Source organism: Salibaculum halophilum (genome assembly GCF_002094885.1).
Lineage (GTDB): Bacteria > Pseudomonadota > Alphaproteobacteria > Rhodobacterales > Rhodobacteraceae > Salibaculum > Salibaculum halophilum.
Window position 1 is genome coordinate 1 of record NZ_MSIT01000011.1, and the last position, 54,641, is coordinate 54,641.

58 protein-coding genes, 1 tRNA gene and 1 other RNA gene (1 of these 60 running past the window's edge) are annotated in these 54,641 nt (G+C 67.0%); 36 read left to right on the forward strand and 24 right to left on the reverse strand.

Features of this window, described 5'->3' with window-relative positions:
- Positions 1–414 (forward strand): hypothetical protein (locus BU124_RS08930; protein WP_218775101.1); only part of this gene is annotated, 414 nt, incomplete at its 5' end.
- Between the two features lie 15 nt (positions 415–429).
- Here the strand turns inward: BU124_RS08930 and BU124_RS08935 are convergent.
- Positions 430–1,233 carry a glycosyl transferase gene (locus BU124_RS08935; RefSeq protein WP_084862858.1) on the reverse strand — a complete coding sequence of 268 codons (804 nt, stop codon included), beginning with the start codon at positions 1,231–1,233 and terminating at the stop codon, positions 430–432.
- 119 nt (positions 1,234–1,352) lie between these two features.
- On the opposite strand from BU124_RS08935, the gene BU124_RS14570 reads away from it, so the two are divergent.
- Complete coding sequence (locus BU124_RS14570) at positions 1,353–2,255, forward strand: hypothetical protein (protein WP_143529935.1); 903 nt, start codon at positions 1,353–1,355, stop codon at positions 2,253–2,255.
- On the opposite strand, the gene BU124_RS14575 is transcribed toward BU124_RS14570, so the two are convergent.
- The 4 genes from BU124_RS14575 to BU124_RS15020 all read right to left on the reverse strand — a co-directional run bounded on the left by BU124_RS14575 (position 2,245) and on the right by BU124_RS15020 (position 4,963).
- Complete coding sequence (locus BU124_RS14575) at positions 2,245–3,003, reverse strand: hypothetical protein (protein WP_143529936.1); 759 nt, start codon at positions 3,001–3,003, stop codon at positions 2,245–2,247. The genes BU124_RS14570 and BU124_RS14575 overlap by 11 nt on opposite strands.
- A gap of 6 nt (positions 3,004–3,009) precedes the next feature.
- Positions 3,010–3,576, reverse strand: coding sequence for a hypothetical protein (locus tag BU124_RS08940; protein ID WP_143529937.1), 567 nt, complete (start codon positions 3,574–3,576; stop codon positions 3,010–3,012).
- A gap of 181 nt (positions 3,577–3,757) precedes the next feature.
- Entirely contained in the window at positions 3,758–4,108 is a 351-nt protein-coding gene (locus tag BU124_RS08945; RefSeq protein WP_084862862.1) for a glycosyltransferase, read from the reverse strand.
- A 168-nt stretch (positions 4,109–4,276) separates the two neighbouring features.
- Entirely contained in the window at positions 4,277–4,963 is a 687-nt protein-coding gene (locus tag BU124_RS15020) for a hypothetical protein (protein WP_245831658.1), read from the reverse strand.
- Positions 4,964–5,076: 113 nt separating this feature from the next.
- Between BU124_RS15020 and dusA the strand changes: the two genes are divergently transcribed.
- From dusA to BU124_RS08970, 4 genes are all read left to right on the forward strand, one after another.
- On the forward strand, positions 5,077–6,063 hold the full coding sequence (dusA, locus tag BU124_RS08955; protein ID WP_084862864.1) for a tRNA dihydrouridine(20/20a) synthase DusA: 987 nt from the start codon (positions 5,077–5,079) through the stop codon (positions 6,061–6,063).
- Positions 6,064–6,134: 71 nt separating this feature from the next.
- Positions 6,135–6,581, forward strand: a complete 447-nt coding sequence (locus BU124_RS08960; protein ID WP_245831660.1) for a cytochrome c — start codon at positions 6,135–6,137, stop codon at positions 6,579–6,581.
- 56 nt (positions 6,582–6,637) lie between these two features.
- Positions 6,638–7,450, forward strand: a complete 813-nt coding sequence (locus tag BU124_RS08965; RefSeq protein WP_084862865.1) for a sulfite exporter TauE/SafE family protein — start codon at positions 6,638–6,640, stop codon at positions 7,448–7,450.
- Positions 7,450–8,169 carry a hypothetical protein gene (locus BU124_RS08970; RefSeq protein WP_084862867.1) on the forward strand — a complete coding sequence of 240 codons (720 nt, stop codon included), beginning with the start codon at positions 7,450–7,452 and terminating at the stop codon, positions 8,167–8,169. Before BU124_RS08965 ends, BU124_RS08970 begins: the two co-directional genes overlap by 1 nt.
- 10 nt (positions 8,170–8,179) lie before the next feature.
- On the opposite strand, the gene BU124_RS08975 is transcribed toward BU124_RS08970, so the two are convergent.
- The 6 genes from BU124_RS08975 to cysG all read right to left on the reverse strand — a co-directional run bounded on the left by BU124_RS08975 (position 8,180) and on the right by cysG (position 13,641).
- Positions 8,180–9,031, reverse strand: a complete 852-nt coding sequence (locus BU124_RS08975; RefSeq protein WP_084863057.1) for a ferredoxin--NADP reductase — start codon at positions 9,029–9,031, stop codon at positions 8,180–8,182.
- Positions 9,032–9,116: 85 nt separating this feature from the next.
- A complete protein-coding gene (locus BU124_RS08980) occupies positions 9,117–9,536 on the reverse strand; it encodes a DUF934 domain-containing protein (protein WP_084862869.1) in 420 nt (139 codons plus the stop codon).
- Between the two features lie 12 nt (positions 9,537–9,548).
- Positions 9,549–10,274: a phosphoadenylyl-sulfate reductase gene (locus BU124_RS08985; protein WP_084862871.1), complete on the reverse strand. Its 726-nt coding sequence runs from the start codon at positions 10,272–10,274 to the stop codon at positions 9,549–9,551.
- Positions 10,264–11,928, reverse strand: coding sequence for a nitrite/sulfite reductase (locus BU124_RS08990; RefSeq protein ID WP_084862873.1), 1,665 nt, complete (start codon positions 11,926–11,928; stop codon positions 10,264–10,266). Before BU124_RS08990 ends, BU124_RS08985 begins: the two co-directional genes overlap by 11 nt.
- Positions 11,928–12,239, reverse strand: a complete 312-nt coding sequence (locus BU124_RS08995) for a DUF2849 domain-containing protein (RefSeq protein ID WP_084862874.1) — start codon at positions 12,237–12,239, stop codon at positions 11,928–11,930. Before BU124_RS08995 ends, BU124_RS08990 begins: the two co-directional genes overlap by 1 nt.
- Position 12,240: 1 nt before the next feature.
- A complete protein-coding gene (cysG, locus tag BU124_RS09000; RefSeq protein WP_084862876.1) occupies positions 12,241–13,641 on the reverse strand; it encodes a siroheme synthase CysG in 1,401 nt (466 codons plus the stop codon).
- Positions 13,642–13,775: 134 nt separating this feature from the next.
- Between cysG and BU124_RS09005 the strand changes: the two genes are divergently transcribed.
- Entirely contained in the window at positions 13,776–14,237 is a 462-nt protein-coding gene (locus BU124_RS09005) for an Lrp/AsnC family transcriptional regulator (RefSeq protein ID WP_084862878.1), read from the forward strand.
- A 73-nt stretch (positions 14,238–14,310) separates the two neighbouring features.
- Here the strand turns inward: BU124_RS09005 and ssrA are convergent.
- The 3 genes from ssrA to BU124_RS09020 form a co-directional block, all read right to left on the reverse strand.
- Positions 14,311–14,659, reverse strand: a transfer-messenger RNA (tmRNA) gene (gene ssrA, locus BU124_RS09010).
- The gene (locus BU124_RS09015; RefSeq protein ID WP_179141891.1) at positions 14,652–15,008 is read right to left on the reverse strand and encodes a DUF4345 family protein; all 357 of its coding nucleotides are present in this window, start codon (positions 15,006–15,008) and stop codon (positions 14,652–14,654) included. Before BU124_RS09015 ends, ssrA begins: the two co-directional genes overlap by 8 nt.
- Before the next feature lie 96 nt (positions 15,009–15,104).
- Entirely contained in the window at positions 15,105–16,151 is a 1,047-nt protein-coding gene (locus BU124_RS09020; RefSeq protein WP_084862880.1) for an extracellular solute-binding protein, read from the reverse strand.
- 171 nt (positions 16,152–16,322) lie between these two features.
- Between BU124_RS09020 and BU124_RS09025 the strand changes: the two genes are divergently transcribed.
- The 13 genes from BU124_RS09025 (at position 16,323) to BU124_RS09085 (ending at position 30,046) form a co-directional block, all read left to right on the forward strand.
- Positions 16,323–16,832 (forward strand): DinB family protein, encoded by a 510-nt coding sequence (locus BU124_RS09025; RefSeq protein ID WP_342743734.1) that lies wholly within the window; start codon positions 16,323–16,325, stop codon positions 16,830–16,832.
- A gap of 13 nt (positions 16,833–16,845) precedes the next feature.
- A complete protein-coding gene (locus BU124_RS09030; protein WP_084862883.1) occupies positions 16,846–17,100 on the forward strand; it encodes a hypothetical protein in 255 nt (84 codons plus the stop codon).
- A 181-nt stretch (positions 17,101–17,281) separates the two neighbouring features.
- A complete protein-coding gene (locus tag BU124_RS09035) occupies positions 17,282–17,701 on the forward strand; it encodes a universal stress protein (protein ID WP_084862885.1) in 420 nt (139 codons plus the stop codon).
- 58 nt (positions 17,702–17,759) lie between these two features.
- Entirely contained in the window at positions 17,760–19,469 is a 1,710-nt protein-coding gene (locus BU124_RS09040; RefSeq protein WP_084862887.1) for a BCCT family transporter, read from the forward strand.
- 121 nt (positions 19,470–19,590) lie between these two features.
- Entirely contained in the window at positions 19,591–21,006 is a 1,416-nt protein-coding gene (locus tag BU124_RS09045) for a cryptochrome/photolyase family protein (RefSeq protein ID WP_084862889.1), read from the forward strand.
- A 102-nt stretch (positions 21,007–21,108) separates the two neighbouring features.
- Entirely contained in the window at positions 21,109–22,317 is a 1,209-nt protein-coding gene (locus tag BU124_RS09050; RefSeq protein ID WP_084862891.1) for an SAM-dependent methyltransferase, read from the forward strand.
- 37 nt (positions 22,318–22,354) lie between these two features.
- Positions 22,355–22,795 carry a TrgA family protein gene (locus BU124_RS09055; RefSeq protein WP_084862893.1) on the forward strand — a complete coding sequence of 147 codons (441 nt, stop codon included), beginning with the start codon at positions 22,355–22,357 and terminating at the stop codon, positions 22,793–22,795.
- Entirely contained in the window at positions 22,795–23,931 is a 1,137-nt protein-coding gene (locus BU124_RS09060; RefSeq protein WP_084862895.1) for an NUDIX domain-containing protein, read from the forward strand. The genes BU124_RS09055 and BU124_RS09060 overlap by 1 nt, the downstream gene beginning before the upstream one ends.
- A 53-nt stretch (positions 23,932–23,984) precedes the next feature.
- The gene (locus tag BU124_RS09065) at positions 23,985–25,019 is read left to right on the forward strand and encodes a cysteine synthase A (protein WP_084862897.1); all 1,035 of its coding nucleotides are present in this window, start codon (positions 23,985–23,987) and stop codon (positions 25,017–25,019) included.
- Positions 25,016–27,565, forward strand: coding sequence for a DUF3772 domain-containing protein (locus BU124_RS09070; protein WP_084862899.1), 2,550 nt, complete (start codon positions 25,016–25,018; stop codon positions 27,563–27,565). Before BU124_RS09065 ends, BU124_RS09070 begins: the two co-directional genes overlap by 4 nt.
- Entirely contained in the window at positions 27,562–28,281 is a 720-nt protein-coding gene (locus tag BU124_RS09075) for an alanyl-tRNA editing protein (protein ID WP_084862901.1), read from the forward strand. The genes BU124_RS09070 and BU124_RS09075 overlap by 4 nt, the downstream gene beginning before the upstream one ends.
- Before the next feature lie 74 nt (positions 28,282–28,355).
- Positions 28,356–28,445: transfer RNA gene (locus BU124_RS09080), tRNA-Ser, on the forward strand.
- Positions 28,446–28,540: 95 nt separating this feature from the next.
- Positions 28,541–30,046, forward strand: a complete 1,506-nt coding sequence (locus BU124_RS09085) for a phytoene desaturase family protein (protein ID WP_084862903.1) — start codon at positions 28,541–28,543, stop codon at positions 30,044–30,046.
- Between the two features lie 753 nt (positions 30,047–30,799).
- On the opposite strand, the gene BU124_RS09090 is transcribed toward BU124_RS09085, so the two are convergent.
- Together BU124_RS09090 and BU124_RS09095 are read right to left on the reverse strand one after the other, a co-directional pair.
- Complete coding sequence (locus BU124_RS09090) at positions 30,800–31,819, reverse strand: extracellular solute-binding protein (RefSeq protein WP_084862905.1); 1,020 nt, start codon at positions 31,817–31,819, stop codon at positions 30,800–30,802.
- A gap of 141 nt (positions 31,820–31,960) precedes the next feature.
- A complete protein-coding gene (locus BU124_RS09095) occupies positions 31,961–33,598 on the reverse strand; it encodes an ABC transporter permease (protein WP_084862907.1) in 1,638 nt (545 codons plus the stop codon).
- Between the two features lie 172 nt (positions 33,599–33,770).
- Here BU124_RS09095 and BU124_RS09100 point away from each other — a divergent pair, with 172 nt between their 5' ends.
- From BU124_RS09100 to BU124_RS09145, 10 genes are all read left to right on the forward strand, one after another.
- Entirely contained in the window at positions 33,771–34,691 is a 921-nt protein-coding gene (locus BU124_RS09100) for an ABC transporter ATP-binding protein (RefSeq protein ID WP_084862908.1), read from the forward strand.
- Positions 34,688–35,449 (forward strand): ABC transporter permease, encoded by a 762-nt coding sequence (locus BU124_RS09105; protein ID WP_084862910.1) that lies wholly within the window; start codon positions 34,688–34,690, stop codon positions 35,447–35,449. The genes BU124_RS09100 and BU124_RS09105 overlap by 4 nt, the downstream gene beginning before the upstream one ends.
- Before the next feature lie 67 nt (positions 35,450–35,516).
- Positions 35,517–36,314, forward strand: coding sequence for a S49 family peptidase (locus BU124_RS09110; RefSeq protein WP_084862912.1), 798 nt, complete (start codon positions 35,517–35,519; stop codon positions 36,312–36,314).
- A 1-nt stretch (position 36,315) separates the two neighbouring features.
- Positions 36,316–36,492: a hypothetical protein gene (locus tag BU124_RS09115; protein ID WP_179141893.1), complete on the forward strand. Its 177-nt coding sequence runs from the start codon at positions 36,316–36,318 to the stop codon at positions 36,490–36,492.
- Positions 36,492–37,448: a calcium/sodium antiporter gene (locus tag BU124_RS09120; protein WP_084862917.1), complete on the forward strand. Its 957-nt coding sequence runs from the start codon at positions 36,492–36,494 to the stop codon at positions 37,446–37,448. Before BU124_RS09115 ends, BU124_RS09120 begins: the two co-directional genes overlap by 1 nt.
- Positions 37,445–38,224 carry an SDR family oxidoreductase gene (locus BU124_RS09125; protein WP_084862920.1) on the forward strand — a complete coding sequence of 260 codons (780 nt, stop codon included), beginning with the start codon at positions 37,445–37,447 and terminating at the stop codon, positions 38,222–38,224. Before BU124_RS09120 ends, BU124_RS09125 begins: the two co-directional genes overlap by 4 nt.
- A 285-nt stretch (positions 38,225–38,509) precedes the next feature.
- Positions 38,510–40,375 carry an excinuclease ABC subunit UvrC gene (gene uvrC / locus BU124_RS09130; RefSeq protein ID WP_084862923.1) on the forward strand — a complete coding sequence of 622 codons (1,866 nt, stop codon included), beginning with the start codon at positions 38,510–38,512 and terminating at the stop codon, positions 40,373–40,375.
- Positions 40,376–40,524: 149 nt separating this feature from the next.
- A complete protein-coding gene (gene pgsA / locus BU124_RS09135; protein ID WP_084862926.1) occupies positions 40,525–41,184 on the forward strand; it encodes a CDP-diacylglycerol--glycerol-3-phosphate 3-phosphatidyltransferase in 660 nt (219 codons plus the stop codon).
- A 2-nt stretch (positions 41,185–41,186) separates the two neighbouring features.
- Entirely contained in the window at positions 41,187–41,432 is a 246-nt protein-coding gene (moaD, locus tag BU124_RS09140) for a molybdopterin converting factor subunit 1 (protein WP_084862928.1), read from the forward strand.
- A gap of 4 nt (positions 41,433–41,436) precedes the next feature.
- Positions 41,437–41,877, forward strand: a complete 441-nt coding sequence (locus tag BU124_RS09145) for a molybdenum cofactor biosynthesis protein MoaE (RefSeq protein ID WP_084862931.1) — start codon at positions 41,437–41,439, stop codon at positions 41,875–41,877.
- Here the strand turns inward: BU124_RS09145 and BU124_RS09150 are convergent, their stop codons facing one another.
- A complete protein-coding gene (locus tag BU124_RS09150) occupies positions 41,878–43,206 on the reverse strand; it encodes an ABC1 kinase family protein (protein WP_143529938.1) in 1,329 nt (442 codons plus the stop codon).
- A gap of 65 nt (positions 43,207–43,271) precedes the next feature.
- Complete coding sequence (locus BU124_RS09155) at positions 43,272–43,832, reverse strand: DNA-3-methyladenine glycosylase I (RefSeq protein ID WP_084862933.1); 561 nt, start codon at positions 43,830–43,832, stop codon at positions 43,272–43,274.
- Positions 43,833–43,928: 96 nt separating this feature from the next.
- Between BU124_RS09155 and BU124_RS09160 the strand changes: the two genes are divergently transcribed.
- The 3 genes from BU124_RS09160 to phbB all read left to right on the forward strand — a co-directional run bounded on the left by BU124_RS09160 (position 43,929) and on the right by phbB (position 46,868).
- A complete protein-coding gene (locus BU124_RS09160) occupies positions 43,929–44,735 on the forward strand; it encodes an EAL domain-containing protein (RefSeq protein WP_084862936.1) in 807 nt (268 codons plus the stop codon).
- Between the two features lie 167 nt (positions 44,736–44,902).
- On the forward strand, positions 44,903–46,075 hold the full coding sequence (locus tag BU124_RS09165) for an acetyl-CoA C-acetyltransferase (protein ID WP_084862939.1): 1,173 nt from the start codon (positions 44,903–44,905) through the stop codon (positions 46,073–46,075).
- Positions 46,076–46,145: 70 nt separating this feature from the next.
- Positions 46,146–46,868: an acetoacetyl-CoA reductase gene (gene phbB, locus BU124_RS09170; RefSeq protein WP_084862942.1), complete on the forward strand. Its 723-nt coding sequence runs from the start codon at positions 46,146–46,148 to the stop codon at positions 46,866–46,868.
- Between the two features lie 82 nt (positions 46,869–46,950).
- Here the strand turns inward: phbB and BU124_RS09175 are convergent, their stop codons facing one another.
- From BU124_RS09175 to BU124_RS09185, 3 genes are all read right to left on the reverse strand, one after another.
- Positions 46,951–47,121: a YdcH family protein gene (locus BU124_RS09175; protein ID WP_084862945.1), complete on the reverse strand. Its 171-nt coding sequence runs from the start codon at positions 47,119–47,121 to the stop codon at positions 46,951–46,953.
- A 130-nt stretch (positions 47,122–47,251) separates the two neighbouring features.
- Positions 47,252–48,043 (reverse strand): tRNA1(Val) (adenine(37)-N6)-methyltransferase, encoded by a 792-nt coding sequence (locus tag BU124_RS09180; RefSeq protein ID WP_084862948.1) that lies wholly within the window; start codon positions 48,041–48,043, stop codon positions 47,252–47,254.
- The gene (locus BU124_RS09185) at positions 48,021–48,236 is read right to left on the reverse strand and encodes a putative signal transducing protein (RefSeq protein ID WP_084862951.1); all 216 of its coding nucleotides are present in this window, start codon (positions 48,234–48,236) and stop codon (positions 48,021–48,023) included. Before BU124_RS09185 ends, BU124_RS09180 begins: the two co-directional genes overlap by 23 nt.
- A 54-nt stretch (positions 48,237–48,290) precedes the next feature.
- Between BU124_RS09185 and BU124_RS09190 the strand changes: the two genes are divergently transcribed.
- The gene (locus BU124_RS09190) at positions 48,291–49,286 is read left to right on the forward strand and encodes a polyprenyl synthetase family protein (protein WP_084862954.1); all 996 of its coding nucleotides are present in this window, start codon (positions 48,291–48,293) and stop codon (positions 49,284–49,286) included.
- 99 nt (positions 49,287–49,385) lie between these two features.
- Here the strand turns inward: BU124_RS09190 and BU124_RS09195 are convergent, their stop codons facing one another.
- From BU124_RS09195 to BU124_RS09205, 3 genes are all read right to left on the reverse strand, one after another.
- On the reverse strand, positions 49,386–50,246 hold the full coding sequence (locus BU124_RS09195) for a 4-(cytidine 5'-diphospho)-2-C-methyl-D-erythritol kinase (RefSeq protein WP_143529939.1): 861 nt from the start codon (positions 50,244–50,246) through the stop codon (positions 49,386–49,388).
- Positions 50,233–51,930, reverse strand: coding sequence for a tetratricopeptide repeat protein (locus tag BU124_RS09200; protein WP_084862957.1), 1,698 nt, complete (start codon positions 51,928–51,930; stop codon positions 50,233–50,235). Before BU124_RS09200 ends, BU124_RS09195 begins: the two co-directional genes overlap by 14 nt.
- A 110-nt stretch (positions 51,931–52,040) precedes the next feature.
- Positions 52,041–53,690: an electron transfer flavoprotein-ubiquinone oxidoreductase gene (locus BU124_RS09205; RefSeq protein WP_084862960.1), complete on the reverse strand. Its 1,650-nt coding sequence runs from the start codon at positions 53,688–53,690 to the stop codon at positions 52,041–52,043.
- A 240-nt stretch (positions 53,691–53,930) separates the two neighbouring features.
- On the opposite strand from BU124_RS09205, the gene greA reads away from it, so the two are divergent.
- Positions 53,931–54,401, forward strand: a complete 471-nt coding sequence (greA, locus tag BU124_RS09210; RefSeq protein WP_084862963.1) for a transcription elongation factor GreA — start codon at positions 53,931–53,933, stop codon at positions 54,399–54,401.
- A gap of 16 nt (positions 54,402–54,417) precedes the next feature.
- Positions 54,418–54,641, forward strand: the 5' end (the start) of a protein-coding gene (locus tag BU124_RS09215; protein WP_084862966.1) for a hypothetical protein. 790 nt of this gene lie beyond the right edge of the window; 224 of the gene's 1,014 nt are visible here — the first part of the coding sequence; it begins with the start codon at positions 54,418–54,420; its stop codon lies beyond the right edge, outside the window.

The window sequence follows — 54,641 nt, forward strand, 5'->3', positions numbered from 1 at the left end:
CCGCCTTGGCAGGTCAGTTCTTACAATCAGGCGTTCAAGATGCGGCGCGTGACCGAGCCCTTCGACCAGTGGCGCTTGCGCAACGACAATCTGCATGGACCGGACCAGATCATCGCCAGCCTTCGCGATGTCTTGGGTGACCGCTTGAAGGCTGTACGAATGGAGGATGACCTCCGCGACGGGCGTATTATGGGGCAGGCACTCCTCGAGCTTGCCGGGGTCCCATCGGATCAAATTTCCGCGCTAGCACCGCCAGCCAGGTCAAACGAGAGCCTGCCAGCGCCCGCGATCGAGCTTTTGCAGCGGGTCCACAAGACCCCCGGCATCCGCCGACGCCAGTACCGAGAGCTGGTCCGGCTTTTCGCCCGGCATCCCGAGTTCTTCGCACGTGACACAAGCCGAGGAAGCAAATGACAAGGGCGAAATGCCTCACTCGCGCCAGGCGTCGCGCACCCAGGGCGTTGGCCGCAGGTATCCCCGCAGATGGCGCGCAAGGCTGCCCCGCCGGTCGCCGCGCAATCCCGCCCTTACATGCGCCCAGGGCGTGCGGACGGGCACATTCCCGAACCGGCGTCCGACAATGGCATCCGCGGGGTTCAACCCGCCCGGGAAGATCACGACACGCGCCGAGGGCGGCAACTTGGGGGGCAGGACATAGTTGACCGGAAAGGTCCGCACGCAGTGCCAGCGGAAGGTCGCGACCCAGCCTCGCGGCCAGAAGGTCACGCCGCCGGGCGCGCGTTGCGTGACGAAGCGCTGCTCGAAACCATAGGTTTCGGCGATCTTCTGCGGGTCTGCCAGGAACTCGTCGCGGAGAGGGGCAAGCGCGCCGATCGGAAAGCGGAACAGCGAGGTCTGCCCCAGCCGCTCGAAAGGGGTATTCGCGTTGCGCGTGAGGATGACGTCGTCGGGGTGGCCATGGGTAAAGAACGGGTCGAGGGTCCCCGTCACCACGACGTCGAGATCCATGAAGAGCACGGGCCCTGACAACCCGCCCAGATCAGGCCGCCACAGCCGGGACTTGCCCCAGATCCCTTGCCGCGTGCGCGGCATCTCGCAGCCCAGATCGGGCAGCGGGATGACCTCGACCTCGGGGCGCAGGCCTTCTGCCGAATCGGTGGTGCAATAGAACCGGAAGGGCGGCGTGATGTTGCGCGCCACCATGCCGTACAGGCGGTTGACGTAGTCGGGGCCATATTTTTGGCCCCATCGGATGCAGAGGAGCTGTTTCACACCGAGCCTAGCTCCATTCTAAACTGTCCCATTTTCCGAGCATTTGCGTAAACACATCAATTGAGGCATAGATCATCGCGGTGGGATGGACAAGTCAGTGACGATATTTATCCGCCATCATGAACGGTAAACTTGAGGCAGCATCTATGATGGACGAATTGGAGAGAAGAAAATTCCTAAAACGCATTGACCGCAGATCAAATTTTTGCACCATGTTCTATCGTATAAGTGGGAATGAAAAACGGTCCCTCACACACTACATCCGTTTGCTGCCAAAGACTATGAAAATGCTGTGTGGTAATATTTTATATTTATACTGCGAAGACATGGAAATAGCAGAAGCTTTTGCGAAAGAGGCAGAAAAATGGAATGTCGAGATTGTTGTTATTGAAATTCCATTAGAGGATTTGCCGACGAGACAGATCATCGAGCCAATCATAACTACTTGCAAAAATTCTTCTGAAGCTGATCATGCCGAGGCCCAAAACCATCCACGAGACAAAGGGACCAGGCATTACAGGAGAGATTTTCTGGGTTCGGGAGAGAATGCATTTCGCGACCTTCTGACAGTCTGGACGTCGAAGATATCCTTGGCGCGACAAGCCGCAGAGTACGAACCTGAAGCACAAATGGCTTGGGTCGACGCTTCCGTTGCAAAATTTAATTACAGTCGTACCAATTGGAATTTTCGAGAATTAGAGCTTCCAAGCTGCAAAATAAGCCACTATGCCAGCCCAATGTTTTTTGGGTCATCTCCACTCCCAATAAATGCAAGTTTCTTAAGTTCTTCTAGCAAAATGTGGATCAAGCTCGAAGATCTTTTCCTCGAACAGCTCAAAACGAGTTCTGTGGATGGATACATCCACGACGAGGAGACAGTTTTGGGGCTGATAGTAGAAAGGTACCCAGAAATGTTCTGGGTCCTCGGAAAGCCAGTTAGAGGGGTGAGGCGTGCACCGCTCTTTATAAATGGTGGCATGAAAAATATAATTTCAAGATACAAAATCGTTCCTAATAAATGAACCTATGTGCATCTATCTCTGATCGGTAGAGATTATAAATTAGCTCCTTTGTCTCATTGGTATAAAAACTTCTGTAACTAGCCTCTTTTTTCTTCCTATGCCCATCTTTGGCACGCGGCAACCAGCCATCCCAAGGCAACCCCAAGGATCCGAGGGCTGCGGAAAGGTCGCCTTCAAGATGGTCGTATCGAATAACATGATCAGAAATGATTTTACCATCAATCGTATAGAGTGGCCAGTTGTCGTGAAATTCCAAAGGAATGATTCCATTGAGGCTCTCGCCCGCCGCCAAGGCCCTGACGTAATTTGAAAAATCAGGCGGGCGGCGTATGGCCTTGGTCCGCCAAAAAAAGTCTGAAACGGTCTTTTCCCAAGGGTTGCGAACGACGCAGAGCTTTCGGCAGTCAGACCACTCTTTTGGAAAGGCGGTGGCGACGGTGGCTGCTGGGGCATGGGGTGGCTTGCGTCCAAGGAGTGGCCGATATGCGTGGTCAATCGACCGAGCGATGGCCCGACCGGCAAAGCGACCTCCGAGCATCTGGGCGGACGCTACAAATACAGGAGCCTGCGCGCGGGCCTCCCTCATTACTCGCGTTGTCAGAGAGATCCCGTTTGCCAACGTTTCTGGAATCGCGCTGATCTGCAAATCTTCGCTGTCCAAAAAACGCGCCAAAGACACGCTTATGGAACTACCTGCTGCCTTTCGATTATGCAGGAAGATAAAGCCCCGGCTACGACAGATAATCATCCCGCCTCACTTGCCAAAAAAACGGGGCCGCCGATGAGCGATTTCGGCCTTGAGGCGCCGCATCAAGGGGCTCAGCCGGCGCGTTCGGCTATTGCCGATGTCATGGAAATCCTCGGGGTTCAAGCCATACCGAGGCAGGGCTGCGACAAGGTCGGCGGGACTGTCCTTGTCGATGTCGAACTCCACGAGTTGCCCGGGTCTGTCCGCCATGTGGGCGCGAACGGCGGACAGCCGCGCGTCCCAGTCCGTACGCCAGGCCTCGGTCAAAGCGGCCTCGTCCGACAGGCCACGCGCGGCCATTTCGCGGCGGGCGAACTCTCCATGTCCGTGGCGCAACCGGCTCGTGATCCAGGCTTCGCGATCCCGCAGGTTCAGCAAGAGGATCGTGCCGGGATAGTGTTGGATGATCTCGCGAAACGCATCGGCCCCATCGTAGGTGTGGCGTCCATCGTTGACCATGAGGTCGCAGTAAAAGACGTAGTCTTCGAATGTCTCTAGTGGACGGCGCCCTGCCTCTAGGTTGGTGCGGATAACCGCGCCGGCCCGACGTGGCACCGGCCAGCGATCACGCACCTTGTGATGGACAACCTGGTGTCCGGCGCGTGCAAACATCTGCGCGAGCGCGCGCGTGGCGCACTTGTTGAACCCGACGGACACAACACGTGGCAAGGCCCCATGTTGCGTCGCCTCCGGCAGGTGAGCCGACCCCTGCGCTGTGGATCGAGCAAACCGGGGTTGACCGGAGCCGGGCGCCTCAGACATGGGAATAGCCGTTGTCATGATGAGATGACCTCGGACATGAAGCCGGGTGCAGCAGGCAGTCATCACCGATAAAAATCAGGTAATCCGCGCTGGACGAGGCGATCGCCTTGTTCAAGGCGGCGCTGCTTTTGCGAAGGCCGTCGTCTTCATGCCAGCAGTGACGCATATCGACACCGGGGCACCCCGCCCGGACCCGCTCGATCACATCCCGGGTTCGATGATCGGATCCAGCGTCAGCGATGCAAATGCTGTCGGGCTTGCGGACCTGGCGGATCGCCGTGAACAGGCAGACGTCAAGGTATGTCGGCTTGTCATACGTCGCGATGATCAGTTCAGAGCGCATGGTTTCCTCGTCATCGCGATGCAGCCGGTCCTTGCTACTCGATCGGGTGATAGCCGCCGTTCGACGGGCCAAGTCCAGTGATAATGCCTGTTTGGCACAGCGGCCACCCCGATCTGACGTCGGGACGTATGACTGCGTAGGGATTGCCGGGGCGTTGGATGGCCGGTATCAGCTTTGCCACACAAGGTGCCACGACACCGTCTGAGCACGGCTGCGGCTCAGGAGACCTCGGGGGGCCGTGGCCACCGCGAACCTGACGATGCATCTCGTCGGCAGGGTCAGGCGTTCGTTGTTATCGAAGCAACGGAACAGGCGGTTAAACTCATCGACGGTAGGGCGACGATCCCGCTCTGCGCCCTTGCCGATTAGTCCGAGACGCTTGAGCGCGACGCGCGCCAGATCAACGGGCTCCGGAGAGATATCGAGCCCGTGCACGGCTGCCGCGTGGGTGATGATCATCTTGATCACCCCGATATCGATCCCGAGCGTCACCGGGCCCGCGCCTTGCTCCGCCCGCATCTTGCCGTAGTCGATCAGTTTTTGCCGGTCGACGTGGCCGATCTTCTCTCTGCCCAGATCGCGCTTGAGCGTCGTAAGCGTGGCGGCCTTATTGCCACGCGGCGGTTTCCCTACCTCGCACATATGGGTTATAGACTCGTCGACGAGGTCGCCAAAGGTCTGGAGGCAGGAAGCGGCCGACTTGTTCGGCGCCAGCCCCTGATCGATCCGGGTCTCCGCTTGGCGGGTCCAACGATGGGCGTCGTCGCGGGGGAGGAACGTCTCGCTCGCGTAGCGGCCCTTTCGTCTGATCTGGACCCGGTAGGCACCGGAGGGGAGCCTGGTGATGGAGGCCATTTTCGTGTGCGCTGTGTGTGCAATGAGACGTCGTAGAGGGGCAAATTCAGGGATATTGGGGCGTATTCCAGCGTAGCAGCATCCGCCACCAACAGTTTGAAGATACACAAAAAATGCAAATAAATCACCACGCTAGATTGTCCGTGGCCCCCATGATGGACTGGACCGACCGGCACTGCCGGGTCTTTCACCGGATCATGTCACGCCAGACGCTGCTCTATACCGAGATGGTCACGGCCCCCGCACTGGTGCGCGGCGGGGCGCGGCACCTGCTGCGCTTCGATCCGGTGGAACAGCCGGTGGCGCTGCAACTGGGCGGTGCCGACCCGGCGGAGCTGGCGCAAGCCGCGCGCATGGGCGCGAACGAGGGCTACGGCGAGATCAACCTGAACGTCGGCTGCCCAAGCGATCGGGTCAAGTCCGGCTGCTTCGGCGCGGTCCTAATGGAGCGGCCGGCGCTGGTGGCCGAGTGCTGTGCCGCCATGATCGCCGCCCAGCCCGCCGAGGTCACGGTGAAATGCCGCATCGGCGTGGACGACCAGGACCCCGCGCAGGTGCTGCCAGATTTCCTGGACACGATCCGCGCCGCCGGGGTGCGGCGGGTCACGATCCATGCCCGCAAGGCCTGGCTGGCGGGGCTTTCGCCCAAGGAAAACCGCGATATTCCGCCGCTCGACCATGACCTTGTGCACCGGATGAAGGCCGCGTTTCCCGATCTGCACATCTCGATCAACGGCGGCATCGCCTCGCTGGCCGCGGCGCGGGCGCATCTGGAGCGCGGGATCGACGGGGTCATGATCGGGCGCGCGGCCTATCACAGCCCCGCCGATATCCTGCTGGACGCGGACCGGGCGATCTTCGGCGGTGCCCCCGGCCCGGACCGCCACGCGGTGGTCGAGGGAATGCGCCCCCATATCGCGGCCCACCTGGCCGAGGGCGGCAAGCTGGCGCAGGTCACGCGGCACATGCTGGGCCTGTTCGCCGGCCTGCCGGGGGCGCGGCACTGGCGGCGGATGCTGTCGGAACAGGGTCACCGCGACGGCGCCGGGCCCGAGGTTCTGGACCGCGCGCTGGCGGCCATGGAACAGGCGGCGGCCTGACCGCTTGGCCCCGGGCGCTATCCGGGCTATGGCGTGCCTGCAGACTGGCAAAACTGGCGAAAGGCGTTCCAATGAAATGGATGATCTCAAGTCTGGCCGCTATGGCGCTGGCCGGCACGGCGCTTGCACACAGTGGCGCCACGGGCGTGGTCAAGGACCGCATGGCGGCGATGAAGGCCATGGCCGACGCGCTGGAGGTGATCGTGCCCATGACGCGCGGCGAGCGCGCCTATGACCCGGGCGCCTATGCCGCCGCGGCACGCCGCATCGCCGCCGAGGCCGGCCGGCCGCTGGTGGATAAGTTTCCCGAGGGGTCGACCCAGGCCCCCACCGAGGCCGCGCCGGCGATCTGGACTGATTTCGCCCGCTTTTCGGACCTGTCGATGACCCTTGAACGCCGCGCGGCGGCGCTGGCGCAGGCTGCCGACAACGCGGCAGAGGTGCCGCGCGGCGCGTTCCGGGACATGGCGCGGACCTGCAGCGCCTGCCACGAGGACTACCGGATCGAGACGGACTGAACCCTGATAGGGCCGCGCGGCCTTCGAAGACGCGCGAGGCAACGCCCGGAGGACCAATGCCCGACGTGACACTTCTGATCGGCATGGCGGCCATGCTCCTGGCCATCGGGGCCTTTGCCGGGGTTCTGGCGGGCTTGCTGGGTGTGGGCGGGGGGATCGTGCTGGTGCCCGCCTTCTATTACGCCTTTTCAGGGCTGGGCTATGATAGCCCGCAGCTGATGCAGATGTGTCTGGCGACCTCGCTGGCGACGATCATTGTGACCTCGGCGCGCTCGGTGCTCAGCCACCATCGCAAGGGCGCGGTAGATTGGGACATCCTGCGCGGCTGGGGGCCGGGCATCGCGCTGGGCGCGGCCGTCGGCGTGGCCGTGGCCGCGCAACTGCGCTCGGAGGTGCTGCAGGCCATGTTCGGCGGGCTGGCCTTTGCGGTGGCGCTCTACATGGTGCTTGGGCGCAGCGACTGGCAACTGGGCACCGCCATGCCGGGCGGGCCGGTCAAGTGGCTGCTCTCGCCGCTCATCGGGCTGCTCTCGGTGCTCATGGGGATCGGCGGCGGCAGTTTCGGCGTGCCGGTCATGACGCTCTACGGCCGTCCGGTGCACCGGGCCGTGGCCACCGCCGCGGGCTTCGGCGCGATCATCGCGGTGCCGGCGGTGCTGGGGTTCCTGCTGGTGGACATGGCCTTGGCGCCGCCGCTCTCGCTGGGGGCGGTGAACTTGGGGGCCTTCGGGCTGGTCGTGGCCATGACCCTGATCACCGCACCCTGGGGCGCGGCACTGGCGCACCGGCTGGACCCGAAACCGCTCAAGCGGGTCTTCGGGGCCTTCCTGATGCTGGTGGCGCTGAACATGCTGCGCCAGGGGCTGTGATGGTGGACGGGCGCGGATACGCGGTCCTGCGCGAGGTAGAGGGCCTGCCCGCCTGGGCCGAGGCGGCGCGCGGCCTTGCCGAGGTCGCGCTGGACGACCAGGCGCTGCGCGACCGCTGGCTGCGCCACGATGGCACCTGGTTCGTCGGCGTCGAGGTGCTGGCGAATGACCCTGACGGCAGCCTTGGCGGCGTGCCACTGCCGGCCGCGCTGCGCGGCATCTGGCCGGGTAGCTGGCACCGGGCGCAACTGTCGGCGATCTATCCGGGCTATCCCGGGCGTGACCCGGGCGAAAGCGACGCTGCCCACCGCTTTCGCCGCATCCGCTGCGGGGCGCATGTGGACGGGCTGCACCTCGAAGGGGGGCGGCGCGTGCTGCGTGAACCGCATGCGTTCATCCTCGGGATCGGTCTGTCGGATGTCGCGGCCAGCCCGCTGGTGGTCTGGGAGGGCAGCCACGAGATCATCCGCGCCGCCCTGGACGGGGCCGAGGCGGGCGATGACGTGACCGAGGCCTACAAGGCCGCCCGCGCCGATGTCTTCGCGCGCTGTGCCAAGGTGCCGGTGCCGGTGCAGAAGGGCGAGGCGGTGCTCGTCCACCGGCTGGCCGTGCATGGCATCGCGCCCTGGGCGGGCGCCGCGGGGCGCGACCCGCGCCTTATTGCCTATTTTCGACCCCTTTTCGCGCGGGCGCGGGACTGGACGGCGCGGCACCCCTGAGCGTGGCCCGTCAGTCGAGAAAGGCCTTTTCCACCACGTAATGGGCCGGTTTGGAATTGGCGCCTTCCTCGAGCCCGTAGTCCTCGAGCATGGCCTTGAGTTCGAGGTTGAAGTCCAGGTTGCCGCAGATCATCGCCCGGTCGCTCTCGGGCGACAGGGGCGGCACGCCCAGCTCCTCGAAGGCCTGGCCAGAACGCATCAGGTCGGTGATGCGGCCCATGCGCGGGCTCTCTTCGCGGGTGGTCGTGGCGTAGTAGTGGACCTTGTCCGCGAACCCCTCGCCGATCAGTTCGGCGAGCAGTTCGTCCTGTCGGATGCTCTCGATCAGTTCCGCGCCGTAGGTCAACTCGCCCACCTCGCGACAGGTGTGGGTGATGAAGACCTCGTCGTAATCCTCGTAGGTCTGCGGATCGCGCAGAAGCGAGGCGAAGGGCGCGAAGCCGGTGCCGGTGGCGAAGAACCAGATGCGCTTGCCCGGCAGCAGCGCGTCGTGGACCAGCGTGCCCACCGGCTTGGGGCGCAGGATGATCCGGTCGCCGGGCTGGATGTGCTGCAACTTGCTGGTCAGCGGGCCGTCGGGCACCTTGATCGAGTAGAACTCCAACTCGTCATCCCAGGAGGGCGAGGCGATGGAATAGGCGCGCAGCAGCGGCTTCTGCTTGCCGGTGTCGGGGTCGGGGTCGCCCATCAGCCCGATCATCACGAACTCACCCGAGCGGAAGCGCAAGGATTGCGGCCGCGTCACCTTGAACGAGAACAGGCGGTCGGTGTAATGGCGCACCTCGCGGACGGTCTGGGCGTCGGGCAGGTCGCGGGTGGCCTTGAGGGCGGCAGCTTCGGTCACGGCGGTCATCTCTGTCATATCTGCGTCGCGGCATGTATCCATGCCACGCCCCTGTCTAGTCGTTGATCCATGTCAGTTAAAGGCCTGTGGCGGGAAGCCCCCCTCACGAGGCCGCGGCGCGCAGCCGCGCCTGGTAATTCCGCGCGCGCCAGTCGGCGCGGGCCAGCCACTGATCCTCGGGCTGGCGGGCGGCCAGGTCGGCGTCGATCTCGACCTCGTCGAAGCCCGACCGCCGCGCCATCGCATACTGGTCGGCGATGACATGGCCCGCGGCGCGCAGCCGTCCGGCGTAGCCCAGCCGCCGCAGCCGCGCGGCCAGGGTGAAGCCGCGCCCGTCCGAGAACGCCGGGAAGGCGATCCGGATCGCGGGGGCGGCCAGCAGGTCGGCCAGCCGGGCCGGGTCCGTGTCGGGGGCCAGGTCCAGCCCGGTGGTGCCGTCATTGGCGGGCCAGTCCTCCAGCGGCACGAAGCCGCCGGTCCGGTCGTCGCACGAAAAGCCGGTATCGGTCACGATCACGCTCATATCCTTGTCCTTTCACTCGGCGGCAGTGCGCACGGGCTTGCCGTCCACGAAATGGATGCCGCATTCGGCCTTGTCCTGCCCCTTCCAGCGGCCCGCGCGCGCATCCTCGCCGGGGGCGACGGGATGGGTGCAGGGCGCGCAGCCGATCGAAGGATAGCCCTTGGTGACCAGCGGGTGACGAGGCAGGCGGTTTTCGGCCATGTAGTCGCGCACATCGGCGCTGTCCCAATGCGCCAGCGGATTGATCTTGAGCCGCGCCGGCGCGCCCGACGGATGCTCGACCTCGAAGAAATCCAGCGCGGCGCGCTGCCCGCCCTGGTAGCGTTTGCGCCCCGTGATCCAGCCGTCATGGGCTTTCAGCGCGGCCTGCAAGGGTTCGGTCTTGCGCAGGGCGCAACAGGCGTCGGGGTCGTGCAGGTGCAGCAGGTTCTCGTTGTCGGCCTCGAACAGACGCGCGCGGTCGGCGCGGATCACCTGCACGTTCTCCAGCCGCAGCCGTTCGGCCACCTCCTGCTGATACACCAGCGTTTCGGCGAACAGCATCTCGGTGTCGATGAACAGCACCGGCACGCGCCGGTCGATGACGGCCGCCATGTGCAGCAGCACCACCGATTCCGCGCCGAAGGAACTGACCAGCGCGATGTCGTCCGGCCCGGCCAGGGCATGCGCCATCACGGCGGTGGCCGAATGGTTGCGGAACCGCCTGTTAAGGGCCTGTGCGCGGGTTTCAAGCGGCATCGGACCGGGCCTCCGGGTAGAGCAGGGCCTTGAAGGGCGCGGGGCCGAGCCGGCGGTAGGCCTGCAGGAAGGTCTCGTCGCGGCCCTCGCGCAGGTCGAGATAGCCCAGCACCAGCCGTTCGATGGCCGGGATGATCTCGTCGGCGGAAAAGCCCGGCCCGGCGCGTTCGCCGATGGCCGCGGTCTCGGTGTGGTCGCCACCCAGCGTGACCTGGTAATTCTCGACGCCCGCCCGGTCCAGCCCGAGGATACCGATATGGCCCACGTGGTGATGGCCGCACGCATTGATGCAGCCCGATATCTTGATCTTGAGCGGGCCGACGTCGTGCTCGACCTTTAGCTCCTCGAACCGCGTCGCGATCTGCTGTGCGATGGGGATCGAGCGTGCGGTGGCCAGCGAACAGTAGTCCATGCCGGGGCAGGCGATGATGTCGGAGACAAGCCCGACATTGGCCGTGGCCAGCCCCGCCTGCGTCAGCGCGGCATGGATCGCGGGCAGGTCGGCCCTGGCCACATGCGGCAGGATGACGTTCTGTTCGTGGCTGATGCGCAACTCGTCGTAGGCGTAGCGTTCCGCCAGGTCCGCCAGCAGGCGCATCTGGTCGGCGCTGGCGTCGCCCGGCGTGGCCCCGTGCGCCTTGAGCGAAACGGTAACGATGGCATGATCCGGCTGCCGGTGCGCGGTCAGGTTGGTATCGGCCCAGGCGCGGTAGACCGGATCGCTGGCGCGGGCCGCCGCGTGCGGGGCCGGTGACTTTGCGACAAATGCGGGCGGCGCGAAGGCGGCCTCGATCCGCGCCAGCATGGCGCGGTCGGCCCCGGCAAAGCCCGGCCGGGTCTGCGCGAATTCCGCTTCGACCAGCCGGCTGATGTCCTCGATCCCGTGTTCGTGCACGGTGATCTTGATGCGCGACTTGAACTTGTTGTCGCGCCGGCCCAGCAGGTTCCAGGTGCTGACCACGGCCTCGACGTAGGCCAGCAGGTCCTCTTGCGGCAGGAACTCGCGAAGCACCTTGCCGATCATCGGGGTGCGGCCCAGTCCGCCGCCGACGATGACGCGATAGCCGATCGCGCCGTCCCGCTCGACGATTTCCAGCCCGATGTCGTGGGCGCGGGTGACGGCGCGGTCATTACGGCTGCCCGAGACGGCGATCTTGAACTTGCGCGGCAGGAACTGGAACTGCGGGTGATCGGTGGACCACTGCCGAAGCAATTCCGCCACCGGGCGGGGGTCGGCGATTTCATCCGCCGCGGCTCCGGCGAAATGGTCGGCGGTGACATTGCGGATGGTGTTGCCGCTGGTCTGGATGGCGTGCATTTCCACGTCGGCTAGCGCCTCGAGGATGTCGGGCACGTCCCGCAGCCGTGGCCAGTTGAACTGGATGTTCTGGCGCGTGGTGAAATGGCCATAGCCCTTGTCCCAGCGCTCGGCGATGTAGGCCAACTGCCGCATCTTGCGGCTGTCGAGCGTGCCGTAGGGGATCGCGACGCGCAGCATGTAGGCGTGCAGTTGCAGGTAAAGCCCGTTCATCAGGCGCAGGGGTTTGAATTCCTCTTCGGTCAGCGCGCCGCTGATGCGGCGCTCCACCTGGGCGCGGAACTGGGAAACCCGTTCGCGCACAAAGGCGTCGTCGAAGTCGTTGTAGTGATACATCACGCCTTCTCCTGCGGTTCGGCCTGCTTGCCATGGGCGTAGTTGGACGGCCCGCGGGTGCGGAACGCCTCGCGGAAATGGGTCGGCTCGGGGCCGTCCGCCCCGGCGGCGGCATCGGCCAGGTAGGCGCCCACGACCAGATGCGCCTCGGCGGCGGCCTCCAGCAGACGCAGCTCGGCGGTGGCGGCATCGGCGATCAGTTCGGCCTGGGCCAGGTCGGGCGACCAGTCTCCCGACGCTGTGCGCCAGACGGCATCGCCCTCCAGCAGGCGGTTGGCGGTGACGACCTTGGGGGTAAAGGGACGGGGCATGTCAGAGGGCCTCCTGTGCCTGCGCGGTCTCGGGCAGGGCGGCCAGCGCGCGGCGCCGGGCCAGCCCGATGAAGGTCAGCGCGGGGCCGGCCAGCCCGGCGCGCTCCATCTCGGGTTCCATCCGGTCCAGCGTGGTCTCCAGCACCCGCTGATCCGGGCAGGAAGCGTTTTCCACCACCGTCACCGGCGTTTCGGGGGCCGCGTCATGCATCAGCAGCCGCCCCTGGATGAAGCGCGCGGCGCGCTTGCCCATGTAGATTGCCGCCACTTCGCCCGGGGCGGCCAGCGCGCGCCAGTCGTGATCGGCAAATCCGCGGGTGTCGTGGCCGGTCAGGAACCGGATCTGGCTGTTGCGGCCGCGTTTCGTCAGGGACTGGCCCAGGCTGGCGCTGGCCGCGGCGGCGGCGGTGATGCCGGGGATGATGGAATAGGGCAGGTCGTGGGTGGCGAGGGCCTCGATTTCCTCGTCCAGCCGGCCGAAGATCATCGGATCGCCGCCCTTGAGGCGCACCACGTGCGCCCCGGCTTGTGCGTGCTCGACGATCAGGGCGTTGATCTCGTGCTGGCCCACGGCGGCGCCGAAGCCGTGCTTGCCCGCCTCGATCAGTTGCGCCTCGCGCCGGGCCAGTTCCAGAACGCCGGCGCTGACCAGCCGGTCGTGGATCACAACGTCGGCGGCATCCAGAGCCTTGCGCGCCTTGAGCGTCAGCAGATCGGGGTCGCCCGGCCCGGCGCCGACAAAATCCACCCGGCCCTGTGCCGGATCGGCGGCGAGGTGCTGCGCCAGCAACGCGTCGAGGCTGTCCTGCACCGCCGGCTCGCCACCCGCCTCCAGCGCCCGGGGGCCGGCGTCGAAGTAATAGTCGGCCCAGAAGGCCCGGCGCGCGCGGCCGAAGGGCAGGGCCTCGGCCATCCGGCGAAAGCCCTTGCCGATGCGCGCCAGCGTCCCGAGGGTCGCGGGCAGGCGGGCCTCCAGGTCGGCCTTGATGCGGCGGGCCAGCACCGGGGCGGCGCCCTCGGTGCCGATGGCCACGGTGACCGGGTCGCGGTCGACGATGGCGGGGGTGATGAAGGCGCTGTCGGACAGGTTGTCGACGATATTGACCAGCGCGCCCTCGGTGCGGCCGATATGCGCGGTGCGCGCGTCGAGCGCCGCATCCTCGTCGGCGGCATAGACCAGCGCGGCGCAGAGCGCGTCGCCCGGCTCCATCGCGCGGCGGTGCAGGGTCAGCCGGCCGCGCCCGGCCCAGTCGGCAATCTCGGCCGCCGGATCTGGCGCGAAAACCGTGATCCGCGCGGTGGTCTTGAGCAGCAGGCGCAGCTTGGCCAAGGCCGCCTCGCCGCCGCCCGAGAGCACGACGCGGCGCCCGTCGAGATCGAGGAATATGGGAAAGTGTTGCATCAAAGCCCCTTTGCGTCTGTTCCCAATATAGGAAAACGTCCCGGTAATTGGGAACAGGGCTTGCCAAATAGGGACGCATGTTCCATTCGTGCCGAGAAGACGAATGCCCGTTCACGACAGGGGAAGGTGGCGAAATGTCGGTCCGCATGGACGCGCTCGATCGGAAAATCCTCGAGCAGCTGCAGCACGACGCGAGCCAGTCGCTCGACGAGATCGCCCGGCAGGTGGGGTCATCCAAGACGCCGGTCTGGAACCGGATTCGCAAGATGCGCGAGGCCGGGGTGATCGGTCGGCAGACCGTGCTGCTCGATGCCGAGGCGCTGGGCTTCGAGGCCTGCTTCTTCGTGCTGATCCGCACCAGCGAGCACGAGGCCGACTGGCAGGCGCGGTTCCTTCAGGCCCTGCGCGACCGCCCCGAGGTGCAGGAGGCCCACCGCCTGGCCGGCGATATCGACTATATCCTGAAGGTGCGGGTGCGGAACGCGCGGGCCTACGATGCCTTCTACCAGGCCCTGATCGCCGAGGTGCGGGTGCACAACGTCACCGCGCTGCTGAGCATGGAGGAACTCAAGTCGACGGTGGCGCTGCCGCTGTGAGCGGCGTGGGCGGACACGTCACAGCCCCGCCCCGCCAAAGGCAGAATAGGCTTGTGAAGCTGGGTCGAGGGAAAATGCAGGCTTCTGTTGCCAGGTGCCTGCGAACCCCGCCAGACCTTGCTAGAGGGCTGGGCTTGAAGTTTCGGTCTCGTTACCGCTTAGGCGGCAACGGCGACCGGAGCACGATTGTCGTTGGCAATTATGCTTTGGCGAACCGATAACGGTGGTATCTCACCGGGACAAAGCTAACCCCTTTAGACGTTCGTCGATCCTGTTTCGGCCCCATGATCCCCCAACGAAGGTGTCTGGTGGAGCCGCCGGGTACCGCCCCCGGGTCCGATCCGCTTATTACGGGCGCGTTTATGTCCATAGTCCCGAAGGACTTCTCTAATATGCGGCCTGCGGTCGCTGAGTTCAAGAGGGTCCGGGCCAGTGCGCCCAGAGCAGCCAGGCCGCCGGGGGCCACTCGAAGGCCAGAAAGATCAGCGCCTTTTTCACCGGCGGGCGGTCGCGCAGGATCGACAGCGCACGCCCCGCCCCGGCACCGAGGTAGGCGATGCCGAGGGCGAAATAGGCCGGCGCCCCGGCGACAAGGCACCACAACCCTAGCGCCACGAAGAGCCCGCCCGAGCCGGCGCGCAGCTCGCTCAGGCCCATGGTGCTGCCGGTCGGGGCGAGGTCCAGGGTATCGGCCGTGTAGCGCGGGGCGAGAAAGCCGACGCCGCCGAAGCCGATGGTCAGCAGGGCGATGAGGATGTCGATCAGGGCCATCTCGGGTCTCCTGGGCCGGGACCGCGCGCGGTCGGGATCAAACAGAAAAGGGGCGGCCGCGGCGGGCCGCCCCCTGTCGCCGGTCGGGTCAGGCCCTCAGAATCCGGCCTTGATGCGCTCGAAGGTCTCGATCATCTGCTCGCGCAGCTCGATGTCCAGCGGCCGCTGGGCCAGAACCGGCGCATCGGGCTGGCCCATGCCGACGGAGGCCAGCGTCTCTGCGTCGAAGTTGGCCATGGCTTCGGTGTTGGCATGGGCGTAGCCCCAGGCGTTGACCATGTATTCGGCCGAGGAGGGCTGCAGCCAGGCCTCGACGAAGTCATGCGCCTGCGCCTCGGATCCGGGGCCGTCGACAAGGTTCACGAAGCCGCAGAACCACTGCGAGGAGCCCTCCTCGGCCTCGCGGTTGAAGGCGACCGGGTGGCCCTCGTCGGCCAGGCCGACAAAGCTTTCGTTCCAGGACCAGGCCACGGTGACCTCGCCCGTGGCCATCAGCTGGTTGAGCTCGGCGCCGTCGGTCCAGTAGGTGCGGGCGTTTTCATGCGCGTCGCGCAGCCACTCGGCGGCGCGCTCGAAATCTTCCTGCGTGGCCTGCGTCCAGTCCGTGGTACCGGTGGCGAGGTAGGCGAGCGCGAAACTGTCGTCGACGTTGTCGGGCAGCGAGGTGCGCCCGGCATAGGCGGGATCGGTGAAGATCTGCAGGCTCTCGGCGTCCGCGGCGCTGACTTCCTCGGTGTTGTAGAGCAGGGCCGTTGCACCCTTGTCGGCCGGAATGAAGTAGACGTCGTCGCCGTCGGTGAAGACGGGGTCGTTGCGGAATTCGGCCGCCACGGTGTCATAGGTGGGGATCTGGCTGATGTCCCAGGGCTCGATCAGACCGGCATCGCGCCATTTCTGCACCGAGTGCGGGCAGGGCCGCGAGACATCGGCGCGAAAGCCCGAGCGCAGCTTCTGGAAGGCCTCTTCCTCTTCGCCGAAGAACGCGAAATCGGGGGCGGCGCCGTAGGTGTCGATATATTGCTGGTAGAAGCCCTCTTCCTCGTAGCCCGACCAGTCGAAGACAAGGAGGTCGGGGTCCTGGGCCGAGGCGGCGGTGGCGATGGCCGCGGCGGAGGCCGCGCAGAGATACGTCTTTATGGTCATTCCGGTCTCCCCGTGATTCAGTTTACGCGACGCTACTCAGGCGCGGGGTGCCCCGCAAGGGCCGAAGGCGGGCGCCGCGGCCAGGGTTTGGGCCAGGGCTTGCCGGGGCCGCATCGCTCTGCCAGATTTCCGCCGCGGGGCCGCGTCTGCCCCGGCGAGAGGTCCCGTCCGATGATGATCACGCCCGACTATTGCCGCACCATGGCACGCTACAACCGGTGGCAGAACAAGGCCGTCACCGAGGTGGTCGAGGCGATGCCCCAAGCGGAGCTGACCGAGGACCGCAGGGCCTTCTTCGGCTCGATCCTCGGCACGCTCAATCACCTGCTCTGGGCCGACCTGGTGTGGATGGCGCGGCTCGACGGCGGCGACGGCCCCGGAGTCGCGCTGGTCGACAGCCCGGGCCTTACGCCCGATGTGCGGGAGTGGGCGCGGCGGCGGTTCCTGGCCGACGGGCGCATTCGCGAATGGGCGCTGGCGCTGGACGCCATCGACCTCGTGGGCGATCTGACCTGGTATTCGGGCGCGATGCAGGCCGAGGCGCGCCGGCCCGTCGCGCTCTGCGTCATGCACATGTTCAACCACCAGACCCATCACCGCGGGCAGGTGCACGCGATGCTGACCGCGGCCGGGCAGGACCCCGGCCCGACCGACCTGTTCATGATGCCCGAGACGGCGTGAGAGGCGCGGTGGCATGGCGCTGATGCTTGCCATCCTCGTCGCGGTGATCGCCTTTTTGTGGTGGTCGCACCGGCGCGCGCAGGCCGAGGCCGGCCCGGAACGGCCGAAATGCGTCTGGCTGGCCACCGGCGCGGCGCGCGGACGGCTGCGCGAATACCGCTGCGACACCTGCGGGGCGACCGGATATACCGCCACCAAGGGCCCGCCCGAGACCTGCAAGAGGGATTTCGCCGGGCGCGGGACAGGCAGCCCCGGCAGTCGCTCCTGAACGGGCCGACGTCGTTTTCGCGCCTCCGAGTGCCTCAATCGCTTGTCATCCGTTTCAAACGGCTGTTACGGTTTGCCTCAGGGAAGGGTGGCCGCAGGGCTGTCCGGCCCCCTTGAGAAAAGAGTCGGACCGGCCCCGCGCGGCACTTGCGCGCCCCCGGACCGACCGGACAGGAGGGAACATGTTCAAACATATCATGATGCCTGTCGACCTGGCCCATGCCGACAAGCTGGACCGGGCGATGACAGTGGCCGCCGATCAGGCCAAGCATTACGGGGCCAAGGTGACTTACGTCGGTGTCACCGCGGCCACGCCGGGGTCCGTCGCCCGCACCCCCGAGGAATACGCCGACAAGCTGGCCAAGCTGGCCGCGGCGCAGTCCGAGCTTCACGGGCATCAGGCCGAGTCGCACGCGGTCGTCAGCCACGACCCGGCCGCCGATCTCGACGACAAGCTGATCGAGACGCGCAAGGCGCTGGGGGCCGATCTCGTGGTCATGGCGACGCATCTTCCAAACATGGCCGACATGTTCCTGCCGGGGCACGGCGGCGAACTGGCCCGGCACTCGCAGGTCAGCGTGTTCCTGGTGCGCCCCGCCTGACGGTGCTGTCGATCCGCACGAACAATCAATCTGATAAACAACTGCAGGGAATCCATAGATGTCGGATGAAACGGACATTCAAGGGATACCGACGCCCGAGGGGCACTCGGATATCATCGAGACCGACTACAAGATCGGTCAGGACAATATCGAAACCAAGATCGGGCCCTTCGGGCTCGATATTCACAACCCCGTCTTCGTGATCTCGGGGCTGACCGTGATCGCCTTCGTGGCCTATGCGCTGCTGGCGCCGGGCCATGCCAACGCACTTTTCAACGGAGTTGATGCGAGTGCCGTCGAGGGCTGCGAGCCCGGCGCCTTTTGCGACCTCGGCATGCGCGCCTATCTGACCTCGACCTTCGACTGGTTCTTCCTGTCGGCGGCCAACCTCTTCGTGCTCTTCAGCCTATTCCTGATCGTGTCGCCCTGGGGCGGCGTGCGTCTGGGTGGCACCGAAGCACGCCCCGATTACAGCTATGCCGGCTGGTTCGCGATGCTTTTCGCGGCCGGCATGGGCATCGGTCTGATGTTCTTTGGCGTGCTGGAGCCGGCCTACTACTTCGGCACGCCATGGGGTGACGAGCCGCTGGGCGTTGTCAGGCCCTTCACCGAGGACGGCGCGCTGATCCAGGAAAACGTGGCCGAGGCCCGGCGCATGGCGCTGGCCGCGACCTCGTATCACTGGGCGCTGCACCCCTGGGCGATCTACGCGATCGTGGCCCTGTCGCTGGCGCTGTTCAGCTACAACAAGGGCCTGCCGCTGACGATCCGCTCGGCCTTCTACCCGATCTTCGGCGATCGCGTCTGGGGCTGGACCGGCCACATCATCGACACCCTGGCGGTCTTTGCGACGCTCTTCGGTCTGGCGACCTCGCTGGGCTTCGGCGCGCAGCAGGCCAACGCGGGGCTGGAATACGTCTACGGCATTCCCAACACCACGACAGTGCAGGTCATCCTGATCGCCGCGATCACGGCGGTGGCGCTGGTGTCGGTCGTCCGGGGTCTGGACGGGGGCGTCAAGGTCCTGTCCGAGATCAACATGTCGATCGCCTTCCTGCTGCTTCTGTTCGTGCTCTTCACCGCCGGCGCGGTGTCGATCCTGGCCGAATTCGTGACCGGCCTTGGCGCCTACTTCCAGGAGATCATCCCGCTGTCGACGCCCTTCGGGCGCGAGGATGACGGATACCGGCAGGGCTGGACGGCCTTCTACTGGGCCTGGTGGATCAGCTGGTCGCCCTTCGTGGGGATGTTCATCGCCCGCGTCAGCCGGGGCCGGACCGTGCGCGAATTCATCACCTGCGTGCTGGTGATCCCGAGCATCGTCTGCGTCTTCTGGATGGCCGTCTTCGGCGGCGCCGCGATCAACGACGTCATCGCCAGCCCCGACGCCAGCGCCGTCAAGGCCCAGGTGATCGACAGCTACAACCCGCCGCTGTCGCTGTTTGCCATGCTCGAAGGCCTGCCGCTGGCGGCCATCACCTCGACCATCGGCATCGTGCTGGTCATCGTCTTCTTCGTGACCAGCTCGGACTCCGGCAGCCTCGTGATCGACACGATCACCGCGGGCGGCAAGGTCGACGCGCCGGTGCCCCAGCGCATCTTCTGGTGCACCTTCGAGGGGCTGGTCGCGATCGCGCTGCTTGTCGGCGGGGGTCTGGGGGCCTTGCAGGCCATGGTGATTTCCACCGGGTTGCCCTTCACGATCATCCTTCTGATCATCTGCTACTCGATCCTGCGCGGGCTGATGAGCGAAAAGCGTAACGCCTGACGCCGGTCGCATGACCATCCAAGGCGGGCCGTCCCAACCGGGGCGGCCCGTTTTCGTTAGGCGCCTTGATCCTGCGGGGGCCGGGCTATTTGATTGGCCGGCGAAAGCGAGGGACACGCGAATGACCACCAGCCCGATCCTGCTCTGGTTCCGGCGCGACCTGCGCCTGTCCGATCATCCGGCGCTGTCCGAGGCTGTCGCCTCGGGCCGTCCGGTGATCCCGGTCTTTCTGCACGATGAGGCGGTCGCGGCCCTCGGGGCCGCGCCGAAATGGCGGCTGGGGCTGTCTGTGGCTGCCCTTGCCGAGGCGCTGGAGGCGTGCGGCACGCGGCTGATCCTGCGGCGGGGCCGGGCGCTGGAGGCCCTGCGCGCCCTGATCGCCGAGACCGGGGCCGGCGCCGTTTGGTGGACCCGCGCCTATGACCCCGACAGCATCGCCCGCGACAGCGCCGTCAAATCTGCCCTCAAGGATGACGGCATCGAGGCGCGCTCCTTTCCCGGCCATATCCTGTTCGAACCCTGGACGACCCAGACCGGGACGGGCGGGTTCTACAAGGTCTACACCCCGTTCTGGAAGGCGGTGCGCGACCGTGACGTGGCCGCGCCGCAGCCCGCCCCCGGCCGCATCCCCGCGCCTGACACCTGGCCGGCCTCGGACCGTCTGGACGACTGGCGCCTGGGGGCCGCGATGGACCGCGGCGCGGCCGTGGTCGCCGATCATGTCACCGTGGGCGAGGCGGCCGCGCGGGACCGTCTGGCGGCCTTCATCGACGGCCCCGTCGCCGACTACGACACGGCGCGCGATTTTCCCGCCGGTGACGGCACCTCGCGGCTGTCGGAAAACCTGACTTACGGCGAGATTTCCCCGGTCGCGCTCTGGCACGCCGGCCAACGCGCCATGGCCGCGGGCAAACCGGGCGCAGAGACCTTCCTTCAAGAGGTCGTCTGGCGCGACTTCGCCTATCACCTCGTCTATCACACACCGCGCATCACCCGCGAAAACTGGCGCCCCGAATGGGACGCCTTTCCCTGGAACACCGACGAGACCGAGGCGGTAACACGCTGGAAACAGGGCCGCACGGGCGAGCCCTTCGTCGATGCCGCCATGCGCGAAATGTATGTCACCGGCACCATGCACAACCGCGCGCGGATGATCGTCGCCTCCTACCTGACCAAGCACCTGCTGAGCCACTGGCGCATCGGCCAGCGCTGGTTCGAGGATTGCCTGATCGACTGGGACCCGGCCAGCAACGCCATGGGCTGGCAATGGGCCGCCGGGTCGGGCCCCGATGCCACGCCCTATTTCCGGGTCTTCAACCCGGCCACCCAGCTGGAAAAGTTCGACCGGGGCGGTCACTACCGCCACCGCTGGATCGCCGAGGGCGTCGCCAGGCCCAGCGCCACCGCGCTGGCCTATTTCGACGCGGTCCCCCGGTCCTGGGGGCTGTCGCCGTCGCAGGCCTATCCCGCCCCCATCGTGGACCTGAAAGCGGGGCGCGAGCGCGCGCTAGAGGCCTACCGCAACCGCGACTTCTGAGCGCCCGTGACAGCCCGATTGCGACCCGCTAACAGGACGGCGAAACCAATTGCCGCGCCGGCACGTAATAGCCTGAAACAGGCCAAGAACGGAACCGACCAGATGATCCTGACCACCACCGAGGGCCAGCGCGATCTGCCCCGCTATTTCAACCCCGTTTTCGACAAGCTCAAGGCGCTGCCGCGCGGGCGGTTGGATATCACGCTGCCCGATGGGCGGCAGTTCCGCGTCGAGGGGCGCGACCCGGGCTATGTCGCGCAGCTGGAGGTCCACGACCCCGAGGTCTTCGCCCGGCTGATCCGCGAGGGAGATCTCGGCTTCAGCGAGGCCTACATGGACGGCGACTGGTCCACGCCGGACCTCATGGCCTTCATGGACCTGGTCCACGACGAGGCCGATGATGTCTACGACGGCTTCCCGGGCCAGGGGCTTGTGCGCGCCTACGAGAAGCTGCGCTTCTGGCTGCAGTCCAATTCCAAGCGGCAGGCGCGCAGGAACATCTCTTATCACTATGACCTGGGCAACGATTTCTACGGGCTCTGGCTGGACGACACGATGACCTATTCCTCGGCTCTGTTCGAGACCGGACAGGAAAGCCTCGACCGCGCGCAGACCCGGAAATATGCCTCGATGGTCGATCAGATGGGCGCGCAGCCCGGCGATCATGTCCTCGAGATCGGCTGCGGCTGGGGCGGCTTTGCCGAATACGCCGCGCGCCACCGCGGCCTCAAGGTCACCGGGCTGACCATCAGCGAAGAGCAGCTCAATTACGCCCGCGACCGGATTGCCAAGGCCGGCCTGTCGGACCGGGTCGAGTTCAAGCTGCAGGATTATCGCGACGAGCGCGGCACCTACGACGGTATCGCCAGCATCGAGATGTTCGAGGCCGTCGGCGAACGCTATTGGCCGGCCTATTTCGAGACGCTGCGCAACTGCCTCAAGCCCGGCGGGCAGGCGACGCTGCAGGTGATCCTGCTTCAGGACAAGCGGTTCGAGGCCTACCGCCGCGGCGTCGACTTCATCCAGAAATACATCTTTCCCGGCGGCATGCTGCCCGCCCCCAAGGTGCTGCGCGCCGAGATCGAGCGTGCGGGTCTCAGTGTCGTCCGCTCGGTCGAGTTCGGCCAGAGCTACTCGGACACGCTGCGGCGCTGGTACGAGACGTTCAACGCAAAGTGGGACGAGGTCGCCGCGCTTGGCTTTGACGATCGCTTCCGGCGGATGTGGAACTTCTATCTTACCTCTTGCGCCGGGACCTTCCGCAGTGGAATCTGTGACGTGACGCAGATCACGGTGACCCGCGGGGCCTGACATCGGCCCGGGCCGCCCGCACGAGGGGAGCAAGGCCATGCCGACAGCCGCGCGGCTTACCGGGGCGATCCTGTTCGGAGCGCTCGCGTGGTATGTCTCGGGCCTGATCGTGCCGCGGTTCCCCGAGGGCACCGACCTTGGCTACTTCGTCGTGGTGAACACCGTGATCGGCGTCCTCTGCGGCTGGCGCCTGGCCGGGCCGCGCGCCGGGGACGGCTATGTCGATGCCTTTGGCACCGGCGTGACGACCACCGTGGCGCTGGTGCTCGTGGCGCTCTTTACCAACTCGCTGGTGGTGATGATCGAGAACAGCCTGCGCAAGTTCTACGATACCCCGGTCGAGGCCGTCGTGGCCATCTTCGAGCTGATGCTGGAGCATGGCCAGCTCATGGCGACACCGCTGATCCTGGGCACGCTGGCGATCGGGGGCGTGGTGGCCGGACTGGGGACCGAGTTCATCGGGCGGCGGTACAGTTGATGGCCGAGACACCCGCCGATGGGACCCGGCCCGTTTTCCTGTTCGGCACGCTCCTGCACCACCCGCTATTCGAGGCGGTCGCGGGCGAGGCAGCCACGTTCCAGCCCGCCCGGCTGCCCCGGCACCGGGTGGCGCGGGTGGCGGGGCAGGATTTCCCGGTAATGGTGGCCGGGGGTGCGGCGGCCTACGGCGCGCTGGTCGCCGATCTGTCGCCACGCGCCCGCGCGCGGTTGGATTATTACGAGGCCGCTTTCGGCTATCATCCTGCCAAGATCGAGGTGATCAACGCCACCGAGCGCCCGGTCGCGGCGCTGGCCTATCTGCCCGCCCCCGGCCTGTGGCAGGCCGCGCCCGAGGACTGGTCGCTGGGCACCTGGATCGCCGACCACGGCGCGCGCACCTGCGAGGCCGCCGCCGAGGCCATGGCGCTGCACGGCCGGGTTCCCGCGCCGGTCATGGGCAAGCGCCACGCGCAGATGCTGGCCCGGGCCGACAGCCGCCTGCGCGGCGCCGCGACCCCGCCCGCGGGCGGACCGCCGCGCGAGGCGGTCACGCTGCTGGACCTGCGCCGCCCCTACATCAATTTCTTCGCCGCCGAGGAACTGGACCTGCAGTTCCGCCGCTTCGACGGGCAGATGAGCACGCCGGTGGAACGCGCGGTCTGGTGTGCCGGGGATGCCGCCCTCGTGCTGCCTTACGACCCGCGGCGCGACCGGGTGCTTCTGGTCGATCAGTTCCGCGTCGGCCCCTACCGGCGCGGCGACCCCTCGCCCTGGATCAGCGAGCCCGTGGCGGGCCGTATCGACCCCGGCGAAACCGCAGAGGAGGCCGCCCGGCGAGAGGCCGCCGAGGAGGCCGGTGTGGCCTTTCGCGCGCTGGAGTGTATCACCGCGAGCTATGCCAGCCCCGGCACCACCACCGAGCATTTCCACATCTTCGTCGGCATTGCCGACTTGCCCGACGATCTGCCCGGGCCGGGCGGCAAGGCCGACGAGGACGAGGACATCCGCTCGCATCTCATGGACTGGGCCGATTTCGACGCACGGCTTGTCGCGGGCGGTTTCCGCCTGGTGCCGCTGGAACTGGCCGGGCACTGGCTGGCGCGAAACCGGGACAGGTTGCGCGCATCGGCTTGATGTTGGCCGGTGCGGGACATACACCTGAAGACCCAGCCAGAGAAGGGTCCGCCATGACCATCCGCCAAGACCTTGCCGACGCCATCGGGAACACGCCCCTCATCAAGCTGCGCCGCGCCTCCGAGGAAACAGGCTGTACCATCCTGGGCAAGGCGGAGTTCATGAACCCGGGCCAGTCGGTCAAGGACCGTGCGGCCCTTTTCATCATCCGCGACGCGATGGAAAAGGGCCTGTTGAAACCGGGCGGCACCATCGTCGAGGGCACGGCCGGCAACACCGGCATCGGGCTGGCGCTGGTCGGCGCCTCGATGGGATTCAAGACTGTGATCGTCATCCCCGAGACGCAGAGCCAGGAAAAGAAGGAGATGCTGCGCCTGGCCGGGGCCGAACTGGTGCAGGTGCCGGCCGCCCCCTACCGCAACCCCAACAACTACGTCCGCTATTCCGGCCGCCTCGCCGAGGAGCTGGCCCGGACGACGCCCGAGGGCGCGATCTGGGCCAACCAGTTCGACAACGTCGCCAACCGCCGCGCCCATGTCGAGACCACCGGCCCCGAGGTCTGGGACCAGACAGACGGCAAGGTCGACGGTTTCATCTGCGCCGTCGGTTCGGGCGGGACCATCGCCGGGGTGGCGCAGGCCCTGCAGCCCCGCGGCGTCAAGATCGGCCTGGCCGACCCGGACGGGGCGACGCTTTACAACTATTACACCACCGGCGAACACAGGGCCGAGGGCGGCTCGATCTCCGAGGGGATCGGGCAGGGGCGCGTCACCGCCAACCTCGAGGGCTTCAGCCCCGACATGGCCTACAACATCCCCGATGCCGAAGCGCTGCCCATCGTCTTCGACCTGCTGGAACACGAGGGGCTATGCCTGGGCGGGTCCTCGGGGATCAATGTCGCCGGGGCCATGCGCATGGCGCGCGAGATGGGGCCGGGCCATACCATCGTGACGATCCTGTGCGATTACGGCACGCGCTATCAGTCGAAACTGTTCAATCCCGATTTCCTGCGTGAAAAGGGCCTGCCGCTGCCCGCGTTTCTGAGCGCCGCGCCGCGCTCGATCCCCGGCGTCTTCGAGGATCAATGACCGCTCTTTTGCGCCTGTTGAGCGTCGTCGCGCTGCTGGCGGGGGCTGGTGCGGCCACCGCGCAGGTCGGCTCGCTGGTGCCCGATCCGTCGGACAGCGACCAGGCGCAGGCCGACGCGCCACCGGCCGACCCGGCGGCCGGCCTGTCGGAGGCCGAGCTGGACCAGCGCGCCGAAGCCCTGCCGCCGGTCTTCGAGGACCTCGGAGACTGGGACGATCTTGCCACCCGCGTCGAGGAGGCCCTGGCGGCCGGGCGGGTCTCGACCCAGGTGCTCGACGACCTGCGCGGTCAGCTTGCGACATGGCGCGACCGGTTCCTGGCGCGCCAGAGCCGCAACAGCGACCGCATCGCGACCCTGCGCGAGCAGATCGCCGCCCTCGGCGAGCCCGTCGAGGACGAGGACCCGCGCGTGACCGACCGCCGCGCCACGCTGTCCGACCGGCTGCAACGGCTGCGCGCGCCGGGCCTTCTGGCGCAGGAGGCGCATGAACGCGCCGACGGTCTGATCGCCGAGATCGACGCCATTATCCGCGACCGCCAGGCCGACACCCTGCGCGAACGGGTGCAGTCCCCGGTCAACCCGCTGGGCTGGCCCCGGACGGTGACGGCGATGGTGGACGGCTTTCGCCTGATCCGCGCCGAAACCCTGACCGAGTGGGGCAACGAGATACGGCGCCGCGCGGCGCTGGAGGCGCTGCCGTTTTCCGGGCTCTACCTGCTGGCCGGGATCGTTCTGCTGACCCGGGGGCCGCATTGGGCGGGGCGCCTGCAGGGGCGGGTCACCACCCGGTCGAAGCGCGGCCGGGGTGTCTGGCGCTTCCTGCTCTCGCTGGGGGCGGTGGTGCTGCCGTTCCTTGGTATCCTCGCGCTGGTGCGCGCGATCGAGATGCTGGACCTCGTGGGCCGTCGTGGCGCGCTGGTGCTCGACAGCCTGCCGCTGGCCGCACTGATGCCGATCCTGGGGCACTGGATGTCGCGGATGCTGCTCTTCCCGACAGTCGCGGGGACAGCCCCGGCGCTAGAGGTGGACGAGGACCTGCGCAGCCCCGGCGCCCGGCTTATCGTGGCCATGGGCTACGTCCTGGCGCTGACCCTTGTGCTGAGCGCCTTCATGGACGCGACCGGCTTCGATGCCGTGCCGCGCGGCGTGGTCACCTTTGCCTGCGGACTGGCGTTGGCGGCGGTGCTCTGGCGGCTTGCGCGCATCCTGCGCACCACCAATGTCGCGCCCGCGGCCGAGGCGGAGACCGACCCCGACGACGCCGACGCCACAGAGGACACGACCCCGCACAGCTTCCGCCTGGTGGCGCGGCGCTTGCTGGCGCGGGCGCTCACGGCGCTGGCCGGGCTGGGGGTGCTGGCCGGGCTGCTGGGGTACGTCGCGGCGCTGGAACTGCTGGTGGTTCCGGCGGCGATCTCGCTCTTCGTGCTGGGGCTGCTGGTGATCCTGCAACGGCTGTCGGTGGACCTCTACACCCTGTTGTCGGGCATCGAGGACGGCGCGCAAGATGCGCTGATCCCGGTTCTGATCGGCTTCGCGCTGACGCTGTTGTCCTTGCCGGTTCTGGCGCTGGTCTGGGGCGCGCGGCGCACCGACCTGACCGAACTTCTGGCCCGCGCGCAGGAGGGCTTCGCGCTGGGCGAGACCCGCATCTCGCCCACCGATTTTTTGACCTTCGCGCTGGTCTTCGCCGCGGCCTATACCCTGACCCGGCTGCTGCAGGGGGCGCTGCGCTCCTCGATCCTGCCGCGGACCAAGCTCGACATCGGCGGGCGCAATGCCATCGTCGCCGGCACCGGCTACGTCGGGATCGTGCTGGCCGCCATCGTGGCCATCACCACCGCCGGGATCGACCTGTCGGGTCTGGCCATCGTCGCCGGGGCGCTCTCGGTCGGGATCGGGTTCGGGTTGCAGAACATCGTCTCGAACTTCGTCTCGGGGATCATCCTGCTGATCGAACGGCCCATAAGCGAGGGCGACTGGATCCAGGTCGGCACCGAAATGGGCTACGTGCGCGATATCTCGGTCCGCTCCACCCGGATCGAGACCTTCGACCGCACCGATGTCATCATCCCCAACGCCGATCTTGTCAGCGGGCAGGTCACCAACTGGACCCGTGGCAACAGTGTGGGCCGCGTCATCGTGACCGTGGGCGTGGCCTATGGCACCGATCCCCGACGCGTGGAGGAGATCCTGCTGGAGGTTGCCCGCGCGCACCCGTTGGTCACGGCCAATCCGGCCCCGGCGGTGCTGTTCCAGGGCTTCGGCGACAACAGCCTGCAATTCGAGATCCGCGCCATCCTGCGCGACGTGAACTGGGTGCTTTTCGTGAAGTCCGACATGAACCACCAGATCGCCCGGCGCTTCGCCGAAGAGGGGATCGAGATCCCCTTCCCGCAGCGCGACCTCTGGCTGCGCAACCCCGACACGCTGCATGGCGCGGCCGTGTCGCAGGCCTCCGATGGACCGCCCGCCGGGGTGGCGCGCGCCGCCGAGCCGCCCCTTGCCCCGGACGTCGACCCCGATGCCGGAGAGGCCGGATGACCAATGCCCTCTTTCGCGCCGATCCGTATCTGCGCACCGCCGAGGCCCGGGTGACCGCCCTGACCGAAGAGGGGGGCATCGTGCTCGACCGCACGGTCTTCTACCCGGCCGGTGGCGGCCAGCCCGGCGACAGCGGGGTTCTGCGCTGGCAGGGTGGCGAGATCGAGATCGCCACGACCGTCAAGGGAAACGGAGACGACATCATCCTGGTCCCGGCCGAACCGGCCGCCCTGCCGCCCCCGGGGGCGGTGCTGAACCAGACGCTCGACTGGGACCGCCGCCACCGTCACATGCGCGTGCACACGGCGCTGCACCTGTTGTCGGTGGTCATCCCGCTGCCCGTGACCGGCGGGGCGATCACCGCCGACAAGGGGCGGCTGGATTTCGACATGCCCGATGCGCCCGGCGACCGGGAGGCGCTGCAAACAACGCTCAACGACCTGATCGCCCGCGACTTTCCCGTTACCGAGGAATGGATCACCGAGGCCCAGCTCGACGCGCAACCTGACCTCGTCAAGACCCTGTCGGTGGCGCCGCCCCGCGGGGCCGGGACAATCCGGCTGGTGCGTATCGGGGCAGGGGAGATCACCGCCGACCTGCAACCCTGCGGCGGCACCCATGTGGCGCATACCGGCCGGATCGGCCCGGTGCGCCTCGGCAAGATCGAGAAGAAGGGCCGGCAGAACCGTCGCGTCCACCTGCACCTGTGCAACTGACAGCCCCCCGGCGCCGCGATTAGTTTTCCCCGGGCTCTTGCATCGCCCCCGCGTTTTTGAGTATCCCCGCCAGCGGAGCGGTGGCCGAGTGGTCGAAGGCGCACGCCTGGAAAGTGTGTAGGCGGGAAACCGTCTCGAGGGTTCGAATCCCTTCCGCTCCGCCATCTCGACCGGCAGTCAACCGCGCCCGTTTTCGTTGCGAGCGATCGACTTCTATGAGATTGTCATGGTCGGCGGGTAGCGGTCGCTTTGGTGTCTCATGCGTCGCGCACAAACCGATATCGTCATTGTGGGCGGTGGAATAGCCGGTCTTTCTGCGGCGGCCTACGCACGGATGAACGGATTTGACGCGACCGTATTCGAAATGGCGGATCGTCCGGGCGGTGTTTGTGCGTCATGGCAAAGGCACGGATACCTTGTAAACGGGTCCATCCACTGGCTCGCCGGGTCCGCCCCCGGGAGCGATCTGCATGATATGTGGATGGAGCTTGGCGTGCTTGACGACCATCCGCACCTGACCCATGCAAGATTTGGCGTCTATCATGACCTCTGCGGCGTGACGCTGCACCTTTGGCGCGATCCCGACCGGCTCGAGGCGCATCTTTCAGAAATCTCGCCGCCAGATGCCGCCCTGATCGCCGAACTTTGCGCCGCGATTCGCGTCTTTCGGGACATGGACATGCCGATGGATCGTGCCTTCGAGCTTTTGTCCCTAGCCGACTGGATCGGGATATTCGCGCGCAACATGCCGATGATCATGGCGCATCGCAGGTTCAGCACGGTGTCGCTGAGGGACTTTGCGCAGCGCCTCCAGCACCCGGCCTTGCGCGGCATGCTGGAGCATTTCTGGCATGCGGACATGTCGATGCAGTTTTTCCTGATGCAGATGGGCTTTGCGGCCAAGGGAACAGCTGCTTACCCGTTGGGCGGCTCCGGCCCCTTCATCGATCGCCTTGTCGCGCGTGCGGAGCAATCGGGCACGACCCTTGTCACCGGAGCGCGCGTGGCATCCGTGATCACCGACGCTGGACGCGCCTGCGGTGTCATGCTCGAGGATGGCCAAAGGATCGAGGCGCGGCACGTGATCGCGGCCTGCGACGCCGAGACCGTCTTCTCCAGGCTCCTTGCCGATCAGCCATCGCTTCGCCCGAGCGAGCTCGATGCGCTGGACCGGTTCCCGCCCCTTTGCTATTTCTCGGGCGGGGTCACCCATGAGTTCGGGGACATCCCGTCGAGCATGATGGGGCATAACATTGCCCTTCATCCGCCATTGGACATGGGACCGACGCGCCACACACGCGCCACCGTGCAGATCTACACTTTCGACAAGACCGTCTCGCCAGAGAGCGGCACGTTGCTCACGGCGATGCTCGAAAGTGACTATGACTGGTGGAAAGAGCTGCGACGCGGCGGCGCCGAACGCTATGATGCCGAACGCGGCCGGGTTGCCGAGCAGATCATCGCGGCGCTCGACCATCTCTATCCCGGCCTTGCGGGCTCGGTTGTCTTCAGCGACCTCGCGACCCCGCTGACGTTCGAGCGCTACACGGGCAATCACCGGGGCGCTTACGAGGGCTGGCTGCCGACACCTGCGGCCGCACAGGTGAAACTTCCGACGCATTTCAAGGAGATCGAGAACTTCTGGATGGCCGGGCACTGGGTCGCTCCCGGTGGCGGCATGCCACCGGCCGCATATACCGGCCGCAATGCGATCCAGCTCATCTGCGCCCAAGAGGGGCGACGCTTCCGGGTGAGCCGTCCGTGATGCATGGGCGGAGGTGGATCACATGGGCCATCAAGCGCCTGGTGGTTCCAATCACATGGTTCGCGAGCATGGTCTTCGTTGTCGGGCCCTCTACAGGGTCTCTTGTCGCCGAATTCCTGATCGGGGCGTCAATACTGGCCGGTTGGGCCATCGTTGCCGATTTTCCGAAGCCGCCAAAGTAGCGGGCCCATCCAAGCGGTGGTGCCACATATGAAGTCGCCCCAACTCCAGCCGCGAAGGGCGTAGCATACAAGGCACCGGATCAACCGTCGGAGAACGTCCGATTCCGGCCCCGTATCCATAACCAGCTTGGGTAATGGATAATAGGGCACCAAATCTATGCCGCCCCATCAACGAGTCATGCGATTTACAGGGCTTTGAGGCGTCGATTTCCGGTTTTGAAGCCGTCACTTTGGAATGAGGACAGCCGGGCGGTTTCGGGGCTTCGGACAAATCCATTGTCAGAGCCAGAGAATGACAGCCCTGACGGGCGTGAGGGCAAAGACGACTGCCGCCGGGCAGAGGTGGTGGCGGCTGACGAGGGGCCGCCTGTCTCCTCGCAGGTTGACCACCGGGACCGGGCGTGACCCCGCCCCACTGCCGGGAGGAGACGCCGGCAATGTCGATCGCGGTCAGACCCGCCAGGCGCGGTTCGCGCGCGGCAAGCCTGGCACGCCGAAAGGCGCAAGGTTTCCCTTGCGCCTTTGCCTGTCGGCCGGGTGGTCGCGTGGCCATGCCCGCGCCGTGACGGGATCACTCCCAGCCGGCCTCGTTGAGCAGCATCTGCGCCGCGGGGATGTTGTCGGCGATGACCGCGGCATCCAGGTCGTCGGGCTTGAAGAAGCCCAGTTCGGCCACCGACGGGCTGAGCGCGACGCCGGGCACGGCCGGGTATTCGTCGTTGCCCGCCGAGAAGTATTCCTGCGCCTGGTCGGAGGCGAGGTATTCAAGGAAGCGCACGGCGTTGTCGGGGTTCGGCGCATTGGCCGCGACGCCGCCGCCCGACAGGTTCATATGCGCGCCGGTGCTGTCCTGATTGGGAAAGACCCAGCCGATCATGTCGCGGCTGTCGGACAGGCCGTCCACATCCTTGCGGATCGCGCGGGCGAAGTAATAAGTGTTCGCCACGGCGATGTCGCACTCGCCCGAAACGATGCCGCGCAACTGGTCGGTATCGCCGCCCTGCGGGTCGCGGGCAAAGTTGGAGACGACGGCCTCGGCCCAGTCCAGCGTGGCCTCTTCGCCGAGATGCGCGATCAGCGCCCCGGTGAGCGTCTGGTTGTAGACGTTCGAGGAGGAGCGGATGCAGACCTGATTCTCGTAGGCCGGATCGGCGAGGTCCTGGTAGGTCGCCGGCGGGGTGTCCACGTCGTTCTCGTCATAAAAGATGATGCGCGAGCGCTGCGAGAAGCCGAACCACTGGTTCTCGTCATCCTGCGCGTAGGCGGGCACGCGCGCTTCGAGGACCTCGGACTCGACGGTCTGGAACAGGCCCGCGTCTTTGGCGCGTTCGAGCCGCGAGGTATCGACGGTCAGGAAGACGTCGGCGGGGCTGTTGTCGCCCTCGGCCTCCATGCGGGCGATCAACTCGTCGGCATTGCCCTCGATGCGGTTGATGGTGATGCCCGTCATCTCGGTGAAGTCGGAGTAGAGCCGTTCGTCGGTGTCGTAGTGGCGCGACGAGTAGAGGTTGAGCTCGCCCTGGGCAAAGGCCGGCACCGCCATCGTAGCGGCCAGGGCGGTCGTCAGCAGGCGGCTGCGAATCGAAGTCATCAGAGTCTCCTCGGTTTGGTTGACTGTTTTTATCGGATACCGCATGTGACGCGGCTGTCAAGGATTTCCGACTAAAATGATCGGCAATAGCCACCACGCAGGCGGCGACGCGCGGTGGCAGTCCGTCGATCGGAGGGTTTGTCAGGTGGCAGCGACGCTGGTGCGGCGCCATTCGGCGACCTGCGCGCAGAGCAGGATCACCGGGATCAGGCCCAGCCCGGCGATGATCAGGCTGGGCACCGCGGCGCCGGTCAGCCGTTCGTCCGAGGCCAGCCGGAAAGCCTGCACCGCCAGCGTGTCGTGGTCGAAGGGCCGCAGGATCAGCGTGGCGGGCAGTTCCTTCACCGTGTCCACGAAGACGATCAGCAGCGCGGTCAGCAGGCTGGGTCGCAAGATCGGCAGATGGACCGACCGCACCGTGCCGGTGGCGCTGCGCCCCAGCACCCGGGCGGCGGCGTCGACATTGGGCGTGACCGTGGCCAGCCCGCTGTCGTAGGCACCGATGGCCGCGGCGAGGAACCGGATCATGTAGGCCGCGACCATCAGCCAGATCGACCCGGTGATCAGCAGCCCGGTGGAGACGTCGAACCAGGCCTCCATCCGGGCGTCCAGCCAGTTGTCGAACCCCGCGAAGGGCACCAGAAGGCCGACCGCGATCACCCCGCCGGGCACCGCGTATCCCAGCCGTCCGACGTAGAGCGCGGCCGTCGAGACGCGGTTGGGGTGAACCCGCCGGAAGGTGCCGATGACGACCGCGGCCGAGACCGTGACGATGGCCGCGACACTCGCCAGTTTGAGGGTGTTGTGCAGGAACTCCAGGTAGCGCGGGCTGAAGATGTCCTGCTCCGAGCGCAGCCCCATGGCAAACAGGGCGATGGTGGGCACAACGACCCCCAGCAGCACCGGAAAGCCGCAAACCGCCTGCGCCGCCAACGCCCGGCCCCCTGACAGCGGCGTGCGCGAAAACGGGGCCTGCCGCCCCTTGAGGGCGTAGGAGGCCGCGCCGCGGTTCTTCTGCTCCAGCACGGCCAGCAGCAAGGCGAAGGCCAACAGCCCGATGGCCAACTGCGCCGCCGCCGCCCGGTCGGCGAGGGAAAACCAGCTGGTGTAGATGCCGGTGGCAAAGGTCTGCACCCCGAAATGCGCCACGGTGCCGAAATCGGCGATGGTTTCCATGACGACCAGCAGCGCGCCGGCGGCGATGGCCGGGCGGGCCATGGGCAGGGCCACGCGGAAGAAGGCCCCGGTGCCGGAGGCCCCCAGCGAGCGCGCGGCGTAATAGGGCGCCCGGGCCTGCAGCCGGAACGCCGCGCGGGCCAGCAGGTAGACGTAAGGATAGAGCACCAGCGTCAGCATCATGGCCGCCCCGCCGACCGAGCGCACCTCGGGGAACCAGTAGGCGCGCGGGCCCCAGCCCGTCACGTCACGCAACAGGGTCTGCACGATGCCGGGATGGTCCAGGATATGCGTGTAGGCATAGGCCAGCACATAGGCCGGAAAGGCCAGCGGCACCACAAGTGCCACTTCCAGCCAGCGGCGGCCGCGGAACTCGGTCGTGACCACCAGCCAGGCCGTTACCGCGCCCAGCACGATGCTGCCCGACCCCACCAGCGCGACCAGCACCAGTGTTGTCCAAGTATAGCGCCACAGCACGGTCTCGGCGAGGTGGCGCAGGGTGTCGAGGTTGCCCAGCAGCGCGGCGGCGACCACGCCGCCGATTGGCAGCAGGCAGATCGCCGCCACCAGGAGCGCCACGCCGGAAATGAAATGCCTGTCCATCGGTGCGGGTATCCCAAGGCTCGCTCGCGCCGGTATCTAGCGCGGATGGCGGGCGGGTGACAGGCCCGAATCTGCCGGACAGCGGCAAGGGCGTCCGTGCATCTGCGCAGGCCCCCGTCTCGCTTTTCCTTACGCGCAGGGCGGGCTACTGTTCACGACAAAGGGAGCAGTGATGACCGATATCGTTCAAGTTCAGGACCTCAGGAAAAGCTACGACAACGGGTTCGAGGCCCTTGCAGGTGTCGACCTGACCATTCGCGAGGGCGAGATCATCGCCCTGCTCGGCCCCAACGGGGCGGGAAAAACGACGCTGATCTCGACGATCTGCGGGATCACGCAGCCGACCTCGGGCACCGTCACCGTGGGTGGCCACGACATCCTGCGCGATTATCGCAACGCCCGCGCCATGGTCGGGCTGGTGCCGCAGGAAACCCATGTCGAATCCTTCGAAAAGGTCGTGAAGACGGTGCAGTTCTCGCGCGGGCTCTTCGGCAAGCCGCGCGATGATGCCAGGGTAGAGGAAGTGCTGCGCAGCCTCTCGCTCTGGGAAAAGCGGGACAACAAGCTCATGCAGCTGTCGGGCGGCATGAAGCGGCGGGTCCTGATCGCCAAGGCGCTGGCCCACGAGCCGCGCGTGCTGTTCCTTGACGAGCCCACGGCCGGGGTCGACGTGGAATTGCGCCGCGACATGTGGGAGCTTGTCCGCGGCCTCAAGCAGCAGGGTGTGACCATCATCCTGACGACCCATTACATCGAGGAAGCCGAGGCCATGGCCGACCGCATCGGCGTCATCAACAAGGGTCAGATCCTGCTGGTCGAGGAAAAGGACGCGCTGATGCGCCGCATGGGGCGCAAGACGATCCAGATCGAGCTGGCCGACCCCGTCACCGAAGTGCCCGCGGCGCTGGCGCATCTGCCGCTGAGCGTCGACAACGGGCGCCTCGTCTATTCCTACGACAGCCACTCCGACAAGACCGGCATCACCGGCCTGCTCAACGAAATCCGCGATGCGGGGCTGCACATGACCGACCTGCAGACCCGGCAAAGCTCGCTCGAGGAAATCTTCGTCAGCCTCGTGAAGGAGGACGCATGAACCTGCACGCCATCAAGGCCATCTACATCTTCGAGATGAGCCGGTTCTTCCGCACGCTGTGGCAGTCCATCGTCTCGCCGGTGGTCTCGACCTCGCTTTACTTCGTGGTCTTCGGCGCGGCCATCGGCAGCCGCATCGACCAGGTCGAGGGCGTCAGCTACGGTGCCTTCATCGTGCCGGGGCTGGTGATGCTGTCGGTCATGACGCAGGCCACGACCAACGCCAGTTTCGGCATCTATTTCCCCAAATTCATCGGCACGATCTTCGAGCATCTCTCGGCGCCGGTGAACTTCTTCGAGATCACGCTGGGCTATGTCGGCGCGGCGGCGACCAAGGCGCTGTTCATCGGCAGCGTCATCCTGATGACGGCCTTCCTCTTCGTCGATATCCAGATCCTGCATCCGATGGCCATGGTGGCCTTCCTCGTGCTGACCTGCACCAGCTTCGCGCTGCTGGGGTTCATCCTCGGGATCTGGGCGGGCAACTTCGAGCAATTGCAACTGGTGCCGCTTCTCGTCATCACGCCGCTGGTCTTCCTCGGAGGGTCCTTCTACTCGATCTCGATGCTCCCCCCCGTCTGGCAGACGATCACGCTGTTCAACCCGGTGGTCTACCTGATCTCGGGCTTCCGCTGGGCCTTTTTCGGGACGGCGGATGTGCCGGTGGGCCTCAGCCTGCTGGCCATCGCCGGGTTCACCCTGCTGTGCCTGGGCGTCATCGCCCTGATTTTCCGGACGGGCTGGCGATTGCGCGATTGAGCCCTGCCTGAGAATTGGCGCCGACGCCGCCTTGTTCCCGACCGGCGCACAGCCTACATCCGCAATCATGAAACAGTGGGTCCCTTTCCTTAAATCCGATCCCGTCGTCTCGGTCGTGCGCCTGCAGGGCCAGATCGCGGCGGGCGGGGCGCGCGGCCTGTCCGACCGCGGCACGGCCGAGGCCATCGAGAAGGCTTTCAGCCGCGGCAAGCCCGCGGCCGTCGCGCTGGAAATCAACTCGCCCGGTGGCTCGCCGGTGCAATCGGCGCTGATCGCGGCGCGGATCATGCGCCTGTCGCGCGAGAAGGGGGTTCCGGTCTACAGCTTCGTCGAGGATGTGGCGGCCTCGGGCGGCTACTGGCTGGCCACCGCGGGGCAGGAAATTCACGTCGACCGCGGCTCGATCGTCGGCTCGATCGGTGTGATCGCGGCCAGCTTCGGCCTGCCGCAGGCGCTAGACAAGGTCGGCGTCGAGCGCCGCGTCCACACCGCCGGCGAGTCCAAGAGTTTCATGGACCCTTTCCAGCCCGAGAAACCCGAGGACATCAAGCGCCTGCGCGGGATGCTCGACGAGATGCACGATTACTTCAAGGATCACGTCGCCGAGCGCCGCGCCGGCAAGTTGCCCGAGGGACAGGACCTCTTCACCGGCGATGTCTGGGTCGGGCGCCAATCCGTCGAGGTGGGCCTGGCTGACGGGCTGGGTCAGCTCATCCCGGCCATGAAAGACAGGTTCGGCGACAAGGTGCGGTTCCGCCGCTACGGGCAGAAACGCGGCCTGTTCCAGCGGTTCGGCGCGGGGCTGGCCGATGACGCTATCGCCGGGCTGGAGGAGCGGGCCGCCTACGCCCGTTTCGGCCTCTGACGTGATTGCCAAGATCGTCCTTCTCTTTCTCGTCTTCATCGGCGTGCTGGGCATGATCGGCAAGCTGCGCGCGCCGCGCGTCGTGCGCCGCGCGCAGGACAGGCTGTCGGCCGCGAAATGCGCCAAGTGCGGCCGCTACACCTTCGGCAAGCCCTGCGACTGCACGGGGCGCGGCTGATGCTGATGGACTGGGTCTATACCGGGCTGGGGCTGCTGATACTGCTGCTGGCCGGGGACAGCCTGGTCAAGGGCGCGGTGAACCTGTCGCTGCGCATCGGCATCCCGGCCCTGATCGTGTCGCTGACCATCGTCGCCTTTGGCACCTCGGCGCCCGAGCTGCTGATCTCGGTGCAGGCCATCCGCGAGGGCGTGCCGGGGCTGGCGCTGGGCAACGTGGTGGGCTCGAACACGGCCAACGTGCTGATGGTGCTGGGCGTGCCGGCGCTGCTGGCGGTGATGCACACCGGCGCGTGCGAGTCGCGCAACAGCTACATGCAGATGATCGCGGCGACCGTGCTGTTCATCGCGCTGGCCTTTCGCGGGCAGTTCGACTGGATCGCGGGGCTGGTCCTGCTGGCAGCGCTGGCGGCGATGCTGGCCCACGCGGCGCGGACGGCGAACAATCACCGCAAGGCCGACGCCGCCGCCCCGGCAAACGACCCCGACGACCTCGAGGGCGCCGACCCGGACCTACCCTGGCCCAGGATCGTGCTGTTCCTGGCGCTGGGGCTGATCGGGCTGCCGCTGGGCGCGGACCTTCTGGTCGACGGGGCCAGCAACATCGCCCGGGAATTCGGCGTTTCCGAAACCGCCATCGGGCTGACGCTGGTGGCCGTCGGCACCTCGTTGCCGGAACTGGCGACCACGGTCATGGCGGCGCTGCGCCGCCAGGCCGACGTGGCGCTGGGCAATGTCATCGGGTCGAACATGTTCAACCTGCTGGGGATCATCGGCGTCGCCGCGCTGGTGGGCGACATCCCGGTCGATGCGGAAATCCTGCGCTTCGATCTCTGGGTCATGCTCGGGGCGTCACTGATCCTCGTGCCCTTCGTGTTTCTTGGCCTGAACATCAACCGGATATGGGGCATCGCCTTCAGCGTGCTCTACATCGCTTACGTATGGGTGGTTCTATGACAGGTGTGGCCCTGGTGACCGGGGGCGGCAAGCGCCTCGGACGTGCGATGGCGCTCTATCTGGCCGGGCGCGGGCTGGACGTGGCAGTGCACTACAACGGCAGCGCGCAGGCCGCCGACGAGGTCGCCGCCCAGATCGAGGGGATGGGCCGTCGCGCCGTGGCCCTGCAGGCCGACCTGCTGTCCGAGGACGACATGCAGGCCCTGCTGCCGCGCGCGGCGCGGGCGCTCGGGCCGGTGACCTGCCTTGTCAACAATGCCTCGGTCTTCGAGTACGACCAGATCGACACGATCACCCGCGAAAGCTGGGACAGGCACCTCGAGTCCAACCTGCGCGCGCCGGTCGTCCTGACCCAGGCGCTGGCCGACCAGGCCCCCGCGGCGGCGACGGATGACGCGGGCGAGCCGCTGGCGCAGGCGCTGGTGGTCAACATGATCGACCAGCGGGTGCGCAAGCTTACCCCCGCCTTCATGAGTTACACCATCGCCAAGATGGGGCTTTGGGCCTTTACCCAGACGGCGGCGCAGGCGCTGGCCCCGCGGGTGCGCGTCAACGCGATCGGGCCGGGGCCGACCCTGCAGGGCGCGCGCCAGAGCGCCGGGCACTTCGCTCGCCAGCGCGCGGCGACCGTGCTGGGGCGCGGCGCGGACCCCGCCGACATCACCGCCGCGCTGGGCTATTTCCTGGATGCCCCGGCGGTAACGGGACAATTGCTGTGCATCGACGGCGGTCAGCACCTGGCCTGGCAGACGCCCGACGTGCTCGGGACGGAGTGAGCCCGCAGCAAGTTGTGCACGGGCGCTGGAGCGGGCGGATGCACTTTAACAATTTCGTAACAAAGTCAGTGACTTGTGCTGTGGGCGAAAAAATCCTGAGTGTTTTCAGAACCTTGAGATGTTGCCCAAAAATTGGGCGCGGTCACGAAACCGTCATGACACAAGGAAAATTCCCGATGCCCAAAAGCTTGCCCACGGGGTTGTCCACAGGATTGGTGGGTATGTTCCCGCTTGATCCCGGCCATGGGCCATTGCAGGGCGGGCCGGGAATCATAGGCTAGGGGTATGAGCGACGCAGACATCCCCACCCGCACCGGCGCGCCGGTCATCCAGGCCTACCTGAAGACGCTGGATGCCAGCCCGGGCGTCTACCGGATGCTCGATGCCCAGAGCCAAGTCCTCTACGTGGGCAAGGCGCGCAACCTCAAGGCGCGGGTCGGCAACTATGCCCGGCCCACCGGGCATTCGCCACGCATCGCGCGCATGATCGCCGAGACCGCCTCAATGATGTTCCTGACCACGGCGACCGAGACCGAGGCGCTGCTGCTGGAGCAGAACCTGATCAAGCAGCTCAAGCCGAAGTACAACGTGCTGCTGCGCGACGACAAGTCCTTCCCCAACATCCTGGTGGCCAAGGACCACGACTTTCCGCGCATCGGCAAGCACCGCGGCGCCAAGAAGCAGAAGGGCGCCTATTACGGCCCCTTCGCCAGCGCCGGGGCGGTCAACCGCACGCTGAACACGCTCCAAAAGGCGTTCCTGCTGCGCAGCTGCACCGACAGCGACTACGAAAGCCGCACGCGGCCCTGCCTGCTGTATCAGATCAAGCGCTGCAGCGCGCCCTGCGTCGGCAAGATCAGCAAAGAGGACTACGCGGAGCTGGTGCAGGATGCCGAGCGGTTCCTACGGGGCAAGTCGACCGAGATGCAGGCCGCGCTCGCCGCGCAGATGGAAGAGGCCGCCGCCGATATGGCGTTCGAGCGCGCCGCCGCCCTGCGCGACCGCATCCGCGCGCTGAGTTCGGTGCAGACCGCGCAGGGCATCAACCCGCAGGGCGTGGCCGAGGCCGACATCATCGCGCTGCACATGCAGGGCGGGCAGGCCTGCGTGCAGGTGTTCTTCATCCGGGCGAACCAGAACTGGGGCAACCGCGACTACTACCCCCGCGTGACCGGCGACGAGGACCCCGCCGAGGTCATGCAGGCCTTCATCGCGCAGTTCTACGACCAGCGCGAGCCGCCGCGGCAGCTGTTGCTGTCGCACGGGGTGGACGATGCCGACCTGCTGGGCCGGGCTCTGGCCGAGAAGGCCGGGCGCAAGGTCGAGATCACGGTCCCGCAGCGCGGCGAGAAGGCCGAGCTTGTGGGCGGGGCAGCGCGCAACGCGCGCGAGAGCCTGGGCCGCAAGATGTCCGAGACGGCGACACAGGGCAAACTGCTCAAGGGTCTGGCCAAGGCCTTCGAGTTGCCGCAGGTGCCCCGGCGCGTCGAAGTCTTTGACAACAGCCACATACAGGGCGCGAACGCCGTTGGTGCGATGATCGTGGCCGGACCCGAGGGCTTCGAGAAGGGCCAGTATCGAAAGTTCAACATCAAGGGGGATGATCTGACCCCCGGCGACGATTTCGGCATGATGAAAGAGGTGCTGACCCGGCGTTTCAAGCGGTTGCTCAAGGAGGACCCCGAACGGCAGTCGGACCAGTGGCCGGGACTGCTGCTGATCGACGGCGGCGCGGGCCAGGTCAGCGCGGTGCGCGAGATTCTTGACGAGCTGGGCGTCGGCGACGTGCCCATGGTTGGCGTTGCCAAGGGGCCGGACCGCGACCATGGCAAGGAGGAGTTCCACCGCACCGGCAAGCCGGTCATGGCGCTGCGCCACAACGACCCCGTGCTCTATTTCATCCAGCGCCTGCGCGACGAGGCGCACCGCTTCGCCATCGGCACGCATCGCGCCAAGCGGGCCAAATCCGTGGGCGCCACGCCGCTCGACGACATCCCCGGCGTGGGCGCGGCGCGCAAGCGGGCGCTGCTGGCGCATTTCGGCTCGGCCAAGGCGGTGAGCCGCGCGGCGCTGGCCGATCTGAAGGCCGTGGACGGAATCTCGGAGGCCATGGCCGAGACGATACACGGCCATTTCCACGAGACGGGCTGATCTTGCGGTGTGCCTGCGGCACGCAGGATATCTCGTCGGCGTGCCGCCGCCTCGGGGTTGGGGGCCAGCCCCCAAACCCCCGGGATATTTTTGGCCAGAAGATGCGGGCGGGTGTGGCACGGCGGCGGGATTGGCGCTAGGACGCAGACATGACGTGGAGCCTGCCCAATATCCTGACGGTGCTGCGGCTGCTGGCAGCGCCCGGCGTGGCGGTGCTCTTCTTGTATTTCACGCGGCCCTGGGCGGACTGGATCGCGCTGGTGCTGTTTTCCGGGGCCGCCCTCACCGACTGGATCGACGGCTATCTGGCCCGCGCCTGGAGCCAGGAGTCGAAGTTCGGCGCCATGCTCGACCCCATCGCGGACAAGGCCATGGTGGTGATCGCGCTGCTGGTCATCTGCGGGTTTTCCGGCATGGACCCCTGGATCCTGCTGCCGGCGACGCTGATCCTGTTCCGCGAGACCTTCGTGAGCGGCCTGCGCGAGTTTCTGGGCGATACCGCCGGCACGCTCAGGGTGACGCGGCTGGCCAAGTGGAAGACGGCGGCGCAGATGACGGCCATCGCGGTGCTGTTCTCGACCGGGGCATTCGAGCATTACTTCATCATGCAGACCTGGGGCATGAGCGACGCGGTGGTGCGCGACATCCTTGCCGGCGAGGTGCCCGATGAACTGGGGATCGTCTGGAAATACCGCGGGATGCAGATTAGCTGGTGGGTCGGGATCGTGCTGCTCTGGGCGGCGATGGTCCTCACGCTTGTCACCGGCGGGGATTACTTTCGCAAGTCCCTGCCGCATCTGAAAGGGTAGCCATGCAGGTGCTCTATTTCGCCTGGGTGCGCGAACGCATCGGCCTGCCGCGCGAGCAGGTGCAGACCGAGGCCGCGACCGTGGCCGAGCTTGTCGAGGAATTGCGCGGGCGTGAAGAGCGTTATGCGGCGGCCTTTGCCGACCTTTCGGCGCTGCGGGTCGCGCTGGACCAGGAGTTGGCCGAGTTCACGGACCCGCTGGACGGGGTGCGCGAGGTGGCGTTCTTCCCGCCAATGACCGGGGGGTGAGGGGATGACCGTCCGGGTTCATTCCGACGCCTTTGATCCCGGGGCCGAGGTGAACGCCTTTACGGCGGCGGCGGATGGTGCCGGGGCCGTCGTGAGTTTCTCGGGGCTTGTGCGGGATGTTGCTGGCGGGCTGCAGGCCATGGAGATCGAGCATTATCCCGGCATGACGGAAAAGGCGCTGGCCGAGATCCGCGACGCGGCCGTGCGCCGCTGGCGGCTGACGGGTGCGCTGATCGTTCATCGGCATGGGGTGCTGGCGCCGGGCGAGGTGATCATGATGGTCGCCACAGCGGCGCGTCACCGCAGGGATGCTTTCGAGGCGGCCGAGTTCCTGATGGACTACCTCAAGTCCCGGGCGCCTTTTTGGAAGAAAGAGCGAACGGATGCAGGCGCGGCCTGGGTCGCCGCGCGCGACGACGACGAGGATGCGCTGAGCCGCTGGTGATCAAGGCAGGTGCCGCTCCAGCAGGTCGTGCAGGGCCACGCGTGCGCCCAGCCGCGCGGCCAGCAGGTAGAGCCCGCCGATCTTGCGCTGCAGGAACAGCACGTCGGCCGGTGGCGGGGCCGGGGCCAAGCCCTCTTGCGCCAGCGCCATCCCCTCGGCCTGAAGGGTCTGCACAAGGCGCTGATCGGAAAAATCATAGATCGGGTGCTGGCGCAGGTCGTAGAAGGCCGTCTCCATCATGGCGATCACGCGGTCGCGGTGGTCGGCGCGCAGCGTGGCGTCGAGCAGGCCCAGTGTCGTGGCCGCGCTGACCATGTCGGCGCGCCGGCCGGCCAGGCCCGCGCGGATCAGCGCCCCGTAGGCGGAAGGCACCCAGGGGGCCAGCGCGCGGGTCGCGCCGAAATCCAGCAGCGCGATGCGGCCCGTGTCCGCGTCATGGCGGTAATTGGCGAAATTGGGGTCGGTCTGGACCAGACCGAAGGTGAATATCTCGCGCAGCAGCAGATCGAAAAGCGCCGTGACCACGCGGTCGCGCGTGGTCTGGTCGGCGTCCTGCAGCGCCTCGATGGGCGCGCCGGCGACGAAGTCCATTGTGAGCACGGCCCCGGTCGAGAGCTCGGGCACCGGGCGGGGCAGCGCAAAGCGCGGATCGTCGTCCAGCAGGTCGGCGAACCGGGTCATATGGGCGGCCTCGGCGGCGTAATCGGTTTCCGCGTGCAGCTGCGCGCGCGCCTCGTCGAGCAAGGGGGCGAGGTCCAGCCCGCGTGGGACCAGCCCCGACATGCGGATCAGGCTGCCGACATTGGCGATATCGCTGTCGATGCTGCGGGCGACGCCGGGGTATTGCACCTTGACGGCGACGCTGCGCCCGTCCTTGAGCCGGGCGGTATGCACCTGCCCGATCGAGGCGGCGGCGACGGGGCGGACGTCAAACTGCGCAAAGCGGCGCAGCCAGTCCGGCCCCCAGGCCGCGGTCAGCACGGACTTGAGCTGTTTCGGCGGCATGAACTCGGCCTCGTCGCGCAGGCGGGCCATGATCTGGGCCAACTCGGGGGGCAGGACGGCGCCGCCGTCCATCGAGACCAGTTGCCCCACCTTCATGGCCGCGCCACGCATCCGGGCCAGTTCATCAGTGACGCGGTGCAGGTTTGCGGGGGTCAGCAACAGGTCGCGGCGGTCGGGCCGCTCGCCACGGCCGAGGCCGATTAGCCCGTCGCGCGCCGCGCGCCCCGCAAGGCCAAGCGCCAGCCCGCCCATGCGCGCGCTGCGCCCCAGACGACGGCTGGGCACCGGCAGACCGCCGGCGCGGCGCGGGGGTGGCTGTGTCATGGTCCGGCTCCATTTCCGTCGACCACGACATGTAGCGGGCGGCAATGGCCGGGCAAGCCGCCCGGTCAGGCCATCGCCGCGCAGGCCGCGTGGCGCGGGCAGGTGACAAGGTGGTCGTTGACCAGCCCGCAGGCCTGCATCCAGGCATAGACGATCGTCGGGCCGCAGAACCGGAACCCGGCCGCTTTGAGGTCCTTCGACAGTTGCGTCGACAGTGGCGTGGCGGTGGGGACCTCGGCGAGGGTGGTCCAACGGTTCCGGATCGGGGCGTCGCCGACGTAGGACCAGCAGAAGCCCGAGAAATCCTCGATTTCCAGGTAGGCGCGGGCGTTGGAAATCGTCGCTTCGATCTTGCCGCGGTGGCGGATGATGCCGGGGTTCTCCAGCAGGCGCGCGACCTCGGCCTCGCCCCAGCTGGCAATGACCTCTGGGGCGAACCCTTCGAAGGCGGCGCGGAAATTCTCGCGTTTCTTGAGGATGGTGATCCAGCTCAGGCCGGCCTGGAACCCGTCGAGGACCAGCTTTTCCCAAAGCGCCCTGCTATCCCGCTCGGGCACGCCCCATTCGGTATCGTGGTAGTCGAGGTATATCTGGTCGGGCCCGGCCCATCCGCAACGGTCCATCATGCCTCCTTGTTCAGACAATTCAACGTAAACGGCCGCGTTTTACCAGCGCTTAACGGCGTGGCTGGCAAACCGGACGGGACTTGAACGGAGTGGCCGATGCCCGCCTTCGATCTTTCCCGGTCCGCGCTTGACGACCAGGTGCCCAAGGACCCGCTGGAGTATGCCGTCAGCGTCCGCGACAGGGATGTCATGGGCATGGTGCGCAATGCCCTGGCGCAGGATCACTGTGCGCTCGCCTTCCAGCCCGTCGTTCTGGCGGGGCCGGCTGGCAAGGTGGCCTTTCACGAGGGGCTGATCCGGGTTCTGGACGAGACCGGCCGCGTCATCCCGGCGGGCCAATTCATGGACCGGATCGAAGAGGATCGCATCGGCCGGGACATCGACTGTGCCGCCCTGGCCCTCGGCCTTGCGCGGTTGCGCGAGATGCCGGGCGTGCGGCTGGCGGTGAACGTGTCGGCCCGGTCGCTGGGCGACGGAGCCTGGCGGCGTGTCCTCGAAAAGGCGCTGCACGCGGACCCCGACCTCGGCCATCGCCTGATCCTCGAGATCACCGAAGCCAGCGCCATGCAATTGCCCGAGGTCGTCATCCGCTTCATGGAAGAGATGCAGCCGCTGGGCATGGCCTTCGCGCTCGACGATTTCGGTGCCGGGCTGACCGCATTCCGCCACCTCAAGGATTTCTTCTTCGATCTCGTCAAGGTCGACAGCTGTTTCGTCCGCGCCATCGACCAGGACCCGGACAACCAGGTGATCGCCGAGGCGCTGATCACCATCGCCCACCAGTTCGAGATGTTCGCGGTTGCCGAGGGGGTCGAGACCGCCCGCGAAGCCGAGGTCGTGACAGGCTTCGGTGTCGATTGCCTGCAGGGCTATTACTACGGCGTTCCGCGCTTTCGTATTTGAACGCTCAGGTGGGCGTTTTTGAAATAATATTACCCAATCGGGGCGCAATCCGTGTTGCGGATGCAGCATGGACCGCCTATGACGGGGGAAACGGCGGGTTCGGGCCCGCGTGATTCCGCGTCCGGCTCCGGTCCGCCAAAGTTGACGGATCAAGAGAGGACTCATCCATGACCAATGTCGTTATCGCGTCGGCCGCCCGCACCGCAGTGGGCAGCTTCGGCGGTTCCTTTGCCAACACCCCCGCCCACGACCTTGGCACCGCCGTGCTGGAGGCTGTCGTTGCAAGGGCCGGCATCGACAAGGGCGAGGTCTCGGAAACCATCCTCGGCCAGGTTTTGACGGCCGCGCAGGGCCAGAACCCGGCCCGGCAGGCGCATGTCAACGCCGGCCTGCCGCAGGAAAGCGCCGCTTGGGGCATCAATCAGGTGTGCGGCTCGGGCCTTCGGGCCGTGGCCCTGGGCGCGCAGCACATCATGCTGGGTGATGCGCAGATCGTTGCCGCCGGCGGGCAGGAGAACATGTCGATGGCGCCGCACGCGGCGAACCTGCGCCAGGGCCACAAGATGGGTGACATGAAATACATCGACACGATGATCCGCGATGGCCTCTGGGATGCCTTCAACGGCTATCACATGGGCCAGACCGCCGAGAACGTTGCCGAGAAGTGGCAGATCAGCCGCGACCAACAGGACGAACTCGCCCTGGCCAGCCAAAACAAGGCCGAGGCCGCCCAGAATGCGGGCAAGTTCGACGACGAGGTTGTCGCCTTCACCGTCAAGACCCGCAAGGGCGATACCGTCGTGGACAAGGACGAATACATCCGCCACGGCGCGACGATGGAGGGCATGGAAAAGATGCGCCCGGCCTTCACCAAGGACGGCTCGGTCACCGCGGCGAACGCCTCGGGGCTCAATGACGGGGCCGCCGGAACCCTGTTGATGAGCGCCGACGAGGCCGAGAAGCGCGGCATCGAGCCGCTGGCCCGCATCGCCAGCTACGCCACCGCTGGCCTGGACCCTTCGATCATGGGCGTCGGCCCAATCCATGCCAGCCGCAAGGCGCTCGACAAGGCGGGCTGGTCGGTCAGCGACCTGGACCTTGTCGAGGCGAACGAGGCCTTCGCCGCCCAGGCCTGTGCCGTGAACAAGGACATGGGCTGGGACCCCGATATCGTGAACGTCAACGGCGGGGCCATCGCCATCGGCCACCCGATCGGCGCCTCGGGCGCGCGCGTGCTCAACACCCTGCTGTTCGAGATGAAGCGCCGCGACGCCAAGAAGGGCCTCGCCACCCTCTGCATCGGTGGCGGCATGGGCGTCGCGCTCTGCGTCGAGCGCTGACCGCCGAACCGCCGAAAAACGCGGGCACCGGGAGGGTGCCCGGACAATCCCCTGAAGGAGGAGAAAGACCATGGGACGTGTTGCACTGGTGACGGGGGGCAGCCGCGGGATCGGCGCCGCCATTTCCAAGAGGCTCAAGCAGGACGGCTACGAGGTCGCCGCGACCTATGCCGGCAATGACGAGGCTGCCGCCAAGTTCACCGAGGAAACCGGCATCAAGACCTACAAGTGGAACGTCGCCGACTACGACGAGTCCAAGGCCGGCATCGAAAAGGTCGAGGCCGATCTCGGCCCGGTCGAGGTGGTCGTCGCCAACGCGGGCGTCACCAAGGACGCCCCCTTCCACAAGATGACCCCCGAGCAGTGGTCACAGGTGATCGACACCAACCTGACCGGCGTCTTCAACACCGTGCATCCGGTCTGGCCGGGCATGCGCGAGCGCGGTTTCGGACGGGTCATCGTGATTTCCTCGATCAACGGCCAGAAGGGGCAGTTCGCGCAGGTCAACTACGCCGCCACAAAGGCGGGCGATCTGGGCATCATCAAGTCGCTGGCCCAGGAGGGGGCGGCCAAGGGCATCACCGCCAATGCCGTCTGCCCCGGCTACATCGCGACCGAGATGGTCATGGCCGTGCCCGACAAGGTGCGCGAGGCCATCATCAGCCAGATCCCGGCCGGCCGCCTGGGCGAGCCCGAGGAAATCGCCCGCTGCGTGGCCTTCCTGGCCTCCGACGAGTCGAGCTTCGTCAACGGCTCGACAATCTCGGCCAACGGCGGACAGTTCTTCGTCTGAGACCGCGTCTCGCATGAGGGGTGCAGAACGGCAAAGGCCGCCCGCCGGGGCGGCCTTTTCCGGTGCCACACGGCGGGGGGTGTCAGGCCCGGTCTTCCAGCCGGGCGATTTCTTCCTTGAGTTGCAGTTTCTGCTTTTTCAGGCGCGCGATCTCCAGGTCGTCGCTCCCCGGGGCGCGCTGGGCGGTCTCAACGGCTTGGGACAGTTGGTCGTGCTTTCTCTTGAGCTCTTGCAGATGCGACGTCATGCTCATTGGGTCCTCCATGCGGTTGAGTTGTCATAAAAGTGCATCATACCTTTCGGCGCCTGTCACGCCGCTCGGCAGCAAAACGGGGCGATATTCCTTCCATGTCGCAGGAGACCCGCAAACCCTTGCTGAAAGGTTAACCGATCATCGGCAGGGCCGCGCCGTCGCGCAGCACTGCGCGAACCTCGGCGGTGTAGTCCTCGGCGTCGGCGCCGTGCGCGCACCCGTCATGGAGAATCAGCGGGGATAGCAGCCGAAGGCGCGCCCGCCCCTCCTTGCGGGCCGAGATCAGCACCCGATCCGCATCGCGCCCCGCGCGCCCGGCGATGGGCCGGATCACGAGGCTGCCCAGCCTGTCGTCCATCACCGCCAGGATGTCGGGCAGGCGGTCGGCCTTCTGGATCAGCGTCAGGTAGCCTTTGGGGGACAGCCGACGCGTGGCCACGTCCAGCCAGTCGCCCAGCGGCGTGTCGCCGCCCAGGGCCGTCTCGCGCCCGGTGCGGTCCGAGGCCGTGCCGCGGCGACGGTCGAAATAGGGCGGGTTGGCGATGACGTGGTCAAAGCCGCGGGCGCGCAGGTCACCGGGCAGGGTGCGCAGATCGCCATCCACGATCCGGGCCGGTATGCCGTTGGCAGTGGCGTTTCGGCGGGCCAGATCGGCATAATCGAGCTGCAGCTCGACCCCGGTCAGCGCCAGCTGCGGCACCCGCGCCGCCAGGCAGAACAGCGCCGCGCCAACGCCGCAGCCAAGCTCCAGCACCGAGTGCCCGGGCCTCGCGGGGGTGGCGGCGGCCAGCAGCACCGGGTCGACCCCGGCGCGGTAGCCGCGCGCCGGCTGCAACAGCGTCACGCGACCGCCCAGGAAAGCGTCTTGCGTCACCCCGGCCGTGCCACCGGGGCCGGGATCACTGGCCGAGGTCGATGTCATTGTCCCGCAGGATGGAGGCGGCCATGAAATGATCCGCGTCCCGCACCATGATGCGGCGCGGCAAAATGCCGATGCTGCCTTCGAGGACGCTCATGTTTACGTCCAGCTCGAACACCTCTATACCCTCGCCGTCCAGCAGGGCCTTGGCAAAGGCGATCACGGTGGGGTCGTTGCTGCGCAGAAGTTCCTTCATCCAACTGACTTAAGGCGAAATCCCCGCCTTTGTCGAGCATCCGACGGAGAGTTCATGAGCCTCGATGCCGCCACGAAACCTCAGGAACGCCTCGCAGAGGCGCTGGCCGAGGACATGGACCGCGTCAACGGCATGATCCGCGCGCGCATGGCCTCCGAGCACGCGCCCCGCATCCCCGAGGTCACCGCGCATCTGGTCGAGGCCGGCGGCAAGCGCCTGCGCCCGCTTCTGACGCTGGGGGCCGCGCGAATGTGCGGCTATGACGGGCCGCATCACGTGCATCTGGCCGCCACGGTCGAGTTCATCCACACGGCAACCCTTCTGCACGACGACGTGGTCGACGACAGCGCGCAGCGGCGCGGGCGGCCCACCGCGAACCTGCTTTGGGACAATACCTCTAGCGTGCTGGTGGGCGATTACCTCTTCGCGCGGGCCTTCCAGCTGATGACCGAGACCGGGTCGCTGCGGGTGCTGCGCATCCTGTCCGATGCCGCCGCAACCATCGCCGAGGGCGAGGTGCTGCAACTCACGGCGGCGCGCGATCTGGCCACCACCGAGGACATCTACCTGCAGATCGTGCGCGGCAAGACGGCGGCGCTGTTCTCGGCGGCGATGGAGGTTGGCGGCGTGATCGCCGGCCAGGACGCGGCGCGCGTGCAGGCCATGTTCGACTATGGCGACGCGCTGGGCATCGCCTTCCAGATGGTCGATGACGTTCTGGATTACGCAGGGGGAGACGCCACCGGCAAGAACATCGGCGACGACTTTCGCGAGCGCAAACTGACGCTGCCGCTCATCAAGGCCTTGGCCGCGGCGGGTGCCGAGGAACGCAGCTTTTGGAGCCGCACGATCGAGCAGGGCCGGCAGGAGGCGGGCGACCTGGACACCGCGCTGGCCCTGCTGGACCAGCACGGCGCCATCGCGGCGACCCGGGCCGAGGCCCTGGCCTGGGCCGATCGGGCCAAGGCGGCGCTGGCGGACATGCCGGATCATGAGGTGCGCGATATCCTGCTGGACCTGGCCGACTACGTCGTCGCGCGGGTGCGCTGAAGCGGACGCCGTGTCGACGCGGCGTCGGTGACGCGATGGTGATATCGCGTAGAACGGGCTTTGCAAAGCCCGTGTCCGCGGCGCGTCGACGCGCCGCCCTCATCCGGACCAAAGGTGTGTCGGCATGATCCACCAGTCGGGGTGAGCGGCGCGCAGGCTGTCCGCCGCCGCATCCCGGTGCGCTGCCTGCGCGAAGACTGCGAAACATGTGGCGCCCGATCCCGACATGCGGGCCAGCCGGGCCCCCGGGCGGGTGGCCAGGGCCTCCAGCACCCTGCCGATCACCGGCTGCGCGGCAATGGCGGGGGCGGCCAGGTCATTGCGCTGCCGCGTCAGCCAGGCCAGCCAGGCGTCGGTATCCGCGGGCGCCGGTATCGGGTCGTCCATCGGCGGGTTGGTCTTTTGCGCCAGGCCGCCAAAGACTTGCGGTGTCGACAGTGCAACGCCGGGGTTGACCAGCAGCAGGGGCAGGGGGGGCCGGGCGCCGAGGCGTGTCAGGTCCTGGCCGATACCGCCCATCCGCAGCAGCCCGGGGTGAAGGCAGGCAGGCACATCGGCCCCGAGGGCGAGAAGGCGCGTCGCATCCGGCAGGGGCCGGTCCCAGAGCCGTGACAGGGCCCTCAGGGTCGCCGCCGCATCCGAGGAGCCGCCGCCGATCCCGGCGGCCACGGGCAGGGCCTTGTGCAGGTGAACATGCGCGCCGCGATCCGGGTCCAGCACCCGCGCCGCCCGCAGAACGAGGTTTTCGGCCGTCGACGACAGGGCGTCGGCGAAGGGTCCGTCGAGGCTCAGGGTCAGGCGCGGGGCCGGGGTCACGGTGACGCTGTCGCCTACCTCAGTGAAGGCGACGAGCGAGTCGAGCAGGTGATAGCCGTCGGCGCGCTGCGCGGTGACATGCAGGCAAAGGTTCAGCTTGGCCGGTGCCGGCTCCGTCAGCGGCGCGGTCTCAGTCGGCGTCATAGGCCATGTCCGCCGGGGTCCGGCCCTCCTCGCGCATGACCTCGTCCAGGCCGACCTCCAGCTTGCGGCGAATGCGCTCGGCCAAGTCCGGGGCGGGGTCGAAGGACAGGGCCCGTCGCCACTGGAAGCGTGCCTCGACCGTGCGGCCGACCATCCAGTAGGTATCGCCGAGGTGATCGGTGACGATGGGGTCCACCGGCACCAGCTCCACTGCCCGTTCCATGTGTGTCACGGCCTCGTCGTAGCGGCCCAGCTTGAACAGCACCCAGCCCAGGCTGTCGATGATCGCGCCGCTCTCGGGGCGGGCTGCCGCGGCCTGTTCGATCATGGCCAGGGCCTCGTCCAGGTTCTCGCCCATCTCGACCATGGAATACCCGAGGTAGTTGAGCACCGAGGGCTGGCCGGGTTCGAGGCGCAGCGCTGCGCGGAAATCCGCCTCGGCGCTGTCCCATTGGTCCAGCCGTTCGTGGGTGATGCCGCGGGCATAGGTGACCCACCAGCGCGAGGGATGATCCGGCGCGTAAAGCGAAAGCGCGGTGTCATAGGCGCTGTTGGCCGCGGCATAGTCCCCGGCTTCGCGGTGGATGTCGCCCAGTGAGGCATGCACCAGGGCGACGTCGCCGTGACGGCGGGCCAGCTGCGACAGTGCCTCGATCGCGGCCTCGGTGCGGCCTTGCGCGCGCAGCGCCTCGGCCCGGCCCAGTTCCGCGGTCAGAAAGGCCGGGTCGGCCGGGTCGACCCGGGCGAAGGCGGCGGCGGCAAGGTCGTGCTGGCCGATCTCGTCCAGCAGCCGGGCGGCCGTGACATGCGCGCGCGCCAGCTTCGGGTCGATATGGGCGGCGGCCTGCGCATACATCAGCAGGTAGGAGGGGTCGGCCTCGCCACCCTGCAGGGCCTCGGCCAGGCTCAGGTAGAGATGCGCGACCGCGCCGCGCGGGGTATCGGCCAGCCCGGCCCGTGTTGGCACCATCCCGGCGGCGACCTTTTCGCGTATGGCGCGCAGGTCGGGCGCCGCGGTCCGGCCGAAGCCGTCGTCGAGCACCTCTTGCGCGCGCTCGAACCGGCCGAGGCGACAAAGCACCCGCACGTGGGTCAGCACCGAGGCCCGCGTAGGTGCCACGCCCTGCGCGGGCGGGCGCGACAGGATCGCGTCAGCCCCTTCGAGGTCCCCGGCCTGGGCAAGGGCCACGGCCTTGTGCAGATACCCGAAGGAGCGCAGCCCGGGCGCATCGACCGTCTCGTCGAAGGCGGCCAGCGCGGCATCCATGCGGCCCGTGCCCACCAAGGCCCAGGCCCGCGTCAATCCGTCGATCATTGGGCCGACGTCATGCCCGGCGTCCAGAATATCGAAGATGCGGGTCCAGTCTTCGGCCCGGGCGGCCTCGGCCAGCAAGACCATGTTAGCCATCTGCCCGTTCTGTCCGTCCGCCAGCATCGCCCGCGCCACGGGCAGCGCGTCCTCGACATGGCCCACCGCGATCTGGGCGGTCAGGGTATTCTCGCGCAGGGCCGTGTTGCCGGGGTCGCGCGTCAGCGCCTTGCCGAAATAGGTGGCTGCCGCGTCGTAGTCCTGCGTCAGCCCGGCCTGGCGCGCGGCCAGGTAGGCGCCCAGGTCCGGGCTGGCGGCGACTTGCCCCGACAGGGCGATGGCGGCGATCAGGGCAAGGCTGAGGGGTTTTGGCACGGCACTCTCCGAACGGGTTGGCAAGCTTTGAGTATAGCGCCGCCCCGACAGGGGCAAATCACAACCGGGCCGTGCGGCGGGGCAGCGCGCAGCCCACCGCGCCGCCGCGTCTACATGTTGGGGTAGTTCGGCCCGTCGCCCCCCTGCGGCACCGTCCAGTGGATGTTCTGGCTGGGGTCCTTGATGTCGCAGGTCTTGCAATGCACGCAGTTCTGGAAATTGATGACGAACTGTTGCTCGCCGTCCTTCTCGACGAACTCGTAGACCCCGGCGGGGCAATAGCGGGCCGAGGGGCCGGCGTATTTCGGCAGATTCACCGCGACCGGGATGCTGGCATCCTTGAGTGTCAGATGGACGGGCTGGTTTTCCTCGTGGTTGGTCATGGAATAGCTGACATTCGTCAACCGGTCGAAGGACAGCTTGCCATCGGGCTTGGGGTAGTCGATGGGCTGATGCCTGTCCGCCGGTTCGGTCGCCGCGGCGTCCGACTTGCCGTGCGCCATGGTGCCGAACAGGCTGCGCCCGAAGAGGGTATTCGTCCACATGTCGACCCCGCCCAGGGCGAGCGAGGCCCCGAGGCCCCACTTGGACCACATCGGCTTCACGTTGCGCACCTTTTTCAGGTCGCGGCCAATGGCGCCGGTGCGCACCTCGTCCTCGTAGGCGGTCAGCTCGTCGCCGGCGCGCGCGGCGCCGATCGCGTGGTGGGCGGCCTCGGCGGCGGCCTTGCCTGACAGCATTGCGTTGTGGTTGCCCTTGATGCGCGGCACGTTGACCATGCCCACCGAACAGCCCAGCAGCGCCACTCCGGGCGCGACCATTTTCGGCATGGACTGGTAGCCGCCCTCGGAAATGGCCCGTGCGCCATAGGCCACGCGCTTGCCGCCTTCCAGAAGGTCGGCCACCATCGGGTGGTGCTTGAAGCGCTGGAATTCCATGTAGGGGTAAAGGTGCGGGTTGCGGTAGTTCAGGTGCACCACGAACCCGACGTAGACTTGGTTGTTGTCCAGGTGATAGATGAAGGACCCGCCGCCCGCGTTGCCGCCCAGCGGCCAGCCCATGGTGTGGGTGACAGACCCCTCGCGGTGCTTGGCGGGGTCGACCTCCCAGATTTCCTTCATGCCGAGGCCGTATTTCTGCGGCTCCTTGCCGGCGTCGAGGTCGTATTTGCCGATGACCTCCTTGGCCAGCGAGCCGCGCACGCCCTCGGACAGGAAGACGTATTTGCCGTGCAGTTCCATGCCCGGCTCGGTGTTGGGCCCGACAGAGCCGTCGGGCTCCAGCCCGAAGACCCCGGCGACGACGCCCTTGACCTCGCCGGTGTCGCCGTAGACCAGTTCCGAGCAGGACATGCCGGGGAAGATCTCGACGCCCAGTTCCTCGGCCTGTTCGGCCATCCAGCGGCAGACATTGCCCATGCTGACGATGTAGGTGCCGTGGTTGTTCATCAGCGGCGGCATCGGCCAGTTGGGCACGCGGATCTTGCCGGACTCGCCCAGCATATAGAAGTTGTCGTCGCGCACCGGCACGTTGAGCGGCGCGCCCTTGTCCTTCCAGTCGGGGATCAGCGCGTCGAGGCCGCAGGGGTCGAGCACCGCGCCCGACAGGATGTGCGCGCCGACCTCGGAGCCTTTCTCAAGCACGACGACCTCGAGATCGGCATCCAGTTGCTTGAGGCGGATCGCCGCCGAAAGGCCGGCGGGCCCCGCCCCGACAATGACGACGTCGTAGTCCATGGATTCGCGTTCCATCTCGGCCATGTCCGTGGCTCCCTTAGTGCTGCGCGCGACCTTGGCATATTGGGTATCGGACAAGCCATGCCGGGGCAATCGCGACACGACGTTAAATTGTCGCGCTGCGACCCGGGCGGGGCCTTGCGGCTGCGGCGCCACCTCATATTCTCGGGTCCTGGATACGCTTCCGGAGACTTCCCTTGAGGCCCGGTGGCCCGTAGGGTTATGAACGCGCACTTCAAGATTGACGCTTTTCAGGACGGACCGATGGAAAAGATACCGCTGACCCGTGCCGGCTATGACAAGCTGCAGGCCGAGCTCAAGCAGCTCAAGAGCGAGGACCGCCCCGCGATCATCAAGGCGATCGCCGAGGCACGCGAACATGGCGACCTGTCCGAGAACGCCGAGTATCATTCGGCCAAGGAAAAGCAGTCCTTCATCGAGGGCCGCATCAAGGAGCTTGAAGGTGTCATGTCGCTGGCCGACGTGATCGACCCGGCCCGGATGTCGGGCGCGATCAAGTTCGGCGCCACGGTCGGGATCGTCGACGAGGACACCGACGAGGAAAAGACCTACCAGATCGTCGGCGAATACGAGGCCGACCTCGAGGCCGGTAGGCTCAACATCAAGTCGCCCCTGGCCCGGGCCCTGATCGGCAAGGAGGAGGGCGACAGCGTCGAGGTGCGCACGCCCGGCGGGGACCGCAGCTACGAGATCCTCAGCATTTCCTGGGCCTAGGGCCGGAGCGCGCAGCATGTCGAACCGCCAGACCCAGGCCGACGTGGCCCTGCAAGCGGGTGACAAGCCCGAGGGGCTGCGTGTCTCGGCGGTCGAGATCGTCGCCGGGCTGCTCAGCCTGGCCTGGCTGGCCGGCTCCGCCCTTTTCTTTCTGGTGCTGCCCAGCGAGGGCGGCGGATCGGGCTTCGATACCGTGGCCTTCGTCATGACGCTGCTGGCGGTCTTTCTGCCGGTGGCGGT

Excerpts from the sequence above, each read along its gene's own strand:
- BU124_RS08985 (WP_084862871.1), bottom strand. The coding sequence starts at position 10,274 with ATGCCGCTTGAAACCCGCGCACAGGCCCTTAACAGGCGGTTCCGCAAC.
- BU124_RS09035 (WP_084862885.1), top strand. The coding sequence starts at position 17,282 with ATGTTCAAACATATCATGATGCCTGTCGACCTGGCCCATGCCGACAAG.
- BU124_RS09125 (WP_084862920.1), top strand. The coding sequence starts at position 37,445 with ATGACAGGTGTGGCCCTGGTGACCGGGGGCGGCAAGCGCCTCGGACGT.
- BU124_RS09015 (WP_179141891.1), bottom strand. The coding sequence starts at position 15,008 with ATGGCCCTGATCGACATCCTCATCGCCCTGCTGACCATCGGCTTCGGC.
- BU124_RS08970 (WP_084862867.1), top strand. The coding sequence starts at position 7,450 with ATGGTGGACGGGCGCGGATACGCGGTCCTGCGCGAGGTAGAGGGCCTG.
- BU124_RS09040 (WP_084862887.1), top strand. The coding sequence starts at position 17,760 with ATGTCGGATGAAACGGACATTCAAGGGATACCGACGCCCGAGGGGCAC.
- pgsA (WP_084862926.1), top strand. The coding sequence starts at position 40,525 with ATGACGTGGAGCCTGCCCAATATCCTGACGGTGCTGCGGCTGCTGGCA.
- BU124_RS09180 (WP_084862948.1), bottom strand. The coding sequence starts at position 48,043 with ATGACATCGACCTCGGCCAGTGATCCCGGCCCCGGTGGCACGGCCGGG.
- dusA (WP_084862864.1), top strand. The coding sequence starts at position 5,077 with ATGCAAATAAATCACCACGCTAGATTGTCCGTGGCCCCCATGATGGAC.
- BU124_RS08990 (WP_084862873.1), bottom strand. The coding sequence starts at position 11,928 with ATGTATCACTACAACGACTTCGACGACGCCTTTGTGCGCGAACGGGTT.
- BU124_RS09030 (WP_084862883.1), top strand. The coding sequence starts at position 16,846 with ATGGCGCTGATGCTTGCCATCCTCGTCGCGGTGATCGCCTTTTTGTGG.
- BU124_RS09160 (WP_084862936.1), top strand. The coding sequence starts at position 43,929 with ATGCCCGCCTTCGATCTTTCCCGGTCCGCGCTTGACGACCAGGTGCCC.
- uvrC (WP_084862923.1), top strand. The coding sequence starts at position 38,510 with ATGAGCGACGCAGACATCCCCACCCGCACCGGCGCGCCGGTCATCCAG.
- BU124_RS09085 (WP_084862903.1), top strand. The coding sequence starts at position 28,541 with ATGCGTCGCGCACAAACCGATATCGTCATTGTGGGCGGTGGAATAGCC.
- BU124_RS09075 (WP_084862901.1), top strand. The coding sequence starts at position 27,562 with ATGACCAATGCCCTCTTTCGCGCCGATCCGTATCTGCGCACCGCCGAG.
- BU124_RS09060 (WP_084862895.1), top strand. The coding sequence starts at position 22,795 with ATGGCCGAGACACCCGCCGATGGGACCCGGCCCGTTTTCCTGTTCGGC.
- phbB (WP_084862942.1), top strand. The coding sequence starts at position 46,146 with ATGGGACGTGTTGCACTGGTGACGGGGGGCAGCCGCGGGATCGGCGCC.
- BU124_RS09165 (WP_084862939.1), top strand. The coding sequence starts at position 44,903 with ATGACCAATGTCGTTATCGCGTCGGCCGCCCGCACCGCAGTGGGCAGC.
- BU124_RS09110 (WP_084862912.1), top strand. The coding sequence starts at position 35,517 with ATGAAACAGTGGGTCCCTTTCCTTAAATCCGATCCCGTCGTCTCGGTC.
- BU124_RS09090 (WP_084862905.1), bottom strand. The coding sequence starts at position 31,819 with ATGACTTCGATTCGCAGCCGCCTGCTGACGACCGCCCTGGCCGCTACG.
- BU124_RS08965 (WP_084862865.1), top strand. The coding sequence starts at position 6,638 with ATGCCCGACGTGACACTTCTGATCGGCATGGCGGCCATGCTCCTGGCC.
- BU124_RS09045 (WP_084862889.1), top strand. The coding sequence starts at position 19,591 with ATGACCACCAGCCCGATCCTGCTCTGGTTCCGGCGCGACCTGCGCCTG.
- BU124_RS09145 (WP_084862931.1), top strand. The coding sequence starts at position 41,437 with ATGACCGTCCGGGTTCATTCCGACGCCTTTGATCCCGGGGCCGAGGTG.
- BU124_RS09150 (WP_143529938.1), bottom strand. The coding sequence starts at position 43,206 with ATGACACAGCCACCCCCGCGCCGCGCCGGCGGTCTGCCGGTGCCCAGC.
- BU124_RS14575 (WP_143529936.1), bottom strand. The coding sequence starts at position 3,003 with ATGATTATCTGTCGTAGCCGGGGCTTTATCTTCCTGCATAATCGAAAG.
- BU124_RS08975 (WP_084863057.1), bottom strand. The coding sequence starts at position 9,031 with ATGACAGAGATGACCGCCGTGACCGAAGCTGCCGCCCTCAAGGCCACC.
- BU124_RS09095 (WP_084862907.1), bottom strand. The coding sequence starts at position 33,598 with ATGGACAGGCATTTCATTTCCGGCGTGGCGCTCCTGGTGGCGGCGATC.
- greA (WP_084862963.1), top strand. The coding sequence starts at position 53,931 with ATGGAAAAGATACCGCTGACCCGTGCCGGCTATGACAAGCTGCAGGCC.
- BU124_RS09025 (WP_342743734.1), top strand. The coding sequence starts at position 16,323 with ATGATGATCACGCCCGACTATTGCCGCACCATGGCACGCTACAACCGG.
- BU124_RS09050 (WP_084862891.1), top strand. The coding sequence starts at position 21,109 with ATGATCCTGACCACCACCGAGGGCCAGCGCGATCTGCCCCGCTATTTC.
- BU124_RS08995 (WP_084862874.1), bottom strand. The coding sequence starts at position 12,239 with ATGCCCCGTCCCTTTACCCCCAAGGTCGTCACCGCCAACCGCCTGCTG.
- BU124_RS09195 (WP_143529939.1), bottom strand. The coding sequence starts at position 50,246 with ATGACGCCGACTGAGACCGCGCCGCTGACGGAGCCGGCACCGGCCAAG.
- BU124_RS09065 (WP_084862897.1), top strand. The coding sequence starts at position 23,985 with ATGACCATCCGCCAAGACCTTGCCGACGCCATCGGGAACACGCCCCTC.
- BU124_RS09055 (WP_084862893.1), top strand. The coding sequence starts at position 22,355 with ATGCCGACAGCCGCGCGGCTTACCGGGGCGATCCTGTTCGGAGCGCTC.
- cysG (WP_084862876.1), bottom strand. The coding sequence starts at position 13,641 with ATGCAACACTTTCCCATATTCCTCGATCTCGACGGGCGCCGCGTCGTG.
- BU124_RS08945 (WP_084862862.1), bottom strand. The coding sequence starts at position 4,108 with ATGCGCTCTGAACTGATCATCGCGACGTATGACAAGCCGACATACCTT.
- BU124_RS09120 (WP_084862917.1), top strand. The coding sequence starts at position 36,492 with ATGCTGATGGACTGGGTCTATACCGGGCTGGGGCTGCTGATACTGCTG.
- moaD (WP_084862928.1), top strand. The coding sequence starts at position 41,187 with ATGCAGGTGCTCTATTTCGCCTGGGTGCGCGAACGCATCGGCCTGCCG.
- BU124_RS09070 (WP_084862899.1), top strand. The coding sequence starts at position 25,016 with ATGACCGCTCTTTTGCGCCTGTTGAGCGTCGTCGCGCTGCTGGCGGGG.
- BU124_RS09190 (WP_084862954.1), top strand. The coding sequence starts at position 48,291 with ATGAGCCTCGATGCCGCCACGAAACCTCAGGAACGCCTCGCAGAGGCG.
- BU124_RS09005 (WP_084862878.1), top strand. The coding sequence starts at position 13,776 with ATGTCGGTCCGCATGGACGCGCTCGATCGGAAAATCCTCGAGCAGCTG.
- BU124_RS08960 (WP_245831660.1), top strand. The coding sequence starts at position 6,135 with ATGAAATGGATGATCTCAAGTCTGGCCGCTATGGCGCTGGCCGGCACG.
- BU124_RS09185 (WP_084862951.1), bottom strand. The coding sequence starts at position 48,236 with ATGAAGGAACTTCTGCGCAGCAACGACCCCACCGTGATCGCCTTTGCC.
- BU124_RS09205 (WP_084862960.1), bottom strand. The coding sequence starts at position 53,690 with ATGGCCGAGATGGAACGCGAATCCATGGACTACGACGTCGTCATTGTC.
- BU124_RS09155 (WP_084862933.1), bottom strand. The coding sequence starts at position 43,832 with ATGATGGACCGTTGCGGATGGGCCGGGCCCGACCAGATATACCTCGAC.
- BU124_RS09175 (WP_084862945.1), bottom strand. The coding sequence starts at position 47,121 with ATGAGCATGACGTCGCATCTGCAAGAGCTCAAGAGAAAGCACGACCAA.
- BU124_RS14570 (WP_143529935.1), top strand. The coding sequence starts at position 1,353 with ATGAACGGTAAACTTGAGGCAGCATCTATGATGGACGAATTGGAGAGA.
- BU124_RS09100 (WP_084862908.1), top strand. The coding sequence starts at position 33,771 with ATGACCGATATCGTTCAAGTTCAGGACCTCAGGAAAAGCTACGACAAC.
- BU124_RS09105 (WP_084862910.1), top strand. The coding sequence starts at position 34,688 with ATGAACCTGCACGCCATCAAGGCCATCTACATCTTCGAGATGAGCCGG.
- BU124_RS09020 (WP_084862880.1), bottom strand. The coding sequence starts at position 16,151 with ATGACCATAAAGACGTATCTCTGCGCGGCCTCCGCCGCGGCCATCGCC.
- BU124_RS15020 (WP_245831658.1), bottom strand. The coding sequence starts at position 4,963 with ATGGCCTCCATCACCAGGCTCCCCTCCGGTGCCTACCGGGTCCAGATC.
- BU124_RS08980 (WP_084862869.1), bottom strand. The coding sequence starts at position 9,536 with ATGAGCGTGATCGTGACCGATACCGGCTTTTCGTGCGACGACCGGACC.